The sequence below is a fragment of the Arthrobacter sp. HLT1-20 genome (genome assembly GCF_054510895.1).
On the sequence record NZ_JBTNDR010000007.1, the window covers coordinates 1 to 57,671 of the forward strand.

General features: G+C 64.9%; 38 protein-coding genes (1 of these 38 running past the window's edge). 9 read left to right on the top strand and 29 right to left on the bottom strand.

Annotated features, from left to right (window positions below):
- Positions 1–166: 166 nt before the first annotated feature.
- Together ACX80Q_RS05810 and tdh are read right to left on the bottom strand one after the other, a co-directional pair.
- Positions 167–1,369 carry a glycine C-acetyltransferase gene (locus tag ACX80Q_RS05810; protein ID WP_459329578.1) on the bottom strand — a complete coding sequence of 401 codons (1,203 nt, stop codon included), beginning with the start codon at positions 1,367–1,369 and terminating at the stop codon, positions 167–169.
- An 84-nt stretch (positions 1,370–1,453) separates the two neighbouring features.
- Positions 1,454–2,503 (bottom strand): L-threonine 3-dehydrogenase, encoded by a 1,050-nt coding sequence (tdh, locus tag ACX80Q_RS05815; RefSeq protein WP_459329579.1) that lies wholly within the window; start codon positions 2,501–2,503, stop codon positions 1,454–1,456.
- 115 nt (positions 2,504–2,618) lie between these two features.
- On the opposite strand from tdh, the gene ACX80Q_RS05820 reads away from it, so the two are divergent.
- The gene (locus ACX80Q_RS05820) at positions 2,619–3,596 is read left to right on the top strand and encodes a LysR family transcriptional regulator (RefSeq protein WP_459329580.1); all 978 of its coding nucleotides are present in this window, start codon (positions 2,619–2,621) and stop codon (positions 3,594–3,596) included.
- 60 nt (positions 3,597–3,656) lie between these two features.
- On the opposite strand, the gene ACX80Q_RS05825 is transcribed toward ACX80Q_RS05820, so the two are convergent.
- The 5 genes from ACX80Q_RS05825 to ACX80Q_RS05845 all read right to left on the bottom strand — a co-directional run bounded on the left by ACX80Q_RS05825 (position 3,657) and on the right by ACX80Q_RS05845 (position 9,836).
- Positions 3,657–4,832, bottom strand: a complete 1,176-nt coding sequence (locus ACX80Q_RS05825) for a Gfo/Idh/MocA family protein (protein WP_459329671.1) — start codon at positions 4,830–4,832, stop codon at positions 3,657–3,659.
- 47 nt (positions 4,833–4,879) lie between these two features.
- Positions 4,880–5,917, bottom strand: coding sequence for a LacI family DNA-binding transcriptional regulator (locus ACX80Q_RS05830; RefSeq protein WP_459329581.1), 1,038 nt, complete (start codon positions 5,915–5,917; stop codon positions 4,880–4,882).
- A 103-nt stretch (positions 5,918–6,020) separates the two neighbouring features.
- Positions 6,021–7,706, bottom strand: a complete 1,686-nt coding sequence (locus tag ACX80Q_RS05835; RefSeq protein ID WP_459329582.1) for a type 2 periplasmic-binding domain-containing protein — start codon at positions 7,704–7,706, stop codon at positions 6,021–6,023.
- Between the two features lie 64 nt (positions 7,707–7,770).
- Positions 7,771–8,709, bottom strand: coding sequence for a carbohydrate ABC transporter permease (locus ACX80Q_RS05840; protein WP_459329583.1), 939 nt, complete (start codon positions 8,707–8,709; stop codon positions 7,771–7,773).
- Between the two features lie 41 nt (positions 8,710–8,750).
- Positions 8,751–9,836, bottom strand: a complete 1,086-nt coding sequence (locus ACX80Q_RS05845) for an ABC transporter permease (RefSeq protein ID WP_459329584.1) — start codon at positions 9,834–9,836, stop codon at positions 8,751–8,753.
- A 268-nt stretch (positions 9,837–10,104) separates the two neighbouring features.
- Between ACX80Q_RS05845 and ACX80Q_RS05850 the strand changes: the two genes are divergently transcribed.
- Positions 10,105–12,483, top strand: coding sequence for a right-handed parallel beta-helix repeat-containing protein (locus ACX80Q_RS05850; protein WP_459329585.1), 2,379 nt, complete (start codon positions 10,105–10,107; stop codon positions 12,481–12,483).
- A gap of 50 nt (positions 12,484–12,533) precedes the next feature.
- Here the strand turns inward: ACX80Q_RS05850 and ACX80Q_RS05855 are convergent, their stop codons facing one another.
- The 5 genes from ACX80Q_RS05855 to ACX80Q_RS05875 all read right to left on the bottom strand — a co-directional run bounded on the left by ACX80Q_RS05855 (position 12,534) and on the right by ACX80Q_RS05875 (position 20,604).
- Positions 12,534–15,605 (bottom strand): glycoside hydrolase domain-containing protein, encoded by a 3,072-nt coding sequence (locus ACX80Q_RS05855; protein ID WP_459329586.1) that lies wholly within the window; start codon positions 15,603–15,605, stop codon positions 12,534–12,536.
- Between the two features lie 217 nt (positions 15,606–15,822).
- Positions 15,823–17,331, bottom strand: coding sequence for an Asp-tRNA(Asn)/Glu-tRNA(Gln) amidotransferase subunit GatB (gene gatB, locus ACX80Q_RS05860; protein ID WP_459329587.1), 1,509 nt, complete (start codon positions 17,329–17,331; stop codon positions 15,823–15,825).
- Positions 17,331–18,869, bottom strand: a complete 1,539-nt coding sequence (gene gatA / locus ACX80Q_RS05865; protein WP_459329588.1) for an Asp-tRNA(Asn)/Glu-tRNA(Gln) amidotransferase subunit GatA — start codon at positions 18,867–18,869, stop codon at positions 17,331–17,333. Before gatA ends, gatB begins: the two co-directional genes overlap by 1 nt.
- 3 nt (positions 18,870–18,872) lie before the next feature.
- Positions 18,873–19,169: an Asp-tRNA(Asn)/Glu-tRNA(Gln) amidotransferase subunit GatC gene (gatC, locus tag ACX80Q_RS05870; RefSeq protein ID WP_459329589.1), complete on the bottom strand. Its 297-nt coding sequence runs from the start codon at positions 19,167–19,169 to the stop codon at positions 18,873–18,875.
- Between the two features lie 67 nt (positions 19,170–19,236).
- Positions 19,237–20,604, bottom strand: coding sequence for an LssY C-terminal domain-containing protein (locus tag ACX80Q_RS05875; protein ID WP_459329590.1), 1,368 nt, complete (start codon positions 20,602–20,604; stop codon positions 19,237–19,239).
- Between the two features lie 125 nt (positions 20,605–20,729).
- Here ACX80Q_RS05875 and ACX80Q_RS05880 point away from each other — a divergent pair, with 125 nt between their 5' ends.
- Positions 20,730–23,210 (top strand): bifunctional lysylphosphatidylglycerol flippase/synthetase MprF, encoded by a 2,481-nt coding sequence (locus ACX80Q_RS05880; RefSeq protein WP_459329591.1) that lies wholly within the window; start codon positions 20,730–20,732, stop codon positions 23,208–23,210.
- 40 nt (positions 23,211–23,250) lie between these two features.
- Here ACX80Q_RS05880 and ACX80Q_RS05885 read toward each other — a convergent pair whose 3' ends face one another.
- Both ACX80Q_RS05885 and ACX80Q_RS05890 read right to left on the bottom strand, forming a co-directional pair.
- Positions 23,251–23,628: a RidA family protein gene (locus ACX80Q_RS05885; RefSeq protein ID WP_459329592.1), complete on the bottom strand. Its 378-nt coding sequence runs from the start codon at positions 23,626–23,628 to the stop codon at positions 23,251–23,253.
- Between the two features lie 109 nt (positions 23,629–23,737).
- Positions 23,738–24,235, bottom strand: coding sequence for a GNAT family N-acetyltransferase (locus ACX80Q_RS05890; RefSeq protein WP_459329593.1), 498 nt, complete (start codon positions 24,233–24,235; stop codon positions 23,738–23,740).
- A 315-nt stretch (positions 24,236–24,550) separates the two neighbouring features.
- On the opposite strand from ACX80Q_RS05890, the gene ACX80Q_RS05895 reads away from it, so the two are divergent.
- Positions 24,551–25,474 carry a hypothetical protein gene (locus ACX80Q_RS05895; protein WP_459329594.1) on the top strand — a complete coding sequence of 308 codons (924 nt, stop codon included), beginning with the start codon at positions 24,551–24,553 and terminating at the stop codon, positions 25,472–25,474.
- 22 nt (positions 25,475–25,496) lie between these two features.
- Here ACX80Q_RS05895 and ACX80Q_RS05900 read toward each other — a convergent pair whose 3' ends face one another.
- Positions 25,497–26,864: a CoA transferase gene (locus ACX80Q_RS05900; protein ID WP_459329595.1), complete on the bottom strand. Its 1,368-nt coding sequence runs from the start codon at positions 26,862–26,864 to the stop codon at positions 25,497–25,499.
- 39 nt (positions 26,865–26,903) lie between these two features.
- Positions 26,904–28,127, bottom strand: a complete 1,224-nt coding sequence (locus tag ACX80Q_RS05905) for an ROK family transcriptional regulator (RefSeq protein ID WP_459329596.1) — start codon at positions 28,125–28,127, stop codon at positions 26,904–26,906.
- Positions 28,128–28,282: 155 nt separating this feature from the next.
- On the opposite strand from ACX80Q_RS05905, the gene ACX80Q_RS05910 reads away from it, so the two are divergent.
- The 5 genes from ACX80Q_RS05910 (at position 28,283) to ppgK (ending at position 34,027) form a co-directional block, all read left to right on the top strand.
- Positions 28,283–29,554, top strand: a complete 1,272-nt coding sequence (locus tag ACX80Q_RS05910; protein ID WP_459329597.1) for an ABC transporter substrate-binding protein — start codon at positions 28,283–28,285, stop codon at positions 29,552–29,554.
- 19 nt (positions 29,555–29,573) lie between these two features.
- Entirely contained in the window at positions 29,574–30,506 is a 933-nt protein-coding gene (locus ACX80Q_RS05915) for a carbohydrate ABC transporter permease (protein ID WP_459329598.1), read from the top strand.
- A complete protein-coding gene (locus ACX80Q_RS05920; protein ID WP_459329599.1) occupies positions 30,506–31,429 on the top strand; it encodes a carbohydrate ABC transporter permease in 924 nt (307 codons plus the stop codon). Before ACX80Q_RS05915 ends, ACX80Q_RS05920 begins: the two co-directional genes overlap by 1 nt.
- Before the next feature lie 57 nt (positions 31,430–31,486).
- Positions 31,487–33,163, top strand: coding sequence for a glycoside hydrolase family 13 protein (locus ACX80Q_RS05925; protein ID WP_459329600.1), 1,677 nt, complete (start codon positions 31,487–31,489; stop codon positions 33,161–33,163).
- Positions 33,164–33,244: 81 nt separating this feature from the next.
- On the top strand, positions 33,245–34,027 hold the full coding sequence (gene ppgK, locus ACX80Q_RS05930) for a polyphosphate--glucose phosphotransferase (protein ID WP_459329601.1): 783 nt from the start codon (positions 33,245–33,247) through the stop codon (positions 34,025–34,027).
- Here the strand turns inward: ppgK and ACX80Q_RS05935 are convergent.
- The 13 genes from ACX80Q_RS05935 to ACX80Q_RS05995 all read right to left on the bottom strand — a co-directional run.
- Entirely contained in the window at positions 34,024–34,860 is an 837-nt protein-coding gene (locus ACX80Q_RS05935) for an inositol monophosphatase family protein (protein ID WP_459329602.1), read from the bottom strand. The two genes, ppgK and ACX80Q_RS05935, sit on opposite strands and share 4 nt — an antisense overlap.
- Positions 34,861–34,862: 2 nt before the next feature.
- Positions 34,863–37,205 (bottom strand): NAD-dependent DNA ligase LigA, encoded by a 2,343-nt coding sequence (ligA, locus tag ACX80Q_RS05940; protein WP_459329603.1) that lies wholly within the window; start codon positions 37,203–37,205, stop codon positions 34,863–34,865.
- Positions 37,206–37,348: 143 nt separating this feature from the next.
- Positions 37,349–41,785, bottom strand: a complete 4,437-nt coding sequence (locus ACX80Q_RS05945; RefSeq protein ID WP_459329604.1) for an FtsK/SpoIIIE domain-containing protein — start codon at positions 41,783–41,785, stop codon at positions 37,349–37,351.
- On the bottom strand, positions 41,782–42,486 hold the full coding sequence (locus ACX80Q_RS05950; RefSeq protein ID WP_459329605.1) for an FHA domain-containing protein: 705 nt from the start codon (positions 42,484–42,486) through the stop codon (positions 41,782–41,784). The genes ACX80Q_RS05945 and ACX80Q_RS05950 overlap by 4 nt, the downstream gene beginning before the upstream one ends.
- 42 nt (positions 42,487–42,528) lie before the next feature.
- Positions 42,529–44,232: a serine/threonine-protein kinase gene (locus ACX80Q_RS05955; RefSeq protein WP_459329606.1), complete on the bottom strand. Its 1,704-nt coding sequence runs from the start codon at positions 44,230–44,232 to the stop codon at positions 42,529–42,531.
- A complete protein-coding gene (locus ACX80Q_RS05960) occupies positions 44,229–46,271 on the bottom strand; it encodes an FHA domain-containing protein (RefSeq protein WP_459329607.1) in 2,043 nt (680 codons plus the stop codon). Before ACX80Q_RS05960 ends, ACX80Q_RS05955 begins: the two co-directional genes overlap by 4 nt.
- Positions 46,264–47,265, bottom strand: a complete 1,002-nt coding sequence (locus tag ACX80Q_RS05965; protein ID WP_459329608.1) for a PP2C family protein-serine/threonine phosphatase — start codon at positions 47,263–47,265, stop codon at positions 46,264–46,266. Before ACX80Q_RS05965 ends, ACX80Q_RS05960 begins: the two co-directional genes overlap by 8 nt.
- A complete protein-coding gene (locus ACX80Q_RS05970; RefSeq protein WP_459329609.1) occupies positions 47,262–48,749 on the bottom strand; it encodes an RDD family protein in 1,488 nt (495 codons plus the stop codon). The genes ACX80Q_RS05965 and ACX80Q_RS05970 overlap by 4 nt, the downstream gene beginning before the upstream one ends.
- Before the next feature lie 16 nt (positions 48,750–48,765).
- A complete protein-coding gene (locus ACX80Q_RS05975) occupies positions 48,766–51,186 on the bottom strand; it encodes a transglutaminase-like domain-containing protein (protein WP_459329610.1) in 2,421 nt (806 codons plus the stop codon).
- A complete protein-coding gene (locus ACX80Q_RS05980) occupies positions 51,183–52,514 on the bottom strand; it encodes a DUF58 domain-containing protein (RefSeq protein ID WP_459329611.1) in 1,332 nt (443 codons plus the stop codon). Before ACX80Q_RS05980 ends, ACX80Q_RS05975 begins: the two co-directional genes overlap by 4 nt.
- 61 nt (positions 52,515–52,575) lie before the next feature.
- Entirely contained in the window at positions 52,576–53,547 is a 972-nt protein-coding gene (locus ACX80Q_RS05985) for an AAA family ATPase (RefSeq protein WP_459329612.1), read from the bottom strand.
- Between the two features lie 97 nt (positions 53,548–53,644).
- Complete coding sequence (locus tag ACX80Q_RS05990) at positions 53,645–55,705, bottom strand: HNH endonuclease signature motif containing protein (protein WP_459329613.1); 2,061 nt, start codon at positions 55,703–55,705, stop codon at positions 53,645–53,647.
- A 74-nt stretch (positions 55,706–55,779) separates the two neighbouring features.
- A protein-coding gene (locus tag ACX80Q_RS05995) for an Ig-like domain-containing protein (protein WP_459329614.1) crosses the window boundary here: on the bottom strand, positions 55,780–57,671 show its final stretch. Its footprint extends 4,201 nt past the window's final position; the window shows 1,892 of its 6,093 coding nt (coding positions 4,202–6,093); its start codon lies off the right edge, out of view; its stop codon occupies positions 55,780–55,782.

The following is a 57,671-nucleotide window of genomic DNA, read 5'->3' on the forward strand; positions in this document are numbered from 1 at the left end:
CGCCGGCCACCAACAACACCAGCCCCAGCCAAGCACGTCGGAATCAACCTGCCCAAACCAAAAACACCACAAAAACTAGCCAAGTGACTCAACACAGCTTGACAATTTTCGTGGCGCCACATACACAGAGAACGGTGCGCAGGAGCAAAGTGCGGGTCCTCGTTGGCTAGCCCCGGGCGGCGACGAACGCGCGGACGCAGGCTTCGACGTCGTCGGCGCTGTGGGCTGCCGAGAGCTGCACACGAATACGGGCGGCGCCGCGGGGCACCACGGGGAAGCTGAACGCCGTGACGAAGACGCCGTGATCCAGCATGGCGTTGGCCACGCGGGCGGCCTCAACGGCGTCGCCGAACATGACGGGCACGATGGCGTGCTCGCCGGGCAGCAGCTCGAAGCCTTCCTCGGTCATGCGGGTACGGAACAAATTGGCGTTCTCGAACAGGCGCGTGCGCAGCTCGCCGGAACCCGCCACGAGTTCCAGGGCCTTCAGCGTTGCGGCCACGATGGCAGGAGCCAGGGAGTTGGAGAACAGGTAGGGGCGTGCTTTTTGGCGCAGCATGGCGACGATCTCGCCGCGGCCGGCAACGTAGCCGCCCGATGCCCCGCCCAAAGCCTTGCCGAAGGTGCCCGTGTAAATGTCCACACGGTCAGAAACGCCTGCGTGCTCGGGTGTGCCGGCACCTGTGGCGCCCATGAAGCCCACGGCGTGGGAGTCGTCAACCATGACCAGGGCGTCGTACTTGTCGGCCAAATCGCAGATGGCCTCCAGGGGTGCCAGGAAGCCGTCCATGGAGAAGACGCCGTCGGTGACGATGATGGTACGGCGGGCCCCGGCGCCGTCGTTCATGGCAGCGGCTGCCTGGAGCTGGACCTCGAGATCTGCCATGTCCTGGTTGGCGTAGCGGAAGCGCGCGGCCTTGGACAGGCGGATGCCGTCAATGATGGAGGCGTGGTTCAGGGAGTCGGAGATGATGGCGTCCTGGGCCCCGAACAGGGACTCGAATACGCCGCCGTTGGCGTCAAAGCAGGAGGAGAACAAGATGGTGTCCTCGGTGCCCAGGAATGCCGAGACGGCCGATTCCAGCTGCAGGTGCAGGTCCTGGGTGCCGCAGATGAAGCGGACGCTGGCCATGCCGAAGCCGCGCTCGTCCATGGCGGTTTTGGCGGCGTCGATGATGGCGGGGTGGTCGGCCAGGCCCAGGTAGTTGTTGGCGCAGAAGTTCAGCACCGGGGCGGTGGCGCCGTCCAGCGGGCCTGCCTGCACGTGGCTGGACTGGGCGGAGGTGATTTGGCGTTCGGTCTTGAACAGGCCGGCGGTGCGGATCTCGGCCAGCTCGGCGGTGAGCGCGTCTTTCATGGCGGTGTACATGGGACTCCTTGGGTACGTGGCGTAAGGGGCGGACGACGGCGGAACGAAAGGTTCCGCCGTCGTGCTGGGAAAGCGTGAGAAAAGTTAGGAGAAAACTGACCAGTCGAGGACAACTTTGCCGCCGCGGCCGGACTTGGCGATCGTAAAGGCCTGCTCCCATTCTGTGGCGGGCAGGACGTCCGTGACAACACTGGCCACGGCTTTGCGCAGCACGGGGTTGGAGGAGAGCATGGCGCTCATGGCGTACCAGGTCTCAAACATTTCGCGCCCGTAGATGCCCTTGAGGGTGAGCATGTGCGTGACAACCTTGCCCCAGTTGATGTCGATGGACTCGCTCGGCAGGCCCAGCATGGCGATGCGCCCGCCGTGGTTCATGTTGTCGATCATTTCCGGCAGGGCCGTGGGGTGGCCGGACATTTCCAGGCCAATGTCGAAGCCTTCGCGCATACCCAGCAGCAGCTGCGCTTCCTTCAGGCGGGTGGTGGCGACGTTGACGGCCAGGTCGGCGCCCATCGCGGCAGCCATGGCCAGGCGCGGTTCGGAGACGTCGGTGATGGCGATCTTGCGGGCGCCGGCGTGGCGGGCGACGGCGATGGCCATCAGGCCGATGGGGCCGGCTCCCGTGATGAGCACGTCCTCGCCCACCAGGCCGAAGCTCAGTGCGGTGTGGACGGCGTTGCCCAGCGGGTCAAAGATGGCGCCCAGTTCGGGGGTGATGGAGGGGTCGTGGTGGACCCAGACGTTGGATTCGGGGATGACTACGTACTCGGCAAACGCGCCGTCGCGCTGCACGCCCACGGAGATGGTGTTGATGCACATGTGGCGGCGCCCGGCGCGGCAGTTGCGGCACATGCCGCACACCACGTGGCCCTCGCCGGAGACCTTGTCCCCCACTTTGACGTCGTTGACCTCGGAACCCACTTCCACCACTTCGCCGTAGAATTCGTGCCCGGCAATGAGCGGGGCGTTGATGGTTGAGGCGGCCCACGCGTCCCAGGCCAGGATGTGCAGATCGGTGCCGCACAACCCGGTGGTGGCAACCTTGATTTTGACGTCGCGCAGGCCGGTTTCCGGTTCGGGGCGTTCGACGAGTTCAAAGCCGGCGTGCGCGCCGGACTTGTACAGTGCTTTCATGGCGGGCAATCCTTTGGTGGTGGTGTGCTTTCCATTACAGCGCTCAAAACCGTTTAGCACAATCGATAATTTCTCCACTGTCGATTAAGTAAATGCTAAATGGTAGCCTTGTGGCGTGGAACTCCATCAACTTCAAATGCTGCGCGAGCTGGGTGAGCTGGGCAGCGTCAAGGCCGTGGCGGAGACCTTGTCCGTCACTTCCTCCGCCGTGTCCCAGCAAATTTCGCTGCTGCAGCGCCAGGTCGACACCCCGCTCACGCGCAAGGACGGCCGCAATTTGGTCCTCACCGAGGCCGGCCAGGTGCTGGCCGATGCCGGGGCGGATGTCATCAACGCCATGGCGAAGGCGCACGCGGCGATCGGCGCGTACCAGAGCGACCGGCACGGCACGGTGTCCATCTCCGGTTTCCACTCGGCCGGGCAGGCGTTGTTCGCCCCATTGGTCAGCCGGCTCGCTACGCTGCGGGTGCCTGCTTCTGGGCTTTCCATGGGGATGCCCGACGGCGGCACCCCGGCGGGCCTGCCGGGTGGCGGTGCGCCGCGGGTCAGGTTGAGTGATGAGGATGTGGCCCAGCACGACTTCCCGGCGCTGTGCGCAAAATATGACCTGGTGCTGGCCCACAGGATGGACCACAGCCCCGCCTGGCCCGAGCAGCAGATCAAGGTCATTCCGCTGGCCCACGAACCCCTGGACGTGGCACTGGCCGTTGACCACCCCCTGGCGGGCAAGGAAACCCTCACCCCGGCCGATGTGGTCAACTACCCCTGGGTGACCAGCCGCAGCGGCTACTCCCCCGCGGATGTGCTGGTGGCCATCGGCGCCATGGCGAGCATGCCCGTGAACGTGGTGCACCGGATCAACGACTATTCAACGGTTGCGGCACTGGTGTCCACCGGCGATGTTATTGGTCTGCTTCCCCGGTTTACCTCCAGCCCTGCGCTGAATTCCGGCGTTGCCCTGCGCCCCCTGGCCGGGATCAACACCAAGCGGCGCATCGACTTGCTGGTGCGCCCGGAAAACCTGAAGCGCGAGTCCGTCATGATGGTGGCCAAGGCGCTGGCGGAGGTCATGGCCGAGCTGACCGGGGACTGATGTTGACAGGCTCAATCACCGGCGCGAAGCTCCCACGCCCTCGGTGCAATAGCTGCTGACTTACGCCTTTGCGCGGGCCGGCTGGCCGGCATTGAAGTACGCCACGAGCTCGGCCGGAAGCTGCGGAACTTCAAGGGCGCCGCCGTCGGACCGCAAAGACTGGGCAGCCAGCACACCGGCCGCAACCGAGGCACGGGCCGCGATGGGCGAGGTCTCGGTGGCGCCGCCGTCGCGGGCGAAGCGCAGGAACTCGGCAATCAGCAACGGATCGGCACCGCCATGGCCGCCCTCGCCGTCGCGAATCACGATTTCCGCATCAGGGGCCACAAAGCCTTCCTGGGAGCGGCTGGTCCACACCTTAATAACGTCGCCCGGGCCGTCGCCAAAGTTCTCGATCCGGCCCTTGGTGCCAATGACCGTGTAGTTGCGCCAGTAGTCGGGGGTGAAATGGCACTGCTGGTAGGACGCCAGGGCCCCGTTGTCCAGCACCATCTGCATCATGGAGATGTCCTCAACATCGATGATGGGGTTGAGGTCCGTCTGCTCGGCGGGCGGCCAGTTTTCCAGCGAGAACCAGTCCCCCATGCGCCTGTCGGTGTTGTCCCTGCGCGAGGAGACGTCCCCGTACACAGCCAAATCCCCAATGGCGGAGACGCGTTGGGTGTAGCCGCCGGCCAGCCAGTGGATCACGTCAATGTCGTGGGCACCCTTTTGCAGTAGCAGCGAGGTGGTGTTGGCGCGCTCGGCATGCCAGTCCTTGAAGTAGTAGTCCCCGCCGTTGCCCACAAAGTGGCGGCACCAGACCGCCTTGACCTCGCCAATGGTGCCGGCCGCAATCAGCTCGCGCATCTGAACCACCACGGGCATGTGGCGCATGTTGTGGCCAACGTAGAGCCGGGTGCCGGTCTCAAAGGCTGTGGTCAAAATGGCATCCGCAGCCTCCAGGGTCACATCCAAGGGCTTCTCGCAGAAGGTGGGGATGCCGGCTTTCAGCGTCTCCACAGCAACCTCGGCGTGCCGGTTGTCCGGGGTCAGCACCAACACGGCGTCCAGGCCGGCAGCCAGCAGCTCGTTCAAGTCGGAGGTGATAGCCGCTGTGGGGATCTTTGCTGCGGCATCGGCGCGGCCACGCTCGGAAACGTCACACACCATGACCACGGCAGATCCTTCACCCGGCTGGTGCACCTGCTTCCACAACGAGGCCCGCAAGCCAAAGCCAACGATCCCAATACGCATGTCCTGCACGGCCTGCTCACTGTCCGGGCGGGCCTGAACCAAATCTGTCACAACACAACTTCTTTCTTGTTCGGCAAAAACGAATCATGGGGGTGGCCAGGGGCGGAATCGCGCACAAAGAGGCGCCAGGGGAATTCCAGGACCTGGTATGGCTTGGCGGGGTCTTGGGCCCGTTCCACCAGAAAATTGGCCAATCGGGCGTAAAAATCGACGGGACCTATGGTGCTCAGCGACGGCGTCATGGCCTCGCCGGCCATGGTGTTACCAATACCCAGCACCGCCACATCACCGGGTACAGAGAGTTTGAGCCGCTCAGCGGCATGCACTGCCGCGATCGCAGCGAAGTCGGAGGTGGCAAAGATGGCGGTGGGCGGCTCGGGCAGCTGCAGGAGTGCCACGGCCGCTTGGTAAGCACTGACTTCGTCCCCTTCGAAGACGGCCACGTACTCCGGCCGGAAGGCGAGGCCGGCCCGTTTCAGCCCGGCAACATAGGCCCGGTACCTGGTGGGGCCGGAGGCGTGCACACTGCCCGCCGTGGTCAGGGCGGCCACCTTGGTGTGGCTGGCCGTCAGATGGTCCATGGCCTGGTCCATGGACGCGCCGGCCACGGATCTGATCACGTCAAAACCCTCAGGCTCCAGGGTTTCACTGAAGACCACCAAGTTGTTGCTCCTCGCCAGTTCTGCCAGCAGCTCGGCGTCGCCCGGGCGTTCCGCGGCGTCGATGAAGATGACGTCGGCACCCTGGCGCTTGATGGCCGTGCGCCAGTCCGTGTCGGCAAGAATCATGGGGGTGATGCCGGCGGGGGCCACTGCCGCACCGACCGCCTTGCTGACGGACAGGGACCAGGGATCCGAGAGCATGGTCAAGGAGAGCATCATCAGGTTGGATTTGCCGGTTCTGATGGTTCGGGCGGCCTGGTTGGGCCGGTAACCCAGCCGGGTTGCCGCGGCGTGGACCCGCTGGGCGGTGGCCGGTGAAATCCCGGAACCGTTTCCCTTGGTGCGCCCGGCCAGGACGTAGGAAACTGTCGCCGTGGAGACGCCTGCCTCCGCAGCCACTGTCTTAATGGTCGCTCGAATCATCTCCGGTGGCGTCCTTTCCTGATTGCCTGGTGCGCTGCGGTGGTGGTGCATGGTTGGGGTGCGGCGGGGAGGCACACGGTGGTGTGCCGTCCCAGCCCGGAGTCTACTTCTTGAGCGGCTGTTGCGTGAACACGGGCGCGTCCGGGTTCAGGTCTGCTTCATATTCGGCGCGGATCTTGTCGCCGCCCTCGGACTTCCAGCGCTTGAGGACGTCGGCGTGTTCGGAAACCTTGGCGCGGCCGGTGATGATGTCGATCGTCTTGTCACGGACAATCTTGGTGATCTTCGGACCCACCTTGGCGTTGGTGTCGGAGTAGCTGCCGTTGGTGGGGTTGCGCCACGCGAATTCCAGCAGCTTCTGCTCCGTGGAATGCACGTATTTGGTGTCATCCGGGAAGCCGGGGTTGTACAGCACCGATTCGGGGCTGGACATGATGTTCAGTGCGCTGACAACACCGGGGAGGTTCTTCACACCCGCCTCGGTCATGATGGGGTTGCCGTCCGCGTCGAAGGTGAAGTCCTCCCCTTCGGTGCCGAAGTTCTTCATCAGGTATTCGGAGGTGCCAAAGGGTGCCGACAGCCAGTTGATCAGGGCCAGCTGCTCCTTGATGCGCAACTCATCAGTTTTCTTGAACGCCGTGTAACCCACCGTGCCGTAGCCCATGTCATAGGTGGGCTTGATGGCGCCGTCGAAGCCGAACGGGACCAGGATCTCCATCTTCACGTCCTTGTCGAGGGCGCGGAAGCCCCGGACGTCGCGGGGGCCGGCCGTCACAACGGCACCCAGTGTGCCGTTGAGGATGAGGGCCTTGGTGTTGGTGACGCCAGCGTCCGGGTAGAAGACTCCGGCGGCGAACAGCTTGGCGGCGTATTCCAGGCCCGCAACGTAGGCCTCGGTTTCGTACAGGTGGGTCAGTGAACGGTCGCTGTTGACGGCCCAGCTGTTGGGTGCGCCGAGCCATTCGGTGATCATGTGCAGCACGTTCACATAGGCAGGTTCCAGCGCGTACTGCTTCTTGCCGGGATTGCTCAGTTCCTTGGCCTTGTCGAAGAACTCGTCGGCGTCCTTGGCGTTCAGGCCGCCCACCTTGTCCCAGGTGCGCGAGGTTCCCACCATGACTTGACCAAACGGGGTGCTGGGGATGGGTGCACCCCAAATTTTTCCGTTGACGACGGCGGTGCGCCAGGAATCGGGCTTGAGTGCGGCCAGGTTGGGGTACTCCAAAACCGCGTCGCCGGACAGGTAGGGGGTCAGGTCGGCGAACTTGGCTTCCAGCATGGGCCCCACGTTCGGGATGCCCTGGTTCGGCGGGATCCACATGAGGTCCGGCAGGTCCCCGCCGGCGAGGATCGTGGCGAACTTGGCCGGGTAGCCGTCGCCAATGTCTTCAATGATCTGCATTTTGAACTCGCCGCCCAGCGCGGTGTTCAACCGCTGCCAGAAGGGGTTGTCCGGCATGGCCGGTGCCATGACCTCGAAGGTTTCCGACAACACACTGATGGGTCCGGTGAGCGGGGCACCCTGGGTGGAGGCCACGGGCTTGGGCATGGTCAGGAATCCGGCTTCCAGGCCGGCGGCGTTGCCGGGCAGGTCGGGGGTGACACCGGTAAATTCCTTGTAGGTGGGCAAAACCACCTTCTTGGAGGCTTCGGCGCCGCCAGCGGTTTTGGCTCCCCCGCCGCTGCAGGCGGACAGGGTTCCGGTCAGGGCAATCGCGGCGACGGACGCACCGGCCAGGCCCAGGAAGTTGCGGCGTGAAACCCCGGCTTCATTGACAGCTCGTTTCATGTCTTTTCCTCTTTCAGGTTTGTGTGGCTTGTTGGTTTGTTGAGACGTTTGCTGGGGGAAGGGCTTAGCCCTTGACGGCGCCGGTGATGACGCCCTTGTTGAAGTGCTTTTGCAGGAACGGGTAGACGATGAGGATGGGGACCAGCGCCACGACCACGATGGCCATCTGCATGGACTGCGGCGGCGGACTGGTGGCGACACCGATGGCCTCCGCCATGGAGCCGCCCTGCACCACGTAGTTGCGCAGCACCAGCTGCACGGGGTACAGCGTCTGGTCGTTGATGTAGAGCATGGCGTTGAAGAACGCGTTCCAGAAGCCCACCGCGTAGAAAAGCCCAACCACGGCGATCACGGCCTTGGACAGCGGCAGCACAATCCTGCGCAGGATCATGAAGTCGCTGGCCCCGTCGATCCGGGCTGCCTCAATCAGTTCGGTGGGGATGTTCATGAAGAAGGAGCGCATCACCACAAAGTTGAAGGCGGCAAAGACGCTCGGCAAGATCAGCGACCACAGCGTGTTCAGCAGTCCCAGCTGTTTGACCATGAGGAACATGGGGATCAGGCCGGGGGCAAAGAGCAGGGTGAACAGCACCAGCAGCAGCACCGGCCGGCCCAGCAGTACCGGCCGGGAGGTGGCGTAGGCCATCGTGATGGTGACGAAGAGGGCCAGGAAGGTACCCACGGCGGTGATGAAGGCACTGACGCCCAGGGCCCGGAACATGAACTCGCCGCTGAAGATCGCCTCGTAGGCGGCGAAGGTGGGGTTGCTGGGCCAGAGGACAAAGCCGCCGGCCGCAATGAGTTGCTTGTCATCGGCCAGTGAGGTGGAGACCACCAGCAGGATCGGGATCACGATGGAGAGGCTGATCCCGCCCACAATCACGGCCTTGATGAAGTTGTAGAGCGGTGATGCCGGCTCCTTCCAGGCGGGTCGGCCCGGGTTGAAGCTCAGTGCCTTGTTGCGGCGCCGGGTGGCGATCCGCTCCTGAAGTGTTGCGGTCATGATTCTCTCCTTATACGGCGTGGTCCTGGCCGGGGCCGGGATCAGCCGACCTTCTTCTGGAAGATTCCGGGTTCCCCCATGCGGTGGGCCAGCGAGTTGGCACCCCAGATGAGCAGCGCGGCAACCACACCCTTGGCCAGGCCGGCGGCTGCACCGACGCTCCAGCCACCACCGACGACGCCGGCAAAGTAGGTGAAGGTGTCCAGGACTTCGGCAGCCCCAGCCCCGACGGCGTCATGCTGGAGCAGGAACTGTTCGAACCCGACGCTGAGGATGTCACCGATGCGCAGGATGAGCAGCAGCACGATGATGGAGCGCAGGCCAGGCAGCGTGATGTGCCACATGCGGCGCCAGCGTCCGGCGCCGTCGGCCGCGGCAGCCTCGTACAGTGAGCCGTCAATCGAGGCCAGCGAGGCCAGGAAGATGATCATGGCCCAACCGCATTCCTTCCAGATGAGCTGGATGGTGGCCAGCAGGGGGAAGGTGTCCGGGTTGGTCATGAACGGGATGGTGTCCAGGCCAAGGTCTCGCAGCGTGTTGTTGACCAGCCCGGCCCCGCCCAAGACCTGCTGGAACAGGGCAATGACCAGAACCCAGGACAGGAAGTGCGGCAGGTACACCAGGGACTGGAACCAGCGGCGGATCTTGGTGCTGATGAGCGAGTCCACCACGAGGGCCAGACCCAGCGGCACCGGGAAGAAAAACAGCAGCTGCCACACGGCCAGCACCATGGTGTTGCGGAAGGCAACCCAGAAGTCCGGGTTGAAGTACAGTTCCACGAAGTTCGTAAACCCGACCCAGTCGCTGCCGGAGATGCCCAGGAACGGCTGGTAGTCCTGGAAGGCGATGACGTTGCCCAGGATCGGGATGTAGAAGAAGAGGGCCAGGAACAGCACGCCCGGGATCATCATGATGAGCATCTGCTTGTCCTTGCGGACGCGCGACTTCCAGCTCACCTGACGCACGGGCAGGCCGTCGTGGTGTTCGGGCAGCTTGCCGCGCTTGCTTTTGCGCAGGCGTGCTGTGCCGCGCCGCGCCGTGCCGCGGCCACCGCTGGCCTCGCTCACCGCTGGGGCGCCAGCCGATGCGGCAAGCCGCTCGGGTGACTCCTGTTGCATTTGACTCATGGCTCTCCTTGTTTCTGCTGGGGCTGTTCGTCCCCCGTGCGGCACTGCGACGCGGTGTTTGTGATCCGCACCATGTTAACCGTTTAACAAATATAAGTGATGTGACTCATAGATGCAAGAAGCTGATCTAAGTTTCATTTTTAAGACCTATAACCGTCATTTCCGGTGATGCCTAAACCGCCCGTCCATGGCACGCTAGATAAGGAAGCGATGAATGTTGCTCGCTTCCAAGCCATCGTCAGCAAGAACAATCACCGTGGAGGCACACATGGGGACAAGCACGTCCGCCAACGCCAGCACCATCCCGTGGTCCAGCCACGCACCCCTGTCCACCGTCGAGCTGGGCCCGGACACCGTGGGCTTCCATGCCACGGTGAAAACCGTCCAGGACCCGTCCCCGCTCCCCGTCCATGCACGGGACCGGATCACTGTGCCCGTCACGGATTTTGGCGCGGACCCCACCGGTGCCGCGGATTCCGCTGCGGCCGTTTACAACGCCATCCTGCACGCCACGTCCCTGGGTGCCCCCGTCACCATCACCTTCCCGCCCGGCACGTACACCATGTACCCGGAGGGCATGCCCAAACGCGAATTGTATGTCTCCAACACGGTGGGCCGCTTCCCCGAGTTCAAGATCAAAAACGTCGGGATTCTGCTCGAGGACATGGCCGATGTGATCGTTGACGGGCTGGGCTCGGAGCTCATCTTCCACGGCCGAGCCACCCAGTTCGCCGCCATCCGTTCTTCGGACGTGACCATCAGGAATTTGCGCACTGACTGGCATGCACCCCTGGTCCTGGACCTGACCGTGCTGGCCAGCGGGGTCCAGGACGGCCTCGGCTTCCGCGACATCAAGCTGCCGGCCGGCGTCGGGCATGTGATCGACGGCGCCACCGCCACCTTCACCGGTGAAGCCAGCCCGGTGACGGGCATTCCCTACTGGTCCCACGGCCCCGCAGTGGCCACCGAATGGCAGAACCAGATCCGCGAGCTGGCCAGCGGGCTGACCCTGCGTTCGCCCCTTCCGCTGTGGACGGAGTCGGTGTCCGTGGCAGAGCTGGGCAACAATGTGCTGCGCGTGCACTACAGCACGCCCGTGGATCCCGGCGATGCCGGCAAGGTCTACGAGCTTCGCCAGCGCCCCCGGGACACCCCCGGCGGCTTGGTCTGGGAATCCACGCGCGTGGAATTGAAGAACCTGGCCCTGCACTACCTGCACGGCTTTGGCATTGTGGGCCAGCTCAGCCGTGACGTGGCGCTGGACGGCATCGTTTTGCGCGCCAAGCCCGGCAGGTGGCGGCAGACCGCCGGGCTGGCCGACTTCATCCAGCTCTCCGGCGTGGGCGGCAAGGCACAAATCACCAACTGCCTCTTCGACAACCCGCACGATGACCCCGTCAACATCCACGGCACCTACGTGCAGGTGGAGGCCGTGGACCGGGCCGCACGGACGGTGACGCTGAAGTACATGGAGCGCGATACGGCAGGATTCCCGCAGTTCTACGCCGGGGACTCGCTGCGGTTCGTCAAGCGCACCACCATGCTTTCCGACGGCGCCGAGGACTACAAGGTCACCGCCGTCACCGGGCCCAATGGCATGGACACCGCCCACGATCTGGAGCGCATGAGGATCACTGTGGACAAGGACTTGCCGGCCGATCTGGCGGTGGGGACGTACGTGGCCGAGAACATGACGTACACCCCGGAGGTCTATATTGCCGGGAACACCTTCAAGTCCACCCCGACGCGCGGCATCCTCGTCACCACGCCCAAACCGGTGCTGATTGAGCGGAACCACTTTGATGCGATGGGCATGGCCAGCATCTACATTTCCGCCGATGCCGACTACTGGTACGAGTCCAGCGGTGTCACGAATGCCACCATCCGCAACAACGTCTTTGACCGTCCCGCCGCCGGCTGGGCGGCCATCTGGTTCGATCCCACCAATGCCGTCTCGGAGCAGGAGCGCACTGTCCACAGCAATATCAGCATCGACGCCAACCGCTTCATGCTGCTGCCCGGCGGATCGCTCGTGGCGGGCAAGTCCGTGGCGGGATTGACCTTCAGCAACAACGTGGTGGGGCACTACGCCCCCACCGTTGAAGCTCCCGCTGGCTGCGACGGGGCCCTGTTTAGCTTCTCCGCCAGCCGCGGCCTGCGCTTCGCGGGCAACCACTACGCGGAGGGATTCAGCCGGCTCGCCACCGTCTCCGACATGCCGGCCGGCGAGGTCAGCGGGGCCGACGACGGCGTCCTCACGCAGGTCCTCGAGGCTGCTGCCGCGGCCGAAACTCCGGCAGCGGCGGAGCCGAGTCACCTGCCGAGCACCGAAACGCCGCCAACCCCCACCTTGCTGGCAGCGCTGCGCGATCCCCTGTGGACGGGCGTGAGCTTCGGCGCACCGCCGTCGCCGCTGGCCTGGCTCACCCACGCACCGGCGGGGACCACGCAGGTTTCCGTGACGCTGGCGGTGGCAGAGCCGGCAACGTCAGTGCACATTAACTACAACGACCAGCGGATCGCCACGGCCCACGACGGCAGCCACACGCTGGAGCTGCTGTCCGGGCCGAACATCCTGGAGGTCCGGACGCTGGCGGAGGGCGGGCGCGCCGGCCAAACCTACCGTTGGGTGATCATCGCCGCGTAGCTGCTGGCTGACCACAAGGCGGGCGCGGGTTTCCGCGCCCGCCCGTTTTGCTATGACCCGTTGACGACCAGCACCACTCCCTGGCGGGGCTCAACCGTGATGGCGGCGCCGGGCGCACAGTCCACGGCGTCCTGGAATCCGTCCACAAAAGGCACCACCACGGACGCCGCGGCCAGGTGGGCGAATTCGGGGGCGAAGTCCAGCGTCACCGAAACAGGCCCGGGCGCCCAGCTGGCCAGCGCCGTCACCAACCCGGCTGGCGTGATCCAGGACGTGGCCAGCACGTCCGGGTGGCTGCTGCGCACCGGCGCATCGAGCGCCCAGTGGCCCACCATGGGCGCGTCCGCCAAGCTGTGCTCCGCCCAGAGGGCCCATAGCGCCCGGTTGTCCACCCGCGGGGCGCGCCCCGTCATGCCGAACACCAGCCCGCGCCAGGGGTTGCCGCCGCCTTCGAGCATCTCGCCCATCAGGCCGAACGGGATGCCGGAGACCTCAACCAGCCAGTACGCGGGGTCCGTGTTGTCGTAGTCGAAGTACTCCCCCAGCCACAGCCTGTCCGTGTACGGCAGCTGCTCCATGTACATGTTGGCGGAGGAGGCGAAGCCGTCTTTTTCGTTGAACTGGTTGGCCGAGTGGATGTCGATCTCGGGGTCTGGGCAGCGGGCGGCCAGCACCTTGCGCACTCGCTTCATGGCCTGGCGGTCGTAGGCGATGTCGTCCAGGTAGATGCCGTCCAGGCCCGTCCGGCGCACCAGTTCGTCCAGCCCGCGGATGTACCAGTTTTGCAGGCGTGACTCCCCCGCCGTGACCACGGCAATGTCATCCACGGTGGGCGCATACCAGGCCGAAACATAGTTGGCACCGGCGTGTTCCTGCGGCCAGATGTGCCCCTTGCCGGGGCCGTCGCTGAAGATCTCGTGCCCCAGGGACATCATGGGCAGCAGATCAGGGCTGTGCCCCGTCAGCTCACGCACGGTGTCGTAGACCTTGACCTTGAGCCCTGCGGCGTGCGCCTGTGCCGTGTACCCGGCCAGGGCGTCGGCGTGCAGGAGGGGGTCGTTGATGAAGGGGGCCAGGGCCGTGGCGTGGTGGATGTTGATGACGCTGGCGCCCGTCGCGGCAATCTCCGCCACGCTGCCCTGGTCGTGGAAGTACCTGTTGCGCAGCTGGCGGGCCGGGTCGATCGGCTTGAAGGGGGTCAGCAGCAGCCGGAAGCCGTAGTTCAGGCTCTCCCCGGGTGCCATGGTCCGTCCGCCGCTGAACGCCTGCAGCACGACGGCGGCCCCTTCCGTTTCGCCGCCAGCCTCCTTGAGCGTGACTCCTCCTCCGGCGGCGCCAGCACCCGGGTTGGCCCACGATTGCGGGGCGATCAGCGGCTTCTCGCGGTAAAAATTGGTGTTGAGCGGGCGCTCGTAGTTATCGTCCCGCAGTGCCAGCTGCACACCGATGTTGGCATCACCAAGCCACAGCGAGTCCTGGTTCCGGGTGGCGACCTCCCAGCTCCAGTCGATGCGCTCCGGGCGGGTGCCGCCGGGCACGCCGAGACCCATGGCGTACGGAACGGATTCCGGTTTCAGGACCGCTGTCAGGGCAACATCGTCCAGGCCCACGGAGCCGGCCCCGTGCGGGACGGTGAGCCGGACGGCAAAGGTGGCGGCGCCGTCGGCCTCCAACTGACCCTCAACACTGACGAGCAGGGCCGTGTCGGGGCTGCTCCAGTGACATTTCCAGCCCACACGGGCGGGGCCGTGCGTGGTGAATGCCAGCGGGGTGACGTCCCACCCCACGGGGCCCTGCGACAGCTCCGGCTGCAACGTGAGCGGCTCGTGCAGAAGGGTGCGGGCCGGCCCGTCAACGGCTGTCACGGCGGAGGTGAACGTCGAGGACAGCTGGGCGGGCAGGCCGTTGGGGGCGAGCTCCACCGAGCGGCCCAGGATGGACAGCGTGCGGCGTGTTTCATCCAGCTGCACGGCCGTGTACGGGGCCACGATCTCCTCGTCCTGGGCCAGGGTGGAGTCAAGCCAGGCCAGGCGCCGTAGTTCGCGGGGGTCGCCAAATCCGCCGTCGGCAATGTCCGGTTCGGCCTCCGCCGCGACGTCAAGGCGCACAGCCAGTTCCGCCGATCCTGCGGAACTGGTCACGGTGATGATGGCCTCCAGGGTGGAACCGGCGGCAGTTTCGGGCACCGGGACCACCACAAATAGCGCCTGGACGGCGCCGTCCGCCACGTCCAGGGTCTTGCTGAACGGCCGGCCCAGACGGTCAATCCCTGCCGTGTTGATGCAGCGGGCGGCCACTTCGGCACCTCCGGCGTGGGCGGAAACAACCACGGACACGTCAGCCAAGTCGGCACGGGCGTAGAGGCCCAGCTGGATGACGTAGTCCTCCCCGGGCTGGGCCTGGACAACCAATTGCCCCGCCGCTGCCCCTGCAACAGCATCGGGGCCGGCGATGGCCCAGTGCGCCGGGATGGCGTCCCTCATGGAAAGGGGGTGCCGGCGGTCTTGCGCAAAGAGCATGAAGGAGGCGCCGGCGTGTGCCTCATGCAGCGCGGCAAGCTCTTCGTCCGTTGCCGTGAAGTTCATGGGCGCAAAGCTGTCCCACTCGCTGGCGGCCTCATAACATATGGCCTTGGCGAGAGGGTGGGAGGTGTGGAAGCCCAACTCAAACGACCACACGCTGGCGGCGACGGAGTTCACCCAGGCGGGGTCCGCCGTCGGACGGGCCGGCAGGTACTGGGCTTGGGGGTAGTAGGAATGCCCGCCCATGACGTAGGGAAGATAGTAGAAGTAGTATTCGCCAACCCCGTCCAGGGGTTCAAAGGTGAAGGTGCCCTTGGCCTGGGTCTTGTCCCCGGCCACCACATTGCGCACCCGCTGGCCGGATGCGGCGGAGATGACGATCGTGTCCACCTCGGCGGGGTTGTTGTCCTGACGGCGCCATGGCAGGTCAACAGTGACGGCGCCGCGTTCGGCGGACACCTCATCCACCAGCACCACAATCCGGTGGTTGCCGTGGAGGAGTTTGTCCCACACCCCCACGCCGCAGTCGAGTTCGGGATGCAGGCGGTGGGTTGCGGGCCGGGTGGAAGGGGTGGACGTGGCAAGTGCCGGGGTAGGCATGTGGCAAACTCCAAGCTGATTGAGGGTGATACTCAATCCTTGCCTGAATTTTCATGATTGCAAAGGGCTATTACAGTTCATAATTACTCACATAGGCGCCCGCACTGGCCCCCACCGGCCGGCCCGAATGAAAAATGCCGCCGTTCCCGCTTTTTGCCACCGGTATAGCTGCGGCAAAAAGCGGGAACGGCGGCATTTCTCGAATGAGAGCCGGGCGTTACCCTTCGACGCCGAGCGTCTTGAGGATCAGTTCACGCACGCGGCCGGCGTCGGCCTGGCCGCGGGTCACCTTCATGACGCCGCCAACAATGGCACCAACGGCCTGAACCTTGCCGCCACGGATCTTCTCCGCAACGTCGGGCTGGGCTGCCAGGGCTTCATCGATCGCCGTCTGGAGGGCGCCGTCGTCGGAGACAACGGCCAGGCCGCGCTTGGCCACCACCTCGGCGGGCGTGCCTTCACCCTCGAGGACGCCGTCGAGCACCTTGCGGGCCAGCTTGTCATTGATGGCGCCGGAGGCGATCAGCTTCTCGATTTCCACCACCACGGCCGGGCTGACGCCCAGTGCTGCGGGGTCAACATCGGCCAGCTTGGCGCGGCGGGCGATCTCACCCATCCACCACTTGCGGGCAGCAGCGGCCGAGGCTCCGGCAGCAACCGTCTCCTCGATCTCGTCCATGAGGCCCGCGTTGACAACGTCGCGGAATTCCAGGTCCGTGTAGCCCCAGTCGGCCTGCAGGCGCTTGCGGCGCTCGGCCGGCGGCTCGGGCAGGCGGGAGCGGAGTTCCTCAACCCACTCGGGCGTGGTGACGATGGGCACCAGGTCCGGTTCCGGGAAGTACCGGTAGTCGTCGGCGTCGGACTTGGGGCGCCCTGACGTGGTGGACTTGGTGTCCTCGTGCCAGTGGCGGGTTTCCTGCGTGATGGCCACGCCGGAATCCAAAACCGCAGCGTGGCGCTGGATCTCAAACTTCACGGCGTTTTCGACGGCGCGCAGCGAGTTCACGTTCTTGGTCTCGGTGCGCGTGCCGAACTTCTCGCGGCCGTGCGGGCGCAGGGACACGTTGGCGTCGCAACGGACGTTGCCGTGCTCCATCTTGGCCTCGGACACGCCAAGGTTCTTCACGATTTCCCGGATGGCCGCAACATAAGCCTTGGCCAGCTCGGGGGCGCGTGAGCCGGCACCCTCAATGGTCTTGGTGACGATTTCCACCAGCGGAACGCCGGACCGGTTGTAGTCCACCAGGGAGAAGTCGGCGCCCTGGATGCGGCCCGTGGAGCCACCCATGTGGGTCAGCTTTCCGGCGTCCTCTTCCATGTGGGCGCGCTCGATCTCCACGTGGAACACGGTGCCGTCTTCGAGCTCGATGTCGATCCAGCCGTCGTAGCAGATGGGGTCATCGTACTGGGAAGTCTGGAAGTTCTTGGGTGTGTCCGGGTAGAAGTACTGCTTGCGCGCAAAGGTGCTGTGCGGGGCAATCTTGCAGTTCAGCGCCAGGCCAATGAGGATCGAGGACTCGACAGCCTTCTTGTTCACCACCGGCAGCACGCCGGGCAGGCCCAGGCACACCTCGTTCACGTTGGTGTTGGGGGCGTCGCCAAAGGCGTTGGGGGCCGAGGAGAACATCTTGGTTTTGGTGTTCAACTCAACGTGAACCTCAAAGCCCAGGACGGGGTCGTACTTTTCCATGGCTTCGTCGAAGCTCAAAATGGTGTCAACGTTCATTACTTAGCCTCCTCGGCTGCGGTGCTGGCAAGTGCGGGTGCCTGGTCCAGGATGGGGCCGCCCCACTGGGCTTCCAGCAGGGACTCCAACACGGCGCCAACACGGTACAGGCGGGCGTCCTCGCGGGCGGGTGCCAGCAGCTGGATGCCCACGGGCAGGCCGTCTTCATCGGCCAAACCGCCGGGCAGGGTCAGGCCGGGGACGCCGGCCATGTTCGCCGGGATGGTGGCGACGTCGTTGAGGTACATGGCCAGCGGGTCATCGAGCTTCTCGCCCAGCTTGAACGCCGTGACGGGCGACGTCGGGGAGATCAGCACGTCAACCTGCTCGAACGCGGCGGCGAAGTCGCGCTGGATGAGCGTGCGCACCTTCTGGGCCGAGCCGTAGTAGGCGTCGTAGTAGCCGGCGGAGAGAGCGTAGGTGCCCAGGATGATGCGGCGCTTGACCTCGTCGCCGAAACCGGCGGCGCGGGTGGCGCCCATGACACGCTCAATGGTGAGCGGGCCCTCGGTGGGCAGGGTGCGCGCGCCGAAGCGGACGCCGTCGAACTTGGCCAGGTTGGAGGAGGCCTCACTGGGCATGATCAGGTAGTAGGCGCCCAGGGCGTAGCCGAAGTTGGGGCAGGAGACCTCAACAATTTCGGCCCCGGCGCCGCGCAGCAGCTCCAGGGATTCGTTGAAGCGGTTTTCCACGCCGGTCTGGTAGCCCTCGCCGTGGAGTTCCTTGATGATGCCGATCTTCATGCCCGCAACGTTGCCCAGGCGGGCGGCGTCGGCCAGGCCGGTGGAGGCGTCGGTCAGTGAGGTGGAGTCCTGGGGGTCGTGCCCGCCAATGACTTCCTGCAGCAGTGCGGAGTCCAAAACGGTCCGCGAGACCGGGCCGATCTGGTCCAGCGAGGAGGCCATGGCGATGGCTCCGTAGCGGGACACGGCACCGTAGGTGGGCTTCACGCCAACCGTGCCGGTGACGGCGCCGGGCTGGCGGATGGAGCCGCCGGTGTCGGTGCCCAGGGCCAGCGGCGCCTCGAAGGCTGCCACGGCTGCGGCGGAGCCACCGCCGGAGCCGCCGGGGATCCGGTCCAGGTCCCAGGGGTTGCGGGTGGGGCCATAGGCGGAGTGCTCCGTGGAGGAGCCCATGGCGAATTCGTCCAAGTTGGTCTTGCCCAACATGGGCATGCGCGCGGCACGGATCTTCTTGATGACCGTGGCGTCGTAGGGGCTCATCCAGCCCTCAAGGATCTTCGAGCCTGCCGTGGTGGGCTGGCCCTGGGTGACGATCAGGTCCTTGATGGCGATCGGCACGCCGGCCAGTTCGTGGAGTTCCTCGCCGGCGGCACGGCGGGCATCGACGTCGGCAGCTACTGCGAGCGCCTCCTCCGTGTTCACGTACAGGAACGCGTTGACGCCGCGGTCCCCGTGGTCGACGGCGGCAATCCGGTCAAGGTGTGCCTGGACCAGTTCCACTGAGGTAATTTCCCCGGCGGCCAGCATGGCGGCCATTGTGGACGCGCTGGAGCGAATCAGTTCGTTGGCAGTCATGGTTTAGCTTTCCTCCAAAATTGCGGGCACCTTGAAACGGCCGTCGGCGGAATCCGGGGCACCGGAGAGGGCCTCCTCCACAGTCAGCACATGACCCACCACGTCTTCACGCATGACGTTTGTCAGCGGAATGGGGTGTGAGGTGGCGGGAACGTCGTCCCCGGCAGCTTCACTGACGCTCTTGACCGAATCCACAATCACTGCCAGCTCAGTAGCCATGCGGTCCAGTTCGTCGTCACTCATCTCGATGTGAGCCAGTTGCGCCAAATGCGCCACGTCGTCACGGTTGATCGCAGCCATGGATCTCCCCTGTTTAATAGCAAAAGTTGTCTTACTCCTAGCTTATCGGTCGCAGCGCAGGATGAAATCACTCGGGCTGTGAGTTGCCCGTCTCCTCCGCGGGACGCCGCGCCCACAGCCGGGAATTGCGGGCGGACAGGGCAAGGAGCACCAGGATGTCCAGCGGCAGCCCGAAGATGTCGGTGCCCAAGGTGATGGACTCGCCGTCGAACAGGGACACGGCAGTCACCACAACCAGCAGCCCGCTGAACGCCATGGCGGCATTCCTTGCCCAGTTGCTCCCCCTGAAGACCAGGTAGGCCAGCACCAGGTACAGCAGCACACCCAGGGCCGCGAGCGAGGTGACGACTATGAGGAAAACATCCAGTGCGGCGTTCTCCTCGGCACTCACGCTGGCGGCCGAGACGCCCAGGATTTCCTGCCGGTCAGCCAGCAGTGTGGCCACGGTGGCGGCACCCACCACCACACGGATCAGCATCAGCAGCACGCCCAGGGCCGTGGAAACCGGACGGCGCGCCGCCCTGGCGGCTCTGCGGGCCTCAAGGTCCGGGCCCAGTGCGTTCCCGTCGGCCGGAACAACCACCTTCTCAACATCCACCACGGGCAGGTCGCCATCCGTGACAATGGTGTCGCCTCCCCCGTTGCGGGAGTGGTAACCGGTGGAGAAGTCCGCAATGACCCGAACACCGATGTCAGCATTGCTGTTGGCCAGGGTCGCCACAATGTGATCGCGCTCGGTGTCGGTGTCGGCGTCGATCTTGTGGGTGATCTGCAAGGTGAACAGGGAGAAACCCACGGCCCTGTCAAAGGTGCCGGCAGCCAGCCAGTCGGCCTGGTGACCGCCCGGCAGCATCCACCCCTTGGGGCAACGCCAAAACCGCACATGGTGGCGCTTGGCAGGATTGCCGGCAACTTCCTGCTGGTAGGCCAAGTCCTGTTGCCGGCCAAACAGCAGCAGGGGGCTCACGGGTGCCTCGTCGTAGCTGCGCTTGAAAAGCGTGGAGGTGATGATGCGGCGGCTCGAGGCCAGGGTGATCTCATCAGCACGGATCCAGCCAGCATGTGTCATGGCCTCATGAATCTGGGCTTCGCTGCCCACCACAGCCACATTGATGGGGTCCCCCAGCAAACCATCACTGGTCCGGGCCCGGCCAATGAAATAGTCCGGGACGTAGATGGAGGTGAGGATCCTGTGCAGCCGCGGCAACACCAGATAGGCGAGCACCACCCAGAAGAGGACAAAGAACAGCGCCAGATACCAGCCCCAGGCGAATCCTTCCTGGAGCACCAGCCACGCCAGCCACAGGGCTGCAACACCGCTGAAGACGAAAACCAGGTTGTCCACCGTGGCGTTGGCGGAGGTCCGCCGGGCCTGCCACTTACTGCGCCATGACTTCTCGATCAAGACGGGCTCCGCTGACGGCGTGGGATTCATGTGGTCATCCTAGCCCCGGATCAGGCAAAAACCGCCCCGTGTGTCACGGCCCATGGCATTGCCATCCGCTCTGGACTGGGGCGCTGTTGGCACGTAGTGTGAGGCAAAATCCCCATGGAGGTCCCGTGACTGAATCGTCCACACCCGGAACACCTGCCCCGGACGCCATCCCCCAGCCGCCCTCCCCGCTTCGGCTCGCCACGGGGCGCTACCTGCGCAAGTCCCCCGTCAGCATGGCGCTCGCCGTGCTCACGCTGCTGGCGGCAACCGCAGCAGGGACCCTGTGGAAGTTTCCGCCACCTGGCCAGGATGCTCCGTGGTGGGCGGCCGGGGTGTCCAACACCGTGGGGGAAGGGTTGTGGTGGACACCCCTGACAGCGCTTTTCGTCGCCGAGAACCCGGCCCAACTCGCCGTGGTGGTTCTGCTGTCCCTGAGTGCGCTCGCAGCGGCCGAGCGCCTTGTTGGCAGCCGCCGCACCGCCCTGGCTTTTGTCGTGACGGGTGCCGTGGGCATCACTCTTGGCATCGCGCTGCAGTGGCTCGGCGCCAGTGCCGGGGAGCTCTGGGCGCAGTACACGCAGGAGATCTTCACCGGCGACCCCACCATTGGCATAGTGGGCGCCCTGGTCACCGCGAGCGCGTTTGCCCCCACGCTGTGGCGCCGGCGCATCCGCCTGTTCACCTTTGCCACCGTGCTGATGTTTGTCTTGTACAACGGCGACCAAAACAATTTCTACCGGCTCATGGCGGGGCTGCTTGGGCTGCTGCTGGGCAGCATGCTGCGCCCCGGACCGTTCTTCCTGGGCCTTCGGCGCAGTTCCCACGCCGAGACCCGGTCCCTGGTGGCCGCCGTCGTTGCCATTTCGGCGCTGGGCCCCCTGGCCGCCCTGCTGCCTCCGGGCGGTTCCGGTCCGCTGTCCTTTGTGAGCTTGTTCTTCGGCGCCAGCCTCGACGGCAGCCGGGGCCTGGGCCAGGTGCTGTTGGCCCTGCTTCCGCTGGTGTTGCTGTTGGTGGCGGCGGGCGGATTGCGGCGCGGCCGCCGCTTTGCGCTCATCCTGGCCATCGCTGCCAATGCTGCCGTGGCCGTGCTGCCCTTCACAGCACCCTCCACGGATGACCTGGACCTGACCCTTGATGGCACCGAGCCAACAGCCGGCGACGTCCTGGCCATTGGTGAACTGCTGGTGGGCCTCGCGGCGGCACTGCTGCTGCCCCTGGCCCTGATAGTGCTGCTGTTGATCACCCGGCGCCAGTTCCAAATCCGCGCACCCCGGCGCAGTGTTCGGCGGTTTGCGCTCACCGTGGCTGGCAGCTTCGTGGTGCTGGCACTGGTGTATTTGGTGGCCGCCGTGACCATCCCCGGCGGTGTTGCCCCGGGCGCTGTCCTGGCCTCCACCCTCCAGCGCTTCATCCCAGAAGGCCTGCAACCCATTCTGGGCACGGTGGCCGAACCCACAGCCCCGCTGGTGTTGTTCCTGTTCCAGTGGGTGGGCCCGGTGTTTTGGACGGTGTTTGTGCTGGCTGCGCTGAAACTGCTGCGAGCCACGGAGACAGGGCGTTCCGTTCATGACGAACAGCGTTTCCGGGAGCTGCTCCAACGCGGCGGCGGCGGAACCCTCAGCTTTATGGGCACCTGGAAGGGCAACGTCTATTGGTTCAGCGACGACGGCCAATCAGGCGTGGCCTACCGCCTGATCAACGGGATCGCCATCGTTCTGTCCGACCCCGTCGCCCTGGATCACCGGATTGACCCCACCATCAGGGAGTTCATTGCCTTCTGCGATGCGAACAGCTGGGTTCCGGTGTTCTACAGCGTTCACGGGCGCACCCTGCCCACCTTCGCGGCCCTGGACTTCTCCACCATGCCCGTGGGCGAGGAAACGCTCATGCACCCGCCCACCTTCGATCTGGCTGGCAAGCACTGGCAAAAAGTCCGTTCGGCCAGCAACCGCGGCACCCGGGAAGGGGTCACCACGCTCTGGTCGTCCTGGGCGGAACTGCCGGCGCTCATGGCCAGCCGCATCAACACCATCAGCGAACAGTGGGTTGCGGAGAAGGAACTGCCGGAAATGGGCTTCACCCTGGGCGGCATGGACGAACTCAAGGATCCCGAGGTGAAGCTGCTGCTGGCCATCGGCAAGGACGGCAGCTTGCAGGCCATCACCAGCTGGCTGCCCAGCTACCGCGACGGCAAGGCGGTTGGCTACACCCTGGATTTCATGCGCCGGGGCGAGGACGCCATTCCCGGAATCATGGAGTTCGTGATCGCGGCCGCCGCGTTCCGCATGAAGGACGACGGCGTGGAGGTCCTCTCGCTGTCCGGGGCGCCACTGGCCACCAAGCCGCTGGCTGACGGCCAAGAGCCCGACGTACCCACCGCGATGACCCTGCTCCTGGACACCCTGGCCAGCACCTTGGAACCGGCCTATGGATTTCACTCGCTGTTCAAATTCAAGAGCAAGTTCAACCCCGAGTACCAAACCATGCACATGGCCTTCACTGACCCCCTCAAGCTGCCGGCCATTGGCGTGGCGATCGGCAAGGCGTACCTGCCGGACATCGGGCCCAAGGACTACCCGGCGCTGGCACGGACCCTGGCGAAGTAGGCGCAGGGATCTTCCTCTGATCCAGCGCCCGCAGGCTGGCTTAGCGCTGAGCGACGAGTTCGATCTCGACCTTCATGGCCGGGTCCAAGAACGGCAGCACATGGACCAGCGCCATGGTGGGGCGGATCTCGCCAAAGACCTCACCGTGGGCCCGGCCGGCCTCTTCCCAGGCGCTGATGTCCGTCAGGTAGATCTTGGACTGCACCACATCGGCAAAGGAGAATCCCGCCTCGGCCAGCACGGCGTCGAGCTTGCTCAGAATGTAGGCGCTCTGGTCATAGAAACCCTCGCCCACCACCGTGCCATCCGGGCCCGCGGCCGAGGTTGCGGAGATGTACAGGGTGTCGTTGACCTGCACGGCGCGGGAGTAGCCAAGGGTCTTTTCCCAGCTGGAGCCGGAACCGAAGAGTTTGCGCACGTGGAAGTCCTTTGCGTGGAGGGGCCTTGCGCCCGGATAGTGGAGCCACCACTCTAAGGGCAGGACGTCCCAGCAGTGGATTTCATTGCGTTTTTCGACAACGTGCAGGCTACAGCACCATCGTGTACACCCGCAGCATCTTGCCGTTTTCCGGGATGGGCCAGTCACGCTCCGGTGCGCGGGTGAAGCCCAGCTTGCGGTACAGGGCGTGGGCGGCGTGCCAGTCATCGCCGGTGGTCAGGCTGACGGCCGCGATGCCATCGGTGTGGCGGGCGCGGTCCAGGATGTACTCCACCATGGCCCGGCCCGCGCCGCTGCGCTGCACTGCCGGATCCACCACCAACAAACGGAATTCCAGCTCGTCTTCCAGGGCGATGTCCGCCCATTCGTCCCCGTAAACGGCCAGGGTGGCCGAGCCAATGACAGCACCGTCGCGCTCGGCAACCACCATGGGCGCCACGGCTGCCCGCTCCCCCACGCGGAGGATCTTTTGCATGTACGGGTAGTCGGCGCTGGCGAAGTACCCGGCACCCAGGTAAGCGTCGGCAGTGACGCGGGCTACGGCGTCGTAATCGGCTTCGGTGATGGGACGGACAATCAAGTTCATGTGTTTGAAGTTCCTACTCCTGGCGAATGGCACGCGGGTGGGCGGCCCTTGCCTCCAAGTCTTGCGCATCCGGCTGCCGCTGAGGAAATTACCCGGCCAGCGCACACGCCCCGATTCCTTTGGACAGCTGATGCGGGTGTGCCAGCACCACACCCACCGGAGGTGCCCAAAGGATTCGGAGTCCGGCACCACACCCGCCGGAGGTGCCCAAAGGATTCGGAGTCCGGCACCACACCCACCGGAGGTGCCCAAAGGATCGGGCCTGCCTGTGGATAACCTCCGGCAGAGGGCTGAGGAATAGGGAAAACTAGTTGCATGGTTGCCCGAGACCAGCTTCCCGATCATCTGGCCGGCCGATCCTTTACATTCAGTGAGGGCATGGCCGGTGGTGCCAGCGTGAGCAGGCTCCGGGCACAAGACCTGAGCACGCCGAGCCGTGAAATCCGGGTCCCCCGCAGCCAGCCGCAGAGATTGTTGGACCGGGTGCGCCCCTACACCTTGCTTAGTCCCGGAAGCTGCATCTCGCATGTCACCGCCGCCCAACTGCACGGTCTGCCGCTGCCCTGGTTTGACGATGAAATCAAGACAGTGCACCTCACCCGGCCGGCGGGTTCACGGCAGCCACGCCGCCGGCACATAACCGGGCACAGCAGACAACTTCCCGGCGCGGACATCGCGGCGATTGACGGAATCCCCGTCACCACGCCGGCACGGACGTTCCTGGATCTGGCCACTGTGCTGAGTCTTGATGACCTGGTGGCCGTGGCGGATTTTCTGATCTGCGAGCACAACCGCCACTTTGAGCCTCCCAAGGCTCCGGTGATTTCCGCCGCCAACCTCACCCGCTACATCAACGCCAAGCACGGAGTGCCCGGCTTGGCCAAAGCCCGGGCAGCGTTGGAGCTCATGCGGGTTGGTGTGGATTCGCCCAGGGAAACCCGGCTGCGACTGATGTTGCAGCGTGCAGGACTCCCCAAATTCACCACCAACTATGCCATTGCCGGGGACCCCGACGTATGGCCGGACCTAGCCTGCGAGGAATACAAGACCAGCGGCGAATACGAGGGCGAGATCCACAAGACCACCGAAAAGCAGTTGTTCGACCGCAACCGGGATGAGCGGACTGCCGCCCGTGGTTGGCTGCAAGTCAAGGTGTTCAAGGCCGATATGCGGCGCGGCGACGCCCATGTGGTGGGCCTGTTCACGAACGCGCTCCGACAGCAGGGCTGGACGGGGTAGCGACACAGTGTGCCGTTTCGAATCAGGGGGCCGAAATCCAGGGCTGGGGCCAGGCGGGCGGTGCCCAGCCGAAGCCCCGGGCCGGCACATCTGTGCACGGCTCAAGCCCAGGAATCCGGATGGCGGAAGGCAGGCGCAAGCCCGGGCCCCAGCGGGTCTCCTCGGGCACCAGCGCAAAAGTACCAATATCAGGCGGCGGCGCAGCGGGATCGGATGGCCGGCTGCGCATGAGTTCTGCGCCCGTCCTGGCCAGGGACAGCCGCGCAGCACGCACCGTGCCGCCGAGCCGCTCCCGCCACGCGTCGATGGCCGCCGCGGCACACAGGTAGCCGGTGGCATGGTCTAGTGCCTGGACGGGCAGCGGAAATGGTTTGGCAACACCGAAATGAGCCCTCCCCGCATAGGCGATGCCGCAGCTCATCTGCACGAGCGAATCAAAGCCCCGCCGCGTCTCCCAAGGTCCGCTCCAGCCGTAGGCGTCCAGGGCTACGTTGACCAACTGTGGATACCTCAGCGCCAGCTCGTCGTCCGGGAACCCCAGCTTATCCAGCGCGTCGGCTCGGTAGCCGTGGATGAGAATGTCCGCCCCGGCCAGCAACTCATGCAGCGTGGCGCGCCCTGCGGCGGACTTGAGATCCAGCCGGGCGCAGTGCTTGCCCAGCGTCATCTCCGCATCCAGCACCGGCTCTTCCCAACCGGGCGGGTCAATTCTGAGCACCTGCGCCCCGTACATGGCCAGGTACCGCGTTGCCACCGGACCGGCAATGACCCGGGTCAAATCCAGTACCCGCACCCCTGCCAACGGCCTGCGTGCGGTGGCGGCCCGGGGGCGGGCGGAGGGTTCGGTGTCGAAAACCCGCGCAGGACCCCAAGTAATCAAGGGTTCGGCAGCCACGGCACTCCCCTGGGCATGGTCCCGCCACTGTTCCGGCGAGCGCATCACGGCAGCACAGCCCTGGGCCGCAACCACGGCGTCTTCGAGCTCCTGCCCGTTCCAGTGCTCGACGGCGGCAGCGACCGTTGCGCGGTTGGCGTCGGGTCCCAGCTTCAGTGCCCTCAGGGCGGCGGTGCGGTGGTGCGGGGCATTGGTGTGCAGGCGGATCCAGCCGTCCGCGCATTCATAGTCGCCGGCGATGGCATCCCAGATGGGCGGTAGCTCCCAGCCCACGGGCGTGAAGGAAAGCCCAAACCACAGGCCAGCCAGGTCCCTGTCGATGGAAATGTCCGCAACGGAGCCGCCATGGTGCCGGGCCAGCCGGGCTACGGCACTGGCCGCCTCCCCCATGGCAGCAACAGCAAACCCCGAGACGTCGAAGGCCGCCGGCAACGTCCCGGCTCCCGTGACAGTGACGCCCTCCGGCGGTGAAAAGATTCCGTGCTTCACGTCCATGGCAACAGAGTACGCCCAGCGCAGGCTTTGCGGCTGTAGCTAAGTGCCCGGCACCAGTTCCAGCGCGTGCTTTTCCACATAGTCCAAGGCTAGGCGGACGGCGCCCAGCGTCACGATGGCATCCCCCAGTGTGGAGACAGCCACCCTGGGCGGATTGGGCATGAACCTTGTCAGCTCCGCCTGCAGCGGCTTGAGCAGGACGGCCGAGGACTCCGCCACAGCCCCGCCAATGACCACCAGCTCCGGATCAAAGAAGGTGGCTATCAAGGAGATGACCCGGGCCATGCGCTTGGCAATGTCATCGAGTATCCGTACAGCCACGGCGTCACCGCCAGCCGCTGCGGCAAAGACTGCCTCCGCGCTGATGTCGCCGGCCAGAGTGGACAGGACTGTTTTGGGCATGCCCTTTTTGCAGGCGAGCAGGGCCATGTCTCGTGCCAGCACAGCAATACCCTCCGGTGTACCCACCCCGTGCACCAGGTGAAGCAGGCCCGCTTCGCCGCTGCGCCCCGAAGCACCGTGCAGCAGCCGCCCGGATTCCATCAAGCCGAAACCAATGCGTTCACCTGCCAGCATGACGGCCAGGTCATCGCTGCCAGCCGCCACGCCTATCCAGCGCTCGGCCATGGCCGCCAGGTTGGCGTCGTTGCCCAGCAGCACCGGCCAGCCGAACCGATCACGCAGATTTTCCTGGATGCCAATGTCAAAGTTCTCCCAAAAGGGCTGGCTGTGGGGAATGTTGCCGGCCCGGTCAACGGGTGCCGCAATTCCCACCCCGGCCACCAGCACGGCCTCAGGGGCGACGCCCGCACTGGCCAGCGCCGTCTGGATGGCCTTGTCGATGCTGGCGAGGCGTTCGGCGTCCGGAGCCGTGAATTCAACCAGGCTCTCCGTGGCCTTGGCCAGGATGTTGCCGCGCAGATCCGCCACCAGGGCGGTGGTCTTGGCAACACCAAAGTCCAGCCCCACCACAACCCCTGCCGCGGCATCAAATTCAAAAACCCGGGCGGGGCGGCCCTTTTGCGCGGCTGTACGTTGCGCGGGGAGTTCGCGGACCCAGCCGGCTTGGATCAAGTCATCGCACACGGCTATCACGGTGGCCCGGGCCAGCCCCGTGGCCTCGATGAGATCCGTGCCGGTCAACGCGCCGGAGCGTCGCATGACACCCAGGATGGCACTCATGTTTGTCTGGCGCAGCTGCTGGGGGGTGTTCGCAGTGAGTTCCAAAAAATGCCCCTTGACGTCCGGCCGTGTGATGTACATAATACTAACAGCGTATAAATTTAGAGTCTAAATATAGAACGCAAATTATTACTGGTGGATAACCCGCCAGCCGAACCACCGTTCCATCTCAGCCCGAAAGAACAAGGGAGTTTTTTGATGAAGGCCGTTTCACCCTCCGCCCCAGGCTTAGCCCTGTGAGCCCCTCCGTCATGAGCCGCCGCACCGTGCTGGCAGCGGCAGGCATTGCCGCAGCCGCCCTGGCACTGCCGGCCTGCAGCAATGCCAAAGCTGGGTCCCTCACCACCATCCGTCTGCAGCAGGGCAAACCCGAGGTAGTGGACTACTTCAACGGCCTCATCAAGGACTTCGAAGCCAAAAACCCTGACATCCGCGTGGTCCAGGACTTCAACGGCGGAAACTGGGTTCCCGGCCTGATCCGCGACAACCCCGCCGATGTGGTGAGCAACGCGTATTCCGTCACCGCCGCAGACTTTGCCAAAAAAGGGATCTTCGCGGATCTTTCCGATCTTCCCGCGGCGTCCATGGCAGATCCCAAGGCCTTGGAACTCATCAACTCCTTTGGCCAGTACAAAGGCAGCGAACTCAGCGCCCTGCCGTTCTCGATGGCCGCCGCCGGGGTCATCTACAACATTGACTTGTTCGCCAAGCACAACGTGGCAGTGCCCACCACCTGGAGCGGGTTCCTTGCCGCGTGCCAGGCGTTCACGGCCGCCGGCGTCACGCCCATCTATGGAACGTTCAAGGACTCATGGACGCTGGGCCAGCCCTACGGTTACGTCTCGGGCGGCACGGTGGACCTGGCCGATTTCTTCTCCCGCATGCCCATGACGGCGGCGGATCTGTTGAACAATCCGGACGTTTCCTTCTCCAAGGACTTCAAGGCTGCCACGCAGAGGTTCCTTCAGGTGCTCGGCTTCATGCAGAAGGACGCCGGCAGCCGCGCCTACACGGACGGGAACGCCGCCTTCGCCAAGGGCGGCTCCGCCATGTACATGCAGGGCCCGTGGGCACTGTCTGAACTGACCACCATCAACCCCGCCATCAAGGTGGGCACCTTCGCGCTACCCATGAGCGAGGACCCGAGTGAAACCCAGGCCCAGGTCACCCTGGACATGACGTTCTCAATCGCCCGCTCCACGCCCCGCATGGACGCGGCCAAACGCTTTGTCAACTACCTCATGGACCCGGACGTGGTGAACGCCTACAACAACAAGTTCTCCGCGTTCTCCCCGCTCAAGGGCGCGGCAAAAACCACCAACGTCCAAGTGGCCGGCCTGCAACCTCTCATCTCCGACGGCAAGTACTACCTCAATGTGACCAACTACTTCCCGCCGGCCATCACGCTGAACAACTACTTCCAAACACTGGCGCTGAACAAAAACGCTGACGCATTCCTGACCACCCTCGACGACTCTTGGCACCGTGTTGCCGCCCGCAACGCCTAGATCTTCAAAGGAGAACATCATGACTGCCCCAGCCAGCGTCCGCACAGCTGCCCCAGCGCACAGCGACACCGCCCCAAAGATCAACCACAAGAAGCGCAAGGTTGACCCCACCTACTACTGGATGATCGTTCCGGTCCTGGTCCTCTTCGCCCTCTTCAGCACCATCCCGGCCATCATTGGCGGATTCTTCAGCTTCACCAACTACGCCGGCTACGGTGACTGGAAAATGGTGGGCCTGCGCAACTTCCAAAACATCTTCACCGACCCGGAAATTCTGGCCTCCTACGCCTTCACCTTCTTCTTCGCCATTGTGGCCACAGTTGCCGTCAACGTGGTCTCATTGCTCCTGGCACTGGGCCTGAACTCAAAGATCAAGTGGAAAACGGGCATCCGCGGCGTCTACTTCATCCCCATGGTGCTCTCCGGGCTCATCATCGCCTACGTGTTCAACTACCTGTTCTCCAACACCCTGCCCGGCATTGCCGACGCCCTGGGCATTGCACCCCTGGCCACCAGCATCCTGGCCAATGAGCAGTGGGCATGGGCGGCCATCGTCTTCGTCACCGTCTGGCAGGCAGCACCCGGCGCCACCATCATCTACCTGGCCGGGTTGCAAAGCATCTCCGAGGACGTCTATGAGGCTGCCTCCCTGGACGGCGCCGGGCCGTGGCGCCAGCTGCGCAGCATCTCCCTGCCGCTGATTGCCGGCTACGTGGTCATCAACATCATTTTGGGGTTCAAGGGCTACCTGGGCACCTATGAGGTCATCGTCGCCTTGACCGGTGGCGGCCCCGGCACGGCAACCCAGTCCGTTGCCATGCGCATCTTCTCCGGTTTTGCTGGCGGCGACTACTCGTACCAGATGGCCAATGCCATCATCTTCTTCATCATCACGCTCATCATTTCGCTGCTGCAGCTGCAAATCCTGCGCCGCCGGGAGGTTTCACTGTAATGACACTGACAACAACCAAAGTGACTGATCTGCGCCCGGAACTCCACGGCCCGGCAAAACTGGATGCACCCCGCCCCGCCAAGACCCGGCGCATCAACCGCGAAGGCTACAAGATCAACTGGTGGATGACGGCACTGCTGCTGGTGGCCTCACTGACCATCCTGGTGCCGCTGTACTTCACCATCAGCATGGCCCTGAAATCCCCCGAGCAAGCCGCCTCCGGCACCGGATTCGCCTGGCCCAGTGACCCGCACTGGGAAAACTTCGCCCAGGCCTTTGAAATGACCAATTACCCTGCGGCGTTCATGTCCACGGCCTTCATCACAGTCATCTCGGTGCTGGGCGCCCTGGCTGCAAGCTCCATGGTGGCCTACGCCATTGTGCGCAACTGGGACAAGAAGTTCTTCCGCCTCTCCTACATCTACTTCCTCTCCGCCATGTTTGTGCCGTTCCCCGTGGTGATCCTGCCACTGATCAAGCAGACAGCCATGTTTGGCCTGGACAACCCGCTGGGTGTTGCCTTCATCCACATTGTGGGCGGCATCTCCTTCAACTCGCTGCTGTTCATCGCGTTCCTGCGCTCCATCCCGGTGGAGTTGGAGGAGGCTGCACGGCTCGACGGCGCCAGCACCTGGCAGACGTTCCGCAAGGTCATCTTCCCCCTCCTGGCGCCGATGAGCGCCACCGTGGGCATCTTCGCCTTCCTGGGGTCCTGGAACGACTTCCTGCTCCCCCAGATGCTGATAGCCGACCCCGCCCTGCAAACCCTGCCCGTGGTTCAGCAGCTGTTCCAGGGCCAGTTCAACACCAACTACTCCCTAGCCTTTGCCTCCTATCTGATGGCCCTAGCGCCCACCCTGCTGGTCTATCTCTTCGCCCAGCGCTGGATTATGTCCGGCGTGATGCGCGGCGCAGTGAAATAGCGCTCCGACGTTTTCTCAAATACTTCCCAAACCGCACCACACACGAAGGAATACACCATGACCGTTTCCCCGCTTTCCGTTCTGAGCCCGGACACTCTCTCCGCCGATCCCCATTGGTGGCGCCAGGCCGCCGTGTACCAGATCTACCCCCGCAGCTTCTACGACGCCAACGCCGACGGCCTGGGCGACATCGCGGGCATCACCGCCAAGGTTCCCTACTTGAAGGAACTGGGCCTGGACGCTGTGTGGCTGAGCCCGTTCTACCCCTCCGAACTGGCCGACGGCGGCTACGACGTTGCCGACTACCGCAACGTTGACCCTCGCTTGGGCACTCTGGCCGACTTCGACGAGATGGCTGCAGCCATCCACGACGCCGGCATGAAGATCATTGTGGACATTGTCCCGAACCACTCCTCCGACCAGCACGCCTGGTTCCAGGAGGCCCTCGCCGCCGAGAAGGGTTCCGCTGCCCGGGCCCGCTACATCTTCCGCGATGGCCAAGGCACCAACGGCGAGCTGCCGCCGTCGGACTGGGGATCCATCTTTGGCGGCCCGGCCTGGACCCAGGTGCCCGACGGCCAGTGGTACCTGCACCTGTTCGCCTCCGAACAGCCCGACTTCAACTGGGACAACCGCGAAATCCGCGACGATTTCCTCAAGACGCTGCGTTTCTGGTCTGACCGGGGTGTGGACGGTTTCCGCATCGATGTGGCCCACGCGCTGTCCAAGGACCTTTCCGAGCCGCTGCCGAACAAGGCCGAATTGCGCCGGCTGGAGAAGCTGCACAACGGCTCCAACCCGTTGTGGGACCGCGATCAGGTCCACGAGATCTACGCCGAATGGCGTGCCCTGTTCAACGAGTACAACCCGCCGCGCACAGCCGTTGCCGAGGCCTGGGTGGACCAGACCCGCCGCGCCCGCTACGCCTCCCCCACCAGCCTGGGCCAGGCGTTCAACTTTGATCTGCTCATGGCCGACTTTGAGGCCGCATCCTTCGCCTCGATCGTGACGAAGAACCTGGCCGAATCTGCCGCCACCGGTGCCTCCTCCACCTGGGTGTTCTCCAACCACGACGTAGTCCGCCACGCCACCCGCTACGGCCTGCCCAAGCTGGCCGACGCCGAGAAGACCCAGGACGGCAAAACCTGGCTCCTGAACGGCGGCGAGGAATCCGAGCTGGACCGCGAACTGGGCCTGCGCCGTGCCCGCGCCGCAACCCTGTTCATGCTAGGACTGCCCGGCTCCGCCTACCTGTACCAGGGTGAGGAACTGGGCCTGCACGAGGTGGCCCACATTGCCGACGCCGACCGCCAAGACCCGGCATTCTTCCGCAACACGGGCATTGAAGTGGGCCGCGATGGCTGCCGCGTACCCCTGCCCTGGACCAGCACGGACACCTCCTTTGGCTTTGGCGATGCCCAGGCACACCTGCCGCAGCCGGCCTGGTTTGCCGAGCACGCAGCATCAGCCCAGGACTCGGTGGCAGGTTCCACCCTGAACCTCTACCGCGACGCCCTGGCCCTGCGCCGCCAGCTGCAGACCGGCGAGGAACTGGACTGGATCACCAACACCAACCCGGACGTGCTGCACTTTGCCCGCCCCAACGGCTGGAACGTGGTGACCAACTTCGGCGAAACCGCCGTCGAGCTTCCCGAAGGAACCGTTGCCGTGAGCAGCGTTGCCTTGGAAGACGGCAAGCTGCCCGCCAACGCCACCGCCTGGCTCGTTTCCTAGCACCCCTTTGACTACGGAGCTGCCGCCCATCCCATCGCCGGGTGGGCGGCAGCACGCCTTAGACCCCTGAACGGATTTTCCATGGACACAACAGCCCGCCAGGCCCTGCGCCTAGGCATCGACATTGGCGGCACGGCCATCAAATACGGTGTGGTGAACACTGACACGGGCGGGTTGGCCAGTCCCATCGCCTCGCTGCCCACACCAACCCCGGCCACACCCGACGCCGTTGCTGCGGCACTTCAAGCGGTTTTGGCGGACGTCCAGGGCTGGGAAAACCCGCCGTATGCCGACGCTGCCGTGGGCGTTGCCTTCCCCGCCATCATCCGCCGGGGCGCCGCCTGCTCTGCGGCCAATATCAGCGAGGACTGGATAGGTCTGCCGGTCAACGAGTTCCTTGGCGCTGCACTGAACAAGCACGTGAATGTCATCAACGACGCCGACGCCGCCGGCTTGGCGGAGGCGGCCCAGGGTGCCGGCAAGGGGCAGGGCGGGACGGTTCTGGTTCTGACGCTGGGCACCGGCATTGGTTCGGCCCTGGTGGTGAACGGAACATTAGTGCCCAACTTTGAGCTGGGGCATCTGGAGATGGGCGGCGAAAAGGCCGAGGCCAGGACCTCGGCCGTGGCCCGCGAACGCGACGGGTTGAGCTGGCAGGAATACGCCGTGCGCCTCCAGGACTACCTGGCCCATGTTGAGTTCCTGTTCTCGCCCGCGCTGATCATTCTGGGCGGCGGCATCTCGGTGCGGCACGAGGACTTCCTGCCGCACATCAACCTGGACACACCGGTGCGCCCGGCGCTCCTGCACAACACGGCGGGCGTTGTGGGCGCCGCCCTGACAGTGGCCCGAGGATTCGCCTAAACCTGCGGGGCGAACGTTCCTTCCAGGCCGGGCACGCAGGCGGCCGTCCACACGCCGAGGACTTCCTCACGGGTGGGCAGCCCGTTCACGGCCGGGCTCAGCACGGGCCTACTCACCCAGGCCCCCGCCTCCTCCGCAATCAGCCCGCCGGCGGCAAAGTCGTGCTCAAACAGCCCATACTCCAGGTAGGCATCCACCCCGCCCTCGGCCACGGCGCACAGTTCCAGTGATGCCGAGCCCAGGCGGCGCAGGTCGCCAAAGTGGTCCATCCGGCCATCCAGTTCAGCGACCAGTCGACGCCGGACGGCCGGCTCATACGTCAGCGCCGTGGACAGCAGGGTGCCGCCCCGGGCATCCGTGGGGCCCGTCAGCTGGCGCACGGCCGATACGCCGTCGGCCCGGGTTTCATCCAGCCACGCGCCACCGCCACGGGAGGCAAAGTAGATCCTGCGCAGGGCGGGTGCGTCAACAACGCCGGCCAGCCATTCGCCGTCGGGCCCGGCAACAGCCACGGAGGTGCCGTAGTAGGCAATGTTGCGGATGAAGTTCATGGTGCCGTCGAGCGGGTCGATGCTCCACCGGTAGCCCGATGGCTCGGCGGGCAGGGCGGGCGCCAGCTCCTCCCCCGTGATGACGTCATGCGGGCGCGCATCGGCTATCACGGCACGGACAGCGTTCTCCGCGGCAACATCAAAGGCCGTCACCCAGTCGGCATCGGAGGATTTTTCCGTGGCGCCGAACCCGGCAGGATCCCGGGCGGCCAGCACGGCAGCCCCCGCCGCGGCCGCACGCAAAGCCACTTCCAACAGTTCGTCAATGCTGATCTGGTGCATGGCTACTCCCCTAAAATTTCTGTCTCAGGACTCTCAACGCTTGATTCCGCAACAGCCGGCCCCTCGGCCAGCAGACGCGCAAAACCTTCCTCATCCAGCACCTTCAGGCCCAGCGATTCGGCCTTGTCCAGCTTGGTGCCGGCATTTTCACCGGCCACCACGTACGAGGTATTTTTTGACACCGAGCCGGAGGCCTTGCCGCCGCGGGTGATGATGGCCTCCTTGGCCTCATCCCGGCTGAAGTTGGGCAGCGTGCCCGTCACCACAATGGTGAGCCCCTCCAGGGTGCGGGGTGTGGATTCATCCACAGCGTCGGCCATGACCACACCGGCGGCCGCCCACGCATCCACGATTTCCAGGTGCCAGTCGACGGCAAACCACTCGATCAGGGCATCGGCAATGATGGCACCCACACCGTCAACGTTGGCCAGCTGCTCGCGGGCATCCGGCGTCAGAAGCGCCGTGCGGATGGCGTCCATGGTGCCATAGCGGGTGGCCAGCGCACGCGACGCCGTGGGGCCAACATGCCTGATACTCAAGGCCACCAGCACGCGCCACAGCGGCTGGGCCATGGCCTTGTCCAATTCCTTGAAGAGCTTCTCGGTGGTCTTGGACGGCACCGAGGGCTTCTTGGCTGTGGCCTTGGTGTAGAAGTACGGGACCAGTTGGAACTTGCCCGTACCGGCGCCCTTGGCCCGAATTTCACGCCACACGGTGACCTCGGCCAGCGCCTCGCGCAAGGCGGGATCCGGATAGCTCTCCGCTAGTTGGAAGACCTGCGCCTCGCTGGTGATGACTCCGGGGCCGCTGGGGGCAATCACGCCGTCGTTCTCCGCCGGGTCCGGGCCTGCGCCGTTGGTCAGCGCTGCAGCGGCCTCATAGCCCAAAGCCTCAATGTCGAAGCCGCCCCGGCCAGCCAGGTGCGCCACGCGTTCGGTCAGCTGCACGGGGCAGGACTTGGCGTTGGGGCAGCGAATGTCAATGTCGCCCTCCTTAGCGGGGGCCAGCTCGGTGCCGCACGACGGGCAGTGCCTGGGCATGACAAACTCGCGCTCGTCCCCCGTGCGCAGCGCCACCACGGGGCCCACGATCTCCGGGATCACATCCCCGGCCTTGCGCAGGACGACAGTGTCGCCAATCAGCACGCCCTTGGCCTTGACCACGTCCTGGTTGTGCAGCGTGGCGCGTTCCACCGTGGAGCCGGCCACCTTGACCGGTTCCATGATGCCAAAGGGCGTCACCCGGCCCGTGCGGCCCACCTGGACTTGAATGTCCAGCAGCTTGGTGTGGACCTCCTCCGGCGGGTACTTGTAGGCTACGGCCCAGCGCGGCACGCGGGAGGTGTTGCCCAGGGCCCGTTGGGTGGCAAAATCATCAACCTTGACCACAATGCCGTCGATCTCGTGGATCAGATCGTGCCGGTGCTCGCCGTAGTGGGCTATGAACTCCAGCACTTCCTCCAAGGTGTCCAGCACCTTGAAATAGGGGCTGGTGGGCATCCCCCATTCTTTGAGCAACGCGTACGTCTCCGACTGGCTGGTGGTTTCCAAGCCCTCCCGGGCCCCGATGCCGTGGACGTACATGCTCAGCGGCCGCTTGGCTGTCTCGGCAGGATCCTTTTGGCGCAGCGAGCCTGCCGCCGAGTTGCGCGGATTGGCAAAGGGCGCCTTACCGGCGGCCACCATTTTCTCGTTCAGCTCGGCAAAGTCCTTCGAAGCGATGAACACCTCGCCGCGGATCTCCACCTCGGCCGGGAACGCCGTGCCGTGCAGTTGTTGCGGGATGTCCTTGATGGTGGCCACATTGTGGGTGATGTCCTCACCCGTGAAGCCGTCCCCGCGCGTGGCAGCCCGCACCAGCACACCGTCGCGGTACAGCAAGTTCACGGCAAGACCGTCAATTTTCAGCTCGGTCAGCCATTTGGGGGCCAGTCCGTGCTGCTTTTCAACTGACGCCTCGGCCTTGCGCAGCCAGGCTTCCAGCTCCTCGAGGGAGAAGACGTCCTCCAGGGAGTACATGCGGGCCAGATGGTCGACGGCGGCGAACGCCACGGACGCTTCACCTCCCACCGTCTGGGTGGGGGAATCGTTGGTGATGAGTTCCGGATGCAGGGCCTCGAGGGTCTCCAGCTCGGTGTACAGCACGTCAAACTCGGCGTCGGAAACCAGCGGGGCGTCATCGGTGTAGTACGCCGCACGGTACTTTTGGATCAAATCCACCAGGACGCCGTAGCGCTGCCTATCCTCGTCCGGGGGAACTACCTCGTCCGAGGTGTCCGCCTCGGGGATCGTCTCGGAGTTGGTCTCAACGGGAATCGGCTGGGTTTCTTCTGGCTCGCTGCTCACGCTTCTATCTTGCCCCAAGAACCCCTGTCTGTGCAGCAAGCTTTGTGGACAGCCGCCGACGGCTTGCCATACTGGCGGGGACGTATGAAATTTCACACGCCCCCGCCAGTCTGGCACGCCGTCGCCCCGGCCGCTGCCTGGAACTACCGCTCGTGGTCCATGGTGCTGGCCACCTGCAACTTGAACGCCTTGCCGCGGCCCACCACATAGCCGCGCCCCGGAATGAACTTGTTGTTGTAGACCCGGCCCAGGGAGGTGTTCATCAGGGTGTCCCCCTCCACGTCCCCGGGGTTCATGAGCAGGCCGCGACGGCCGGCCTTGAACAACCCGGCCAAACTCCAGGCACCGGACCATGTTGAAGTTTCGGCCTCACCCACCACAAAGGCGTTGGCCTTGACGGCGGCCTTGATCAGGGTGGCCAGATCCATTTCCGCCTCGGAATCGGTGAACTCCGTGACGCCCTCAATGAAGAAGGCAACAGGCGTGGTTTCGCCTTCCACAAGGTCAATGAAGCGTTGCAGCTCCGGCTCCAGGGACGCTGCCGTGACAATCGATTCATCCCACACCGGCAGCTTGGCGATCGCCGAACGGCGCGAGCCGAAGTACACGCGCCGGGTACCCGGCGTCGACCGTTTCAGGGCCTCGGCCAGCGTGACCAGGGCCGTGGTGCGCCCGGACGACGGCGGTCCCGTGAGCATGAGCGCGCCGCTGGCTTCGAGCCCCGCCGCTTCCAGGTTGAAATCGTCCACACCAATGACCACGTGGCCGGGCGTTGCCGCCGGGAGCACATTCAGATCCAGCATCTCCGGCAAGGCCTCCACTCGCGGAGCCTGCGGCACGCCCTGGCGGCGCATGGTCTCGGCCAGGCTGGAAACGGAGCGCGCCTGCAACGCCAGGTTGGAGGTGCCACCAAAAATGGCCAACTGGACTTCGCCGCCGTCGATCATGCCACGGCCGGGAGGCGAGGCGGGGCCCAGCACGTCCCGGGGCAGGCCAAGGTTGGAGTAGTCATCGGCGGTGGCCAAGCGGAGCACCACCAGACGCTGCACGGAGGACGCCAACGACGCCGGCAGGGACTTGGGGCTGTCCCCGGCAATGACAAGGTGCACACCCATGGGACGGCCGTCGGTGGCAATCTGCTGCAGGGTCTCAAACTGGTTCATGCCCGCACGGAACTCATACAGTTCACGGAACGCGGCCAGGCCGTCCACCATGACAATGATGCGCGGCTCGTCCGGCTTGTTGGCCAGGCGGCGGTACTCGGCAATGCTGCCGGCCTTGACCTGGGCAAAGCTCTGCGCCCGTTCCTCGATCAGGCCGCGGACGTAACGCAGCAGGCGCCCCACACGTTCGGTGTCCTCGGCGTTGATGATGCCGCCAACATGCGGGAGCACCTCCAACATTTGCAGGCCGTTGGAGGCTGCGTCAATGCCGTACACCTGCACAGGGCCGCCGCGCGGGGTGATGGCGGCGGCAACCGCCAGGGTGCGCAGCGCGGCGGACTTGCCAGAACCGCTTGCCCCAAGGATGGCCATGTTGCCGTCCTTGTCCGGTTCAAAGAACACCGTGGGCTGGGCCTGGTGCTCGGGATCATCCATGACGCCCAGGAGCAATTGCTCGTCGGTGCGCGCAGTGGGCAGTTTGGAGAAGTCGTACACGTCCGGCAGCTCAGCAAGCCACGGCTTGCGCGGCGGCTTCACGCCCAGTTCCACGGCGGCCAAGGAAATATTGGCCACCACGCGGGAAATGTCATTGGGGCCGCCCGCCTCCGCCACGGGGGCGCTGGCAAGGTCCGTCTCCCACGGGTTTCCGGCCCCAAAGTCCATCTCCACAATGTCAATGCGGGGGCGTTGCGGGGTGCGGGATGTCCAACCACCGGCGTAGCCGGTCTGGAAGCCCTGGATCCGGCCGGGCCCGGTCTTGGCGGCGCCACGGCCGGGAATCGACGGGCTGAAGTAGGCGGCGGACGGTTCCCCCAGGATGTCCACGGAATCGTCAACATCGGCCATGCGCAGGGCAATGCGCATGTTGGTGTTGGCGCGCAGGCTGTCCTTGATGACACCGGAGGGGCGCTGGGTGGCCAGGATCAGGTGCAGACCCAGCGAACGGCCGCGGGCGGCAATGTCCACCACGCCGTCAACAAATTCCGGCACTTCCTTGGCCAACGCGGCAAACTCATCGACCACAATGATGAGCGACGGCGGGGTCTCGGGATCCGCTTCCCGCTCCATGGCGAGCAGGTCCTTGGCCTTCTTGCGGTTGAGCAGGTGCTCGCGGTGGTGCAGTTCGGCCCGCAGGGACGTCAAGGCTCGGCGCACCAGGTGCGGGGAAAGGTCAGTCACCAGGCCCACCGTGTGCGGCAATTGCACGCAGTCGGCGAAGGCCGCCCCGCCCTTGTAGTCAACGAACAGGAAGGAGAGCCTGTCGGGGCTGTACGCTGCGGCCATGCCCAGCACCCAGGCCTGCAGGAACTCGGACTTGCCGGCACCCGTGGTGCCGCCCACCAGGGCGTGCGGGCCCTCGGTCTTCAAGTCAAGGTACATGGGTTCAACGCCCTTGGACCCCACCAGCGCGCGCAGGGAACCCTGGTGCTTGCGGTTCTTCACGGCACGGGCGGCCACGGAGTTGTTTTCCAGCCACCTGTCGGCAATACCAGTGGTGCCTTCCACTAGCTCGTGGCCTGCCAACGCAACGTAGGAGACGCTGCGGGGCAGGTCGGAGTCGTCATCCACCGGTTTGCTGGAATCGACCACGGGCGCCAGCATGCGGGCCAGCTGGGCAGCAAGTTCGGCGCTGACGCTTTCGCAGCTCACCGGGTAGGTCAGCCGGCCCAGCCGGACCTGGCCCGTGGTGGCAGTTTCGGCCACGTGGACAAAGTCGCGGCAGGACGCCGGCAGTGCCTCAATGGAGCTGGCAACCCACAGGATGTGCACACCAACGTCGGCACCGTATTCGGTGAGCCGGTTCAGGCGGGCACGGTCCACTTTGACGTCATCTTCAATGATGAGCAGCAGCGCCGGCATCACGGGCGCGGGCATTTCAGCCTTGGCAGGGTCTTGGGGACCGCGGTGGGCGGCACCGTTGGCGGCCATGTTCACGCCCCGGTTGACCAGCAGGTCCTCCAGGGCCGCCAGCAGCACGCTGGTGGCGCCGGTGCCGGAGGCCAGGTGCTCGCCGGCCAGGGGTGAATGCACCGAACCAACATGCGGGAGCCACTGCAGCCACTCCCACCGCTGTTTGGATTCCGTGGACGTCATGGCGGCCACGGCCAGTTCCGCCGGCGAATGCAGTCCCACGGCCTGGAGGACCAGGGCCCGGGCCACGTCATCAACCACCCCGCGCGGTCCCGCAACGCCCAGGGCCCCGCTGTTGCGGAACGCGGCAACAACGGGCACGGCGTCGATGTCGGAGAACTCGGCCTTGACGTCCTGAATTTCGGCCATGTAGTCGGGCAGCGTGTTGTTATCCGCGGGTGCCTTGACCGGTGTGCGGGAGGGCTGGCGGCCCACGCCAAGACGCAGCGACAGGAACGCCTTGTGTTCGGGACGGTGTGTCCACAGCAGCGGACCCAGCTTGTAGATGGCATCAACTGTTTCCCCCGTTGACGGGCTTTCCGCCAGCCGCACGGCCCGCTCCAGCTGCTGGCGGGCTGTCATTTGGCGGCGGAACTCGGCAATAGCCCCACGGAACTGTTCGATGGAGTCCTTGAGTTCACGCTTGGCGTTGGCTTTTTGGTCCAGGTAGCCGCCAATGATCATCAGGGGCATCATGGCCATGAAGATGAGGCTGAACGGGCTCCGCGTCACGCCAAACATGACACCGCCCATGAGCAAGGGGGCCATGAGCATGATCAGCGGGAAACGATCGCGCCGGGGCCGCTGCGGGCCCGAGGGCAGGATCTGCTCCTCCACGGCAAAGTGCGGCACCACGCGCGGTGAGCGGTTGAATTCCACCAGGGGCCCGGTGGGTCCGGAGTGGGTGCGCAGACCTAGGCCCACCACGGAAATGGTGGTTTCCCCCAGGGTCACCTCATCCGAGGAGCCCAGCACGGCGCGGGAAATTTGGGTGCCTTCCATCATGAGGCCGTTGGCGGAGCCGGTGTCAGCAATTTCCACTGTTTCGCCAATGGTGATGCGGGCGTGGCGTTTTGAGGTCATGGGATCGCTCAGGCGGACGTCAACATCAAAGTCGCGGCCAATGTAGCTGGTGCCCAGCGGCAGGGCGAACTCACGGCCCGCATCCGGCCCGGCCGTGACGCGCAGGGTGGCGGCGGCCGGCCCCCGGTCCTGCTGGGGTACGGCAAAGGTGTCGCTGAGCTGGGTGAGAGAGACTGTGGCGCCGGGGCGCAGCCCGGATTCCTGCAAATTGCTCTCCGGCGGCAGGGTTCTTCCGCGCACTCCGCCCACCACGGATTCCTCCACCAGCAGGGAAAGGTTGGGCGGGGCCGCGGCCCCCTTCCGGGCGGGATCGGCCAAATACAGCTCGGTGGCGATGTCGCGCACGGAGGCCATGCCGTCCACCGTGACGGTCAGGTTCTTTGCCTCCTGCGGGTCACGCCGAAGCGTCAGCCGGATCCTCATGGCGCATCAGCTCCGCGCTGGGTATCCAGCAGGGGCAGGTCGTCGGGGGTGACCAGATGCGAGGTCACCGCGTGCTCCACCAGCCTGGTCCGGCGGTTGGTGGCCAGTTTTCCGCCGCCGCCGCGCAGGCCCACAACGCCCACGCGGTCCAGTTTGTCGCACACGTTGTCCAGCTTGCGGTTGAAGCGGGTGAGGGCCCAGCCCAGGCGCTGTGCAGCCTGCGCCGAGGACGGGATGGCGCTGAAGCCCGTGCCGCCCCGGCGCAGCATGGGCTCGGCCAGCGCCACAATGAGTGCCTTTTGGGACTCGGTGAAGACCACGGGCCCTATGGTGGTTGAGCCGGCGGAGTCGTCCTCGCGGCTTGGGGACATGAACGACGGCGACGCCAGATGCACGGAGAACTCGTACGTGGTGGGGCCGGCCGTAAAGATCACGTTGGTCTGGCTGAACACCAGGGGGATGCGCGCGCCAGGGGCCATCCACGCCTGCATGCCGCCCGCCGCGTCGGCGATCGTGGCGGAGAGCATGGTGCCGGCGTTGGTCAGCCACCAGATGCCGTCATACTTGCTGACCTCAAGGAACTTCCTGTGCAAATACGGGTTGTCATCAACTTCAATGTCGCCCTCACGGCCAATGCGAAAAACGTCTTCCGGCGCCGGCTCGTACCATTCGCCACAAAAATCTATTGTTAATTCCGCCATGATGGCAGCCCCCTGGGTTTGTTGCTGATGACTAGAAAGAATTTAGGAGCACTTCTTGGACTCCGCCGAGGTTTGGCCGTTCTTGCGAACCAGCTTCACCGAAATGCAGCTCTGGCCATTGGGATCATCCACCACAAACGCCCGGTTATCGGTGATGGGTTTGAAGGTGCCCGTGTCCACAGCACTGACGGAGGCCCACAAATATTTGTCGCCCTCCTGCGGATCCGGGTTGTTCCAGCTCCACTCGGAACCGCCGTTCTTCGGTGCGGCCGCAAGGTCGGTGACAGGCGGGACCTCCGCGCCCACTATCAGTGCCGTGGGAGGTGGCGAGGTTTTTTGCGCCTGTGGATCCACCGTCGCCGGCGCCCCACCACTGAGGAAAACCATTATTCCCACCACGACGGCGGCCACGAGCACCAGCCCCGAGCCCAGTCCCAGCCACAGCCGCTTCCTGCCCGGGGCCACAGCCGGTGCCGCAGCGCTGATCCCAGGCTGGAGAAGATCGCTGCGCTGCACCGTTGAATCCAACGCGGGCGGGTTCCACGGCGAGGCCGGCGCAGCAGGCGAAGGCGCCGATACCGAACGAGCGGGCGGCGCTGCAGCTGGCGTTGCAGGGCCCGCGAGCCCGGCGGCCGGCAGTGTTTGGCCGTTGCGGTTGAGACCGGTGGTGGAACCGGTGACTCCCGGCACCGTGTTGCCGTGGGTTGCAGGGTTGGCGTGCAGACCAGCCGCGAATGCCCCGCCACCGTGGTTGTTGGTCTGCCGCGAGGGAAACGTGGGGTTGGAGGTGCCGGCGTCCGGATCAATCTGCACAACGCTGCGGATACGTGTGGGCTCGGAGTTCTCGTCGGGTCGGAAATCCGCCACCACCACCTCTTCCTGCACCTCAAAGGGCGTGACGGACAGGTTCATATCTGCCTGGATGCGCATCAGGGCACGGGCAAAGTCCTTGGCGCTGCTGTACCGCGACGCCGGAGACTTGGCCATGGCTGTGGCCAGGACCAGCTCTAGCGCCTGTGGAATGTCGGCCCTCCCTAGGGCGGCAAGGGGTGCTGCGTGGATGCGGGAAATCAGTTCGCGCTGAGAGTTGTCCGCTCCCGGAATGACAAAAGGCGAATGCCCGGCCAGCAGGGTGTAGATGGTGGCGCCAAGCGCCCAAATGTCCACCTTGATGCCGTCCGTGGCGCCGGAGCCGAAGGATTCCGGCGGCGACCACGGGATGGACATGCCGCCGCCGTCGGCCTGCACAGCATCCATGGTTCCGGAGATGCCAAAGTCGGTCAGCGCCGGCCTGTTGTAGTCGGTGACCAGGATGTTGGCGGGCTTGATGTCGCGGTGGGCAATGCCAGCCCTGTGTGCCGTCTCCACGGCTGAGGCCACCTGGATGCCAATTTCGAGGGCCTTGTCGGCACTGAAGCGGCCCTGCCGGTACTGCATGTCAAGGCTGGGCCGGGAGCAGTATTCCATGGCCAGGTAGGAGTGGCCGGACTCGGTGATCTCGGCTTCAAAGATGGTGACAATGTACGGGTGGGCGGAAAGCTGGGCCATGAGGTTGGCCTCGGACTCAAAGCTGGCCCGGGCCCCGCTGGTCAAGAGATCGGCTGTCAGGACCTTGACGGCCACCTTGCGCCGCGGCCTGTCCTGCTCGTAGAGGTACACATCGGAGAATCCGCCCGAGCCCAGCACGGAGACAAACCGGTAGCCGGGAAGCACCGGGGGTGCTGCGGGAACACGCTTGCTGCTCACAGCAGGCCCTCAAAGAGCAGGGAGATCCCGTCTCCCAGCTCGGCGATGTCGCCGTTGAGCAGGATGGCTTCCTCGCCCTGGCTCAAGCGGCGGGGGGCTTGGCCTTCGCGGACCAGCACTGTGCCGTTGGTTGCCTTCAGGTCCACCAGCAGAACGTCCCAGCCGTCGAGGCGGACTTCCACATGGGAGCGCGAAATATCGTCGTTGCCACTGTTGACCTGCACCAGCCGGGGCATGGCTCCGCCCATGACCCGGGAGACCGAGGGCTGGCGACCAATGATCAAGGAGTGGTCCAGTTCAATGACTTCGCCACTGGAAATGTGCATGGTGCCCAGGCGCGGCCGGCCCACTTCACGTGGTTCGGAATTGATGGCCGCACCGCAATCGGAGCATTCGGAGCGGCTCGGCGGGTTGGCGTGGCCGTTGGGGCACATGCGTGCCAAAACCATGGGTCCGGTGGGCGGGCGCGACTCCAGCGGTGCCGGCGCGGCTGCCGCCTCGTCGCCGGGATCACCGATCCCGCTGACCTCACTGACGTCGCCGCGCATGACTGTGTGGCCGTCGTGGTCGGGGTCGTAGGGCTGCCCAAGCGCCGCGGCAACTTCACCACCAGCCTCAAGGGCGGCTCCGGATTCCGGCGCCTTGGCCCACGGGACCGAGTCAATTAACAAGCCTTCGGGCTGCCACTGTTCCTGGGCACTCTGCGCGGGCGCGGCCGCACTGAGGTCTGCAGCCACTTCCTCGGCAAGGCCCGCCACCGGTGGCAGGGGCGGCAGCGGTGGCAGTTCGGCCTCCGGCACGCCGTGCTGCACCGCTGGTTCGTCGTCGTCGAGACGAACGGCCGCGTCCTCAACGCTCCTGGCCACTGTGGGACCGAACAAGTGGTCGTAGTTGGTGGTGAATCCGTCGTCCGCAGTCTCCGGCGCGGTATGCTCCTGCTCCGCAGTCTCCGGCGCGGTAGTGTCCGCCTCGGCAGTCTCCGGCCCCGCAAGGCGCTGTTCGGCGTCCGATTCCGCACCCGCCACTTCGGCCGTGGGACTCCCCCCGGCAGCATCCGCATCAGCTGCAAAGGTTGCCGTCTCGGCGGCGTCGATCAGCACAGCAACGTCTTCCGTCAACGATTCCTGGAAGGCCGGCTGTCCCTCCTCATGAGACTCATCCTCGGACATGTCGGGCCGGATGGTCAGGTTCAGATCCGCCTCGTTCAACGCCGCCATGGGGGCCAGCTGGGCGTTCCACTCGGCATCGGCGGCCTCGGCGGCCATGGCAAAGCTGGCGTAGGCGTCGTGGTCCACGTCATCGTCCACGTCTGTGTCCACGTCCGTGTCCGCGGCGTGTACCTCGGCGTCGAGCACTCCCACCTCGTGTACCTCGGCGTCGAGCACTTCAGGCTCGTGTACCTCGGTGTCGCCGTCCTGGGCAGGCGGATCGAGCAACAGCGCGGCAAGATGGCCGTCAGCATCGACTGTTTGGGGCTGGGCAGAGGCGTCGTGGGGATAGTCAGGCTCCGCCTCGAACGGCTCCGGCTCAACAAATTGTTCCAACCAATCCGCCTCCCCGCTGGCAAAGCTAGGGTCATCCAGCTGCGCCCCGGCGAGTTCCATGTGCAAAGACTGCAGGCGGATGACGGCCTCGCCAACGGGCAGCAGCCAGGACAGTTCGGCCGGCTCTGTGGCTTGTGCCAAGGTCAGTTCAAGAGATTCGGGCAGTGGCAGTGAACGCTCACTCCAGGTAGTGACGTCCCGGCCCGAGACAATCTCCATGGCGTCGCCTGTGTGGGCTACCAGGGCCATGTCGCCACGCAGGATGGCGTGCAGGCGGTCGGACTGGACCACAATGGCAAAGTCGGGCAGTCCCGTTAGTTCGGTGCCGAACTGGCGGGTGACCTCGTTCAGGACACCGTGAATGGTGGGCTCCTGCCCGAGGAATTCCCACAACGCACCCACAATTGCTTGTTCGGTGTGCCCCTTGAGCACAATGACCGCGCCCGAGCGCACAATGCCTAGCCATGAACCGGTGCTGTACGTGGTGCTAACCATGATTCTCCTCATGCAGGGGTGCGTTGACGCGTGGGGGCAGCTCTTGCCCGTGCGCCAGGAATTCCTTGGGGATGGATTCCAGAACTTCAGCGGAACGGATGGGGGCCACGGCTCCGGGAGGGTTTTCCTGGGCCGCCGGCATGCGCGGCAGCGTGTCTTCCTCGGCTGTGGGGGCGGTGCCGGCCTTGCCCAGGGTTTCCCCGCCGACGCCGCCGTGGACGTGGCTGGCGTCGACAACAACCACTGTGATGTTGTCCCGCCCGCCGGAGCGCAGGGCAGCCTGAATCAGGGAATCCACGGCGTCCTGAGGGTGGCGCAGGGTACTCAAGGCACGGTGGATTTGCTCGTCACCCAGTTCCCCGGAGAGCCCGTCGGAGCACACAAGAATCCTGTCACCTTCTTCGACCGGGATCAACCAGAAGTCAGCCTCCGTGTCAGTTCCGGTGCCCAGGGCCCGTGTCACCACGTGGCGCCGGGGGTGGGTCAGGGCTTCCGCTGCGGTGATGAAGCCGGCGTCCACCAGTTCCTGCACCTCGGAGTGATCCACGCTGACCTGGGCGAAGTGTCCCTGACTGAGCCGGTATGTGCGGGAATCACCCACATTGAAGACCAGCCAGTAGGGCACGCCGCGCTCCTCAACCAGCACCACGCCGGAAAGGGTTGTGCCCGCCCGGGCGTTGGTGAGTTCGCGGATCCTGGTATCGGCCAGGTGCAGGGCATGCGCCAAGTCCAGCGCCGTCGCCTGGCGGGAGCTCGCCGTCAGGACGCCTTGCTCGCTCAGGGTTTGGATGCATTCGCGGCTGGCCACCTCGCCGGCCTCATGCCCGCCCATGCCGTCGGCAACCGTGAACAAGGGATCGGCGGCCAGGAACGAATCCTCATTGAGTTCCCGGCGCAGTCCCCTGTCGGTGCCAAAGCCAAAGCTCAGGCGGACGCCGGAGGCGCCCTGGTTCGGCGCTCCCTGGGCCGAGGTGCTGCCCTCCCCAGCCGTCACGGACGCCCCACCGTAAAGGACCTGTCGCCAAAGTGCACCCTGGCACCAATGCCAGCCAGGGCGGGGGTTCCCCCCTGCAACTCAGTCCTGTCCCCGCCCACGGCTGTGATGGCGCTGCCGTTGGTGGAGTTTCTGTCAGTAACCCACAGGCCCTCACCGCTGGCCTGAACGTGCAGGTGCGTCTTGGAGACGGACCTGCTGGAGTCTAGAACTGACACAAGGCGAGAAATCATCTCACCATCGTATCCGGCGGGGTTGCGGCCAATGAGCGCCACGGCTGTGATGTCTTCGGTGTGGCCGTCATCAAAGGTCAGTCGCAGACCCACAGCGGCAGGAAGGGGACGAACCCGGGTATCCCCCGCCTCGTCCTCCAACAGCCTGATGTGCGGCTGCTCGGCGAATGGCTTGGTGGTCGTTTCCCGTGCTGGCGGTGGCTGCGGCGCGAAGGAGGATGCCGGGCTGAACTGCGACTGCTGGGGCTGGGGCGCCGGCTGCTGGAACTGCACCTGCCGTTGTGACTGGGGCGCGGCGCTGGCGGCAGCTCCCGGAACAGACGTGATGGGTCCCTGGGGGTACTGGCCCGGGCCTCCCGGACCTGGCACCGCTGGCCCGGGAATCACTGGTCCTGGCACCACCGGTCCTGGCACCGCTGTGTTTCGCACCCCATCGGCCACCGGTCGCTGGACCAGCGGCGAGCTGACAGGAGTCAGGGTGGGAACAGACGCCGGAACAAAGTTGGCCCGCTCCGCGATGCCGCCCGTTTCAAGGGGGTCGCGGCCGGCTTTGACGTTGAACACCAGAGTGTGGGCCAGCTTGTCATGCCAGCCCTGCCGCTTGCCATTGGCATCCCAGGTGTTGGAGATGACAACCAGCAGCGGACCAAGGGTGGGCACAGTGGAGCTGACGGCAACCACCACATTGCGTAGGAAGATGGCCAGCACGCCTGCCGGTCCGCCAGCCATGTTGGTGGTGCGCAGGCCCACCAACAGGTTGCCGGGGGTCTTGCCGGATTTGGCTTCCCAGAGCCACAACCAGATGCCGTAGCCCAGGGAGAGAACGGCGGCAATGCCGCTCAGGATCAACAGCCAGCTCAGGTTCACCTGGGCAAATTCGCCAACCTTGGTGACGGAAATTTTGCTGGCCCCGATGCCTGCCGCCACGGCCAGCAGGACGCTTGGGAGCACACCGTCAATGAGCTTGGCTGCCAGGCGGCGCCCGGCCCCGCCCGGAACCAGGGCCGTGGCTGCCGCGATGCGGGGATCGACACCCGGCTCCCGCGGGGCCAGCAGGGGTCCTGTCGCTGTGATACCCACGGGCACAATGCCTGGTAGCGACCCTGTGCCTGGAACACCCACGGTCACAGTGGCGGGCGCCGGTGCGGCGGCACGGTTGTTCACCGCGGCACCACACAGCGTGCAGAAGGCAGCTCCCGGAGGGAGCACGGCTCCACAATTCCGGCAGGGATCGGCCGCTTTTTGCGCCATGTGCTTGGTACCCTTCTTACGACTTCTTGAACAGCGAGAATAGCGACAACAACGAGGAGCCTCGTGCCGGACGGGGCGAGAGCCCCTTGCGTCCGGCCCTGGCCTTGGCGTCGGCCAGCAGCGACCTCGGTGAGAATCGTGCCCGCTGCCGCTTCCAGAATCCTACAGACCCGCTCATGTCCTTGACCGTATGCTCCACATTTTGCCAGTACACGGCGACGTCGTCTTCGCTGGGTTGGCCCGGGCCGAAGATGGCGGCGTCGGCCCGCTCCGCCAGCAACGCCGTGGTTGCCGAGCTGGCGGGGAAGGCCTCGTAGAGCAAGCCGGCGCTCTCGCGGCGGGTCCCGTTGGGCTCCATTCCGGCGCCAAGATCGGTGGCCAGGCTCATGACCTCGGACCAGCCCCCGCTGACCCTGTCGGTGGGCTGTCCAACGGTCTGGCGCTTCTTGCGGCGCCGGCCCTTCAACGCAACAATCAGCACCAGCGGCAGCGCAATGATGAGCAACGGGATGGCAGCCACACCAATGATCATTAGGATCTGGCCAAGGATGCCAGCCTGATTGTTCTTCTTGCCGTCGGTGTCCAGGGCGTCCGGGGCGCTGTCCGGGGGAAGATCGGCCGGTTCCTGTGGCGGGGGCGGCGGCTGGAGCACCTGCGGCTTGGGCTTGGAGGCGTTTTGTGGTTCCGGCGGGTTGGGCACATGGTCCTTGTCCGGCGTCGGATTGAACGGCACCCAACCCAGGCCAGCAAAATTCACCTCAACCCACGCGTGCACGTCCGCCCCCTTCAGCTGCACCTTGGGCGCGCCGTTGTTGGGGTCTTTTTCGTCAAGGTAAAAGCCCATGACAACGCGCGCAGGGATGCCCAAGTGGCGGGCCATGAGCACCATGGCGGTGGCGTACTGTTCGTCGTCGCCCACCATCTCCTTGCCGCTGAGCAGCTTGGTGATGCGTGCAGCGCTGTGGCCGGAATTGGAGGGGGTCTGCCCCTCCAGGCCGTTGCTGAACTTACCTTCGCGCTGCAGGGCGCCTTCCAGGGCCTGGACCTTCTTCAGGGGCGTGTCTGCCTCGCCCACAATGTCGTTGGCCTTGGTGCCCACCACTGCGGGAACGTTTTCCAGCTTGGGCAGGCGCACCGAGCCAAAGTCCGAGCCCGCCAGCTTGTTGCCGTCAACGCTGGGGAACGCCACGTCCATGGTGTAGGAATCGCCCTTGGTAACACCGTCAAGGTTCAGTGCGGAGCCGGACCCCTTGTTCAGGTAGAGCGTGGGGGTTGGGCCCACGGCGCTTTGGTAGCGCAGGCTGTGCGCCACCGAGATGCTGGGAATCCAGACACCCTGGTACCCGTCAATGACCAGGTCGACGCCGGACCCCTCACCCTCGCCTGTGCTGGCCAGTGCCGAGGGATCGCCGATGGGGGCGAAGGATGCAGAACTGTTGGGGTCCACGTTGAACACCACGCCGTTGTAGTTGTCCATGGCGGCAACACGGACCCGGCCGTTCTTGGGCAGGCCTGCTACGTCAAAGAGGGCCGTTTCCTTTTCATTCTTGACGTAGTCACGGAATTTGGTCAGCGGAGAAGGGAGGTCGTGCAGGTCCGGCGGCGGAATGACCGTGTCACGCAACACCTCACGGCTGGCGCTGCTGGTCAGTGCGGGCGCCGCGGCCATGGTGACGGCGCTGGCCACCAGAATGACTCCCGCGGCGAGGCCGATCCGGCGCAGCAGTGAGGTGCGCGCCCCGGCCGCGTCGTGGACCTGCCGATTGGCGGAGATGCTGCCGGCAGTTTCGCGTCGACGCATTTCGTGCCTGTAGGCCAGCCAGGCGATCGCGGCGATGCTCAGCAGGGAACCGCGCAGCACGGGGAGGAACACCTGGGCTGTGCCGAAGAGGATGGCCGTGATGAACAAGGCAATGACAGGGATCAGGGCCCAGTAGGCGCTGCGCAGCCGCCACGCGAGGGTGCCAGCAACCACAGCAGCTACGAAGGCGGAGAGATAGGGGACCACCATGACCTCAACGCTGACGCCCACGGGCGGGGCCAGGGTCAGCAATTGCTTCCACGACAGCATGATGCCCAGCAGGAGCCCGCGCAGGGAGGCCAGGCTGGGAAGGAAACCCAAAATGGCCTCGCCCGGTGCGGCCAGGGCGCTGCCGAAGATCAGGTAAACCGCGAATGCCAGGCCCACCATGGTGACCAGGCCCAGGCGCCAGTGTGCTCCCATGGCCGCCACGGCTAAGCCCAGGGCAATGGCGCCGAAGCCTGCCAGCAGATAGTGGGGGTCGTGGCCAAAGGTGGGGCCAAAGCCCAACACGCCAAGGCCCAGCAGGACGGCCAGCACGGCGCCGTCGATCAGAAAATGCCACCACAGCCGCCCGCCAAAGAAGGGTGAGGCTTTGCGTTGCAGCTGCACTGCAGCGCTTCTGCGCGCACTCATGCGATGGCCTTTCGCAGGACCATGGCCAGATCGCCCAGGTCGCCCAGGGTCAGGACCGTGAGATCGGCAATGTTGGCGCGGGCGGATTGCGCTCCGCTAAAGCAGCGCACGGCGAAGGCGCGAACACCCGGCGGCACGGAGGCCGCTGCGCTGCGCAATTGCGCCGGTGTCACCTTGGAACCCACCACAAAGAACACCACGGAGGCGTTGGGAACGGCATCCGTGAGTGTTCGGGCCAGGTCCACCGAGGTGCCTCGGCGGTTGTAGCCCAGCAATCTGGTCATATCGTCGAGCAGGTTCTTGCCCGTTTCACAGCGGATGGGGCCGCGCTGGGTGATGACGCTGAGTTCACGGTGTTCCTTGATGGCCTGGCGGCCCAGCGAGGCTGCCGCCGAAATGGCTAACTCGAAATCGTCGTCGTTCTCGTATTCGTCCGTGTTCACCGACAAGGCCACGGCCATGTGGGAGCGGCGGGTTTCCTCAAACTGGCGCACCATCAACTTGCCCGTGCGGGCAGTGGTTTTCCAGTGGATGTGCCGGCGATCGTCGCCCGGCACATAGTCACGCAGGGCGTGGAAGGCAATGTCTGAATTGGAGAGGTCCTTGGTGGTCAGGCCCTCCAGGTCCTTCAGGAACCCAGCGGCCGGCCCGTCCAGGGAGGTGGTGCGCGGGTGCACAAACAAGTCGGTGGGATCGGTCCAGAGGACTTGCCGGCGCAGCAGGTGCAGCGGATCGGCACGCACCGAGCGGACCGGGCCAACCGTGATGACTGCGCGGCGGGTGGTGGGGATGGTGAAGAGGTCCTCGTGGATCTCCCCCGGCTTCATGGTGGGCAAATGGAACAGTGCCGTGGCGAGGCCCACCGGCATTTCCAGGGCTGCCGGCAGCACCGTGCGCGGTGAGGTGTTTTCCACGGCAATGCTGCCCACAGCGTTCTCGCCCACAGCAACGCGCGTGCGGGCCAAATCAAGCTTGACGGCGTACATGGACTTGCCCAGCACAAAGGCTATGGCAATTAACAGCAGCACGGTGGCCAACAGGGCAGCCACCTTGGCTTCCTGCCAGCCGTAGCTTGCCCCAAGGATCCACAACAGCACAGTTGTTCCCAGCACCACAAAACCCAGGGTGCTGATGGTTGCCAGCACAGGACCAAGGTAGCGTTTGAGCCACGCAGTGGTCTTGGACCATGCAGGGGCTAAGTAGATGCCGGCAACCTTGGACGCCTCACGCGTCAACGACGCCGGATGCAGACGTGTTGGGGTGCCGTCGCTGTGGAAGGGACGGGAAAGGAACTCCCCCACCTTCAAAGCGCTGGACTTGATGCTCATGATTGACCTTTGGCTGTGTGTGCTGTTGCTGGACGTGCCGTGAAGCTGGATCCTGCGGGCGTTAGACCGAGGCGCGCTGCTGCGGTGCGGCAACTTCGGCCAGCACCCGGCTCAGGACTACTTCCGGGGTGGCGCCGGCAAATTCCGCTTCCGGATCCATGACAAAACGGTGCGTCCACACATAAGGGGCAAGTTCCTTGATATCGTCGGGCAAAACGTAGTTGCGGCCCTTAGCGGCAGCCCACACCTTAGCAATGCGGACCATGGCAATGGCGCCACGAACAGAGACTCCCAACCGGGTTTCCGGCGCGTTGCGTGTCTCCTCACACAGGCGTGAAATGTATTCCAGCACAGCAGCATCGGCGTGGGTGGTGGAGGCAAGATCAGCCATTTCGGCTACGGCGGTGGGGGTGATGATGGCCTGCAACGTTGAGGTCCTGTCCCGCTGGCCGGAGCCGGAGAGCAGCTGCACAGTGGAAGCGTGGTCCGGGTAGCCAATGGAGGTCTTGACGAGGAAGCGGTCAAGCTGGGCCTCGGGCAGCCGGTAGGTGCCCGCCTGCTCAATGGGGTTCTGCGTGGCCAGCACCATGAACGGACGGCCCGTCTCGTAGGTGGTGCCGTCCATGGTCACGCGGGATTCTTCCATGACCTCCAGCAGCGCCGACTGAGTCTTGGGTGAGGCACGGTTGATCTCATCTGCCAGCACAATAGTGGCGAAGATGGGTCCCTTGTGGAAGTCGAAAACCTGTGTCTTCTGGTCATAGATCATCACACCCGTGACGTCCGAAGGCAGCAGGTCGGGGGTGAATTGGATGCGCGAGTTGGTGCCCTTGACGGTTGCCGAAATGGCACGGGCCAGCATGGTCTTGCCCGTCCCGGGAGCATCCTCGAACAGGACGTGGCCCTCGGCGAGCATGGCGGCCAGGGTCAAACTAACAACGTGCGACTTGCCCAGGATGGCCTGGCCAACATTGGCGACCAGCTTTTCAAACGTTCCTGCAAACCACGTGGCCTGTTCCGGCGTCATGGACATAGTTCATCCTCTTTCAATCTTGTTGATCCCTGCAGTGCCTGCAGGAAACCTCCAATAGTTTATCCATTAATTGGTTTTACTCACTATTTGGGGTGCCTCAATCGTCGTGCGGGCTGGCAAGGTACTCGAGGATCGCCTGCTGCACGAGCCATTCTGCGACGTCCGCATCGTCTGGAAAGGTCCCTGGCGGCGGCTCGGGAAGAGGTAGGCCTGTTCCGTCAGCAGCTTGGTCCATGCAGCCGAACTCGCCACTGTTCGTCTCCTCCCCTAGCGGGACAGCGGCCCGAAAGTCCTCATCAATGAGCTTTTTGAGCCATTTTGGATAGCCAGGCAGCTGGTCTTCTAGGCTCTCCGGCGGGTGATAGCGACCCGAGGGTGAGGTCCAGCCGGGGCGGCCGCTGTCCGTCATATGTGGTGTCCAGCCCCGGAGTTTGACCCCTTGCCGCTGGGCACCCTGATCACTGCGTGCCTGGCCGCTGCGGGTCCTGTTGTCCTTAAAGTGTTTGAGCTGGTGGTGCATTTTGCACAAAATATCGAGGTTGCCCGCAACGCTCTTGCCGCCGCTCTCCCAAGGGACAAGGTGGTCCAGCTCTGACAGGGATGCCTTGTTGGTGCAGCCAGGGAATTGGCAGTACTCGTCACAACCCCGAAGCATGAGCCGCATCGCCTTGCCCACCCGGTAGGTATCCGGGCACAAATCCAGTGGCTGGTTGGTGATGGGATCGGTCAACACCCGGTAAAAGCTGGTGGAGCCAGCCAACAGCCGCTTCGCGACGTCGATGCTGATGGGCCCATACCCTTCCAGAACGGCCGGGGCATTTGTCAGCCCCAACAGGGACAACGCCGGAACGGTGACCAGCACCATGGCCTGCGGCATGGGCGGTTGCCCCAGCACATGCGGTGGCGGCCCGGCTGCACTTTCCGGCCCGGCTGCAAGCACTGCGCCGGCAACGGCGGGCACCGGCTTCAGTGTGGGCGGCGCGGCACTGGGGCACCAGTCCGGGTTATTGCGAATGTCCGGGTCCCTGAATCCGGGGTTTTGGTAGTCGGGATCATCAAAGACGGGCACCAGGTGTTCAGGTATTCGGTAGAGGCCGGTGCCCGGGTCTGGGAATGGAAACGGGTCCGGGTCTGGGAATGGCGTGCCGGCACTGAATACCGGGAACCTCGGGGCCGTGCCTTCGACAACGGGATCAAGGAGGTCGTAGTTGGCGTCTGCCGTGGCCGTTCCGCGGGTGGGTGGCAGCGGCGCGAACAGCTGATTGTCCGCAAGTGCCTGGTTCAACAACAGGGCTGCCGCAACGTCAGCACGGAGTTGAGTCAGGGTGCGGGATTCGTGCGGGCCCTGGACCCCCTGGGCTGTGAGGGTGCATTGGTCCCAGATCCCCTCCACCGTGGGCGCAGGGGCGTAAAGACTCAGCCACGACATTCCGTCGTGGGCGCGGCTGACGCGCAGGCTGCGCTTCTCAAACGCCTGACGGGTGCGGGTGCCGACGGACTCGGGGTGCAGCCGCTCTCGGAGCCTGCGGGCCTTGCCCTTGAAACTGTTCAAGGAACAATCCCGAGCCTTCTCCAGCAGCAGGCTCTCAAAGTCATCAATGGTGGCGGCCGGGATACCGCATTCGCGCAGCAGGGAAGTTTCATCGGCAACGACCACCCCACGCGACCACGCGAGCCCACCGCTTTCCAATTGCGCCATGGTTGCGGGCAACGAACGGACCACAACGGCCGAATGCTCAACCTGACAGGCGGCAGCCGTGGCCGTGACTCCCAGCACAGAGGCAAGGTCGGCAGTGTCACCGGCAACGGACATCCCGTTCTGCCACGTATCCAGTCCCAATATGCCCCGCTCCATGGCTGCGGCGCTGCCGAAGCGTTCCAACACGGCAGCAAGGGCGGCGGCGGTGCGGTTGCTCAGGGCTGTCAATGCGGCCGCAATCTCAACGCAGTCATTCATGATGTCCCGCACAACAAACAGCTGGCACTGTTGGCTCGGTTCAGCACTCAACGACGGAAGCTTGGGCAACTGGAGCAGCGCGGCCATGTCAGTGCTGAGAGGTTCAATGGAGGGAAGGGCAAGCCCGGCAACAAGGTCCGCCACACTTGCTGTGGTGGATGAATCATCCCGGCTCTCCGGGAAGTTCCGTGAACCGCCCATACCACCATTTTAGTCTCCCTGTACTAGTTGCACAATATATTCGTGAACAAATATTTGATTTGATTTCGCGCTCCCTAACAACGGGGCATGCCGGACGGGATCGACTCCATGTTCGTCGAGCGAACCGACAAGTAGCTGTAAGTGCCGTAGCCACCGGTGGTGATGTGGTACCACTGGTTGCCGCTCGTGGCACCGGTCCAGTACTTCCAGCAATTGACTTCAACCGGCGTATTGGCTGGCAGCCACTGAGAGTCACACGAGGGCGGGCTGCCGTCTGTGTAGTGGTCGCTTCCCGTAGTGGATTCCAGGCAGCTCCGAACAGGCGATGCCGAGACTGTCCAGCTCGTGGGCTTGGGCGGCGTCTGGGCACCGCTTCTGGGCGTCACCGTCTGCACTGGGCCAAACGTTCCCACGGAGTTGACGGTCCGGGCGTGGATGGTCACCGTCTTGCCGAATGCTCCTGTGTTGTAGGTTGCGCTGCCATTGCCGCCCTTGGCGGACCATGCGCCGCCATCCACCTGGACTTGGACACTGGCGGTGTCCGTTGCCCCGCCGGGGAAACTCCACGAGTAGGACACGTTTTGGCTGTCTTGCCCGCCGTTGCTCCCGCTAAGTCCGGCCGTCCCCGGGTTACCGTAGGGCACCACGCTGTTCGAAGGTGCCGAGGCATTGCCGGCCGTAGCGAAGGCGCTGGATCTGGCATAGATTGTCACCGTGGTTCCGGCACCATTGCTGGCCGGCACGGTCCCCCCTTGCACCACCGGAATATTGGACCCGCCCGGGGAGACATTGGCGAAGTAGCTCATCTCCCCGGATGTGGAACCGCCCAGGGCAGCACCGCTCAGGGGTGTGAAATTGACTCGCACACTTCCGCCGGCTGCGCCCGTGTTGGCCGGAGCAATGCTCGGTGCCGCAACCGTTCCGGGCCTGCTCACGGATCTCCGCCCTGCCGAGGGGTCGCTGGGATCCGAGGAGGAAACCTCGGTGGCAACCACCACACGGAAGGTGTAGTTGCCGGAGCCGTTGGGGAGGCTGACGGTGGCTGTTGCTGCTGTGGTGCTCACAGCATTCTGCGCGGCACCATCTAAATACGTGGTCAGCGTGTAGTTCTTCAACTCGCCACCGTTGAGGCTGGGTTCGTTCCAGTCCACCCGCACCTGGTTCTGGCTTCCCACAGTGTCAACCAGGGTTGTGGTGGGGGCGGCCGGGGTGAACGGCTTGCCCGCCGGTTTCACGGCCTTGGCTGCGTACTCACTCCAGTCGGAGGGCTTGGGCGCACTGTTCACAGCCTGCACCCGGAAGGTGTACTCGGTGCCGTTCACCAGCCCGGGCCAGGTGAGCTTGTTGCCCGTGGCAGGCCGCTGCGGGTTCTGGCCGGCGGGAACCGGGGAGATCTCAACGTTGAACGATTTCACGGCCGAGTATTCGCCCACGGGTGTCACCCAGCTGACGTCCAGCTGCGTATCTCCACGCACGACGGCGGGAGCGGCAGGTTTGTCCGGCTGCGTATCGGGTGTGGCGGATGCCGACGCCTTTGAGAAGGCAGACTCCCCCACGGCGTTCTTGGCGCTCACGGTGAAGGTGTACGGCTTGGCGTTGCTCAGGCCTGTGATCGAGCAGGTGTTGCTGGCACATTCCTGAGTGACGCCGTCGCTCCTTTTAACTGTGTAGCCGGTCAGGGGCGAGCCGTTGTCAACGGGCGTGTTCCACTTCAAGAGCACAGTCTTGCTCTTGACCTCCTGCACCAGCGGCACGGACGGCACGGCAGGCTTGCCCTTAACATTGAGGGTGGCCCGACCCACCACGCGCCGGGCGTTGTCACCCGTTTTGTCGGCCACCGTGTAGCTGACAACCACATTGCCGGTGAAGTCCTCAGGAGCCCGGACAGTGATGTTGTCCCCCGCCACGGCAACCTGGGTGCCCACAACTCCGGTGGTCATTTTCACGTCAACAATTTTCAATGCAG

Bases quoted from the DNA above. Each gene is read 5' to 3' on its own strand.
- ACX80Q_RS05920 (WP_459329599.1), top strand. From the start codon at position 30,506: ATGACACTGACAACAACCAAAGTGACTGATCTGCGCCCGGAACTCCAC.
- ACX80Q_RS05990 (WP_459329613.1), bottom strand. From the start codon at position 55,705: ATGGGCGGTTCACGGAACTTCCCGGAGAGCCGGGATGATTCATCCACC.
- ACX80Q_RS05935 (WP_459329602.1), bottom strand. From the start codon at position 34,860: ATGCACCAGATCAGCATTGACGAACTGTTGGAAGTGGCTTTGCGTGCG.
- ACX80Q_RS05825 (WP_459329671.1), bottom strand. From the start codon at position 4,832: ATGCGTATTGGGATCGTTGGCTTTGGCTTGCGGGCCTCGTTGTGGAAG.
- ACX80Q_RS05975 (WP_459329610.1), bottom strand. From the start codon at position 51,186: ATGAGTGCGCGCAGAAGCGCTGCAGTGCAGCTGCAACGCAAAGCCTCA.
- gatB (WP_459329587.1), bottom strand. From the start codon at position 17,331: ATGAACGTTGACACCATTTTGAGCTTCGACGAAGCCATGGAAAAGTAC.
- ACX80Q_RS05840 (WP_459329583.1), bottom strand. From the start codon at position 8,709: ATGACCGCAACACTTCAGGAGCGGATCGCCACCCGGCGCCGCAACAAG.
- ACX80Q_RS05850 (WP_459329585.1), top strand. From the start codon at position 10,105: ATGGGGACAAGCACGTCCGCCAACGCCAGCACCATCCCGTGGTCCAGC.
- ACX80Q_RS05980 (WP_459329611.1), bottom strand. From the start codon at position 52,514: ATGAGCATCAAGTCCAGCGCTTTGAAGGTGGGGGAGTTCCTTTCCCGT.
- ACX80Q_RS05855 (WP_459329586.1), bottom strand. From the start codon at position 15,605: ATGCCTACCCCGGCACTTGCCACGTCCACCCCTTCCACCCGGCCCGCA.
- ACX80Q_RS05925 (WP_459329600.1), top strand. From the start codon at position 31,487: ATGACCGTTTCCCCGCTTTCCGTTCTGAGCCCGGACACTCTCTCCGCC.
- ACX80Q_RS05985 (WP_459329612.1), bottom strand. From the start codon at position 53,547: ATGTCCATGACGCCGGAACAGGCCACGTGGTTTGCAGGAACGTTTGAA.
- ACX80Q_RS05830 (WP_459329581.1), bottom strand. From the start codon at position 5,917: ATGATTCGAGCGACCATTAAGACAGTGGCTGCGGAGGCAGGCGTCTCC.
- ACX80Q_RS05875 (WP_459329590.1), bottom strand. From the start codon at position 20,604: ATGAATCCCACGCCGTCAGCGGAGCCCGTCTTGATCGAGAAGTCATGG.
- ACX80Q_RS05960 (WP_459329607.1), bottom strand. From the start codon at position 46,271: ATGGTTAGCACCACGTACAGCACCGGTTCATGGCTAGGCATTGTGCGC.
- ACX80Q_RS05950 (WP_459329605.1), bottom strand. From the start codon at position 42,486: ATGGCGGAATTAACAATAGATTTTTGTGGCGAATGGTACGAGCCGGCG.
- ACX80Q_RS05900 (WP_459329595.1), bottom strand. From the start codon at position 26,864: ATGGACGTGAAGCACGGAATCTTTTCACCGCCGGAGGGCGTCACTGTC.
- ACX80Q_RS05890 (WP_459329593.1), bottom strand. From the start codon at position 24,235: ATGAACTTGATTGTCCGTCCCATCACCGAAGCCGATTACGACGCCGTA.
- ACX80Q_RS05915 (WP_459329598.1), top strand. From the start codon at position 29,574: ATGACTGCCCCAGCCAGCGTCCGCACAGCTGCCCCAGCGCACAGCGAC.
- gatC (WP_459329589.1), bottom strand. From the start codon at position 19,169: ATGGCTGCGATCAACCGTGACGACGTGGCGCATTTGGCGCAACTGGCT.
- ACX80Q_RS05945 (WP_459329604.1), bottom strand. From the start codon at position 41,785: ATGAGGATCCGGCTGACGCTTCGGCGTGACCCGCAGGAGGCAAAGAAC.
- ACX80Q_RS05810 (WP_459329578.1), bottom strand. From the start codon at position 1,369: ATGTACACCGCCATGAAAGACGCGCTCACCGCCGAGCTGGCCGAGATC.
- gatA (WP_459329588.1), bottom strand. From the start codon at position 18,869: ATGACTGCCAACGAACTGATTCGCTCCAGCGCGTCCACAATGGCCGCC.
- ACX80Q_RS05970 (WP_459329609.1), bottom strand. From the start codon at position 48,749: ATGGCGCAAAAAGCGGCCGATCCCTGCCGGAATTGTGGAGCCGTGCTC.
- ACX80Q_RS05845 (WP_459329584.1), bottom strand. From the start codon at position 9,836: ATGAGTCAAATGCAACAGGAGTCACCCGAGCGGCTTGCCGCATCGGCT.
- ACX80Q_RS05895 (WP_459329594.1), top strand. From the start codon at position 24,551: ATGGTTGCCCGAGACCAGCTTCCCGATCATCTGGCCGGCCGATCCTTT.
- ppgK (WP_459329601.1), top strand. From the start codon at position 33,245: ATGGACACAACAGCCCGCCAGGCCCTGCGCCTAGGCATCGACATTGGC.
- tdh (WP_459329579.1), bottom strand. From the start codon at position 2,503: ATGAAAGCACTGTACAAGTCCGGCGCGCACGCCGGCTTTGAACTCGTC.
- ACX80Q_RS05835 (WP_459329582.1), bottom strand. From the start codon at position 7,706: ATGAAACGAGCTGTCAATGAAGCCGGGGTTTCACGCCGCAACTTCCTG.
- ACX80Q_RS05905 (WP_459329596.1), bottom strand. From the start codon at position 28,127: ATGTACATCACACGGCCGGACGTCAAGGGGCATTTTTTGGAACTCACT.